This window comes from Streptomyces sp. NPDC000151 (assembly GCF_040301705.1).
Lineage (GTDB): Bacteria > Actinomycetota > Actinomycetes > Streptomycetales > Streptomycetaceae > Streptomyces.
Window position 1 is genome coordinate 1 of record NZ_JBEPFC010000002.1, and the last position, 57,671, is coordinate 57,671.

The 57,671-nt window shown below is 71.7% G+C and carries 48 protein-coding genes (1 of these 48 running past the window's edge); 27 read left to right on the plus strand and 21 right to left on the minus strand.

The window, feature by feature from the left end; translation table 11 throughout:
- The 6 genes from ABT381_RS01050 to ABT381_RS01075 form a co-directional block, all read right to left on the minus strand.
- A partial coding sequence (locus ABT381_RS01050; protein ID WP_351586208.1) for an adenosylhomocysteinase occupies positions 1-827 on the minus strand: 827 nt, incomplete at its 3' end.
- Positions 817-1,683, minus strand: coding sequence for a methylenetetrahydrofolate reductase [NAD(P)H] (gene metF, locus ABT381_RS01055; RefSeq protein WP_351586210.1), 867 nt, complete (start codon positions 1,681-1,683; stop codon positions 817-819). The genes ABT381_RS01050 and metF, both read right to left, overlap by 11 nt.
- On the minus strand, positions 1,680-5,156 hold the full coding sequence (metH, locus tag ABT381_RS01060; protein WP_351586212.1) for a methionine synthase: 3,477 nt from the start codon (positions 5,154-5,156) through the stop codon (positions 1,680-1,682). The genes metF and metH overlap by 4 nt, the downstream gene beginning before the upstream one ends.
- Positions 5,153-6,136, minus strand: coding sequence for a carbohydrate kinase family protein (locus ABT381_RS01065; RefSeq protein ID WP_351586214.1), 984 nt, complete (start codon positions 6,134-6,136; stop codon positions 5,153-5,155). The genes metH and ABT381_RS01065 overlap by 4 nt, the downstream gene beginning before the upstream one ends.
- Positions 6,137-6,312: 176 nt before the next feature.
- Positions 6,313-7,563 carry a methionine adenosyltransferase gene (gene metK, locus ABT381_RS01070; protein ID WP_351586216.1) on the minus strand — a complete coding sequence of 417 codons (1,251 nt, stop codon included), beginning with the start codon at positions 7,561-7,563 and terminating at the stop codon, positions 6,313-6,315.
- Positions 7,564-7,663: 100 nt separating this feature from the next.
- Complete coding sequence (locus tag ABT381_RS01075; protein ID WP_351586218.1) at positions 7,664-8,479, minus strand: SDR family NAD(P)-dependent oxidoreductase; 816 nt, start codon at positions 8,477-8,479, stop codon at positions 7,664-7,666.
- 448 nt (positions 8,480-8,927) lie between these two features.
- Between ABT381_RS01075 and ABT381_RS01080 the strand changes: the two genes are divergently transcribed.
- Positions 8,928-9,668 carry a sensor histidine kinase gene (locus ABT381_RS01080; RefSeq protein WP_351586220.1) on the plus strand — a complete coding sequence of 247 codons (741 nt, stop codon included), beginning with the start codon at positions 8,928-8,930 and terminating at the stop codon, positions 9,666-9,668.
- Positions 9,668-10,333 carry a response regulator gene (locus tag ABT381_RS01085; protein WP_351586222.1) on the plus strand — a complete coding sequence of 222 codons (666 nt, stop codon included), beginning with the start codon at positions 9,668-9,670 and terminating at the stop codon, positions 10,331-10,333. The genes ABT381_RS01080 and ABT381_RS01085 overlap by 1 nt, the downstream gene beginning before the upstream one ends.
- 78 nt (positions 10,334-10,411) lie before the next feature.
- Here ABT381_RS01085 and leuD read toward each other — a convergent pair whose 3' ends face one another.
- Together leuD and ABT381_RS01095 are read right to left on the minus strand one after the other, a co-directional pair.
- Positions 10,412-11,062 carry a 3-isopropylmalate dehydratase small subunit gene (gene leuD / locus ABT381_RS01090; RefSeq protein WP_351586224.1) on the minus strand — a complete coding sequence of 217 codons (651 nt, stop codon included), beginning with the start codon at positions 11,060-11,062 and terminating at the stop codon, positions 10,412-10,414.
- Positions 11,059-12,639, minus strand: a complete 1,581-nt coding sequence (locus ABT381_RS01095; protein ID WP_351586226.1) for a 2-isopropylmalate synthase — start codon at positions 12,637-12,639, stop codon at positions 11,059-11,061. The genes leuD and ABT381_RS01095 overlap by 4 nt, the downstream gene beginning before the upstream one ends.
- A 229-nt stretch (positions 12,640-12,868) precedes the next feature.
- Between ABT381_RS01095 and leuC the strand changes: the two genes are divergently transcribed.
- The 5 genes from leuC to ABT381_RS01120 all read left to right on the plus strand — a co-directional run bounded on the left by leuC (position 12,869) and on the right by ABT381_RS01120 (position 17,542).
- Complete coding sequence (gene leuC / locus ABT381_RS01100; RefSeq protein WP_351586228.1) at positions 12,869-14,272, plus strand: 3-isopropylmalate dehydratase large subunit; 1,404 nt, start codon at positions 12,869-12,871, stop codon at positions 14,270-14,272.
- Positions 14,269-15,354 (plus strand): 3-isopropylmalate dehydrogenase, encoded by a 1,086-nt coding sequence (gene leuB, locus ABT381_RS01105; protein ID WP_351586230.1) that lies wholly within the window; start codon positions 14,269-14,271, stop codon positions 15,352-15,354. The genes leuC and leuB overlap by 4 nt, the downstream gene beginning before the upstream one ends.
- A gap of 16 nt (positions 15,355-15,370) precedes the next feature.
- Positions 15,371-16,354 (plus strand): aminotransferase class IV, encoded by a 984-nt coding sequence (locus tag ABT381_RS01110; RefSeq protein ID WP_351586232.1) that lies wholly within the window; start codon positions 15,371-15,373, stop codon positions 16,352-16,354.
- A 50-nt stretch (positions 16,355-16,404) separates the two neighbouring features.
- Positions 16,405-16,815, plus strand: coding sequence for a RidA family protein (locus ABT381_RS01115; protein ID WP_351586234.1), 411 nt, complete (start codon positions 16,405-16,407; stop codon positions 16,813-16,815).
- Between the two features lie 121 nt (positions 16,816-16,936).
- Positions 16,937-17,542, plus strand: a complete 606-nt coding sequence (locus tag ABT381_RS01120) for a TetR family transcriptional regulator (RefSeq protein ID WP_351586236.1) — start codon at positions 16,937-16,939, stop codon at positions 17,540-17,542.
- Here the strand turns inward: ABT381_RS01120 and ABT381_RS01125 are convergent.
- The gene (locus ABT381_RS01125; RefSeq protein ID WP_351586238.1) at positions 17,505-18,137 is read right to left on the minus strand and encodes a CGNR zinc finger domain-containing protein; all 633 of its coding nucleotides are present in this window, start codon (positions 18,135-18,137) and stop codon (positions 17,505-17,507) included. The genes ABT381_RS01120 and ABT381_RS01125 overlap by 38 nt on opposite strands.
- Before the next feature lie 65 nt (positions 18,138-18,202).
- Here ABT381_RS01125 and ABT381_RS01130 point away from each other — a divergent pair, with 65 nt between their 5' ends.
- From ABT381_RS01130 to ABT381_RS01145, 4 genes are all read left to right on the plus strand, one after another.
- A complete protein-coding gene (locus ABT381_RS01130) occupies positions 18,203-19,051 on the plus strand; it encodes an alpha/beta fold hydrolase (RefSeq protein ID WP_351586240.1) in 849 nt (282 codons plus the stop codon).
- A 103-nt stretch (positions 19,052-19,154) separates the two neighbouring features.
- Positions 19,155-20,588 carry an MFS transporter gene (locus tag ABT381_RS01135; RefSeq protein ID WP_351586242.1) on the plus strand — a complete coding sequence of 478 codons (1,434 nt, stop codon included), beginning with the start codon at positions 19,155-19,157 and terminating at the stop codon, positions 20,586-20,588.
- Positions 20,589-20,644: 56 nt separating this feature from the next.
- On the plus strand, positions 20,645-20,887 hold the full coding sequence (locus tag ABT381_RS01140; protein WP_351586244.1) for a hypothetical protein: 243 nt from the start codon (positions 20,645-20,647) through the stop codon (positions 20,885-20,887).
- Positions 20,888-20,930: 43 nt separating this feature from the next.
- The gene (locus ABT381_RS01145) at positions 20,931-21,398 is read left to right on the plus strand and encodes a TetR family transcriptional regulator (protein WP_351586246.1); all 468 of its coding nucleotides are present in this window, start codon (positions 20,931-20,933) and stop codon (positions 21,396-21,398) included.
- Between the two features lie 114 nt (positions 21,399-21,512).
- Here ABT381_RS01145 and ABT381_RS01150 read toward each other — a convergent pair whose 3' ends face one another.
- Genes ABT381_RS01150 through ABT381_RS01160 form a run of 3 tightly spaced genes read right to left on the minus strand, consistent with a single transcriptional unit; the run spans position 21,513 to position 23,779 of the window.
- Positions 21,513-22,052 carry a hypothetical protein gene (locus ABT381_RS01150; RefSeq protein WP_351586248.1) on the minus strand — a complete coding sequence of 180 codons (540 nt, stop codon included), beginning with the start codon at positions 22,050-22,052 and terminating at the stop codon, positions 21,513-21,515.
- 33 nt (positions 22,053-22,085) lie between these two features.
- Positions 22,086-22,880, minus strand: a complete 795-nt coding sequence (locus ABT381_RS01155) for a cyclase family protein (RefSeq protein ID WP_351586250.1) — start codon at positions 22,878-22,880, stop codon at positions 22,086-22,088.
- Positions 22,881-22,936: 56 nt separating this feature from the next.
- Positions 22,937-23,779 carry a TIGR00282 family metallophosphoesterase gene (locus tag ABT381_RS01160; RefSeq protein ID WP_351586252.1) on the minus strand — a complete coding sequence of 281 codons (843 nt, stop codon included), beginning with the start codon at positions 23,777-23,779 and terminating at the stop codon, positions 22,937-22,939.
- A gap of 311 nt (positions 23,780-24,090) precedes the next feature.
- On the opposite strand from ABT381_RS01160, the gene ABT381_RS01165 reads away from it, so the two are divergent.
- The 3 genes from ABT381_RS01165 to ABT381_RS01175 all read left to right on the plus strand — a co-directional run bounded on the left by ABT381_RS01165 (position 24,091) and on the right by ABT381_RS01175 (position 26,964).
- On the plus strand, positions 24,091-25,485 hold the full coding sequence (locus tag ABT381_RS01165) for a cation:proton antiporter (RefSeq protein WP_351586254.1): 1,395 nt from the start codon (positions 24,091-24,093) through the stop codon (positions 25,483-25,485).
- Entirely contained in the window at positions 25,482-26,261 is a 780-nt protein-coding gene (locus ABT381_RS01170) for an SDR family NAD(P)-dependent oxidoreductase (protein ID WP_351586256.1), read from the plus strand. The genes ABT381_RS01165 and ABT381_RS01170 overlap by 4 nt, the downstream gene beginning before the upstream one ends.
- Before the next feature lie 109 nt (positions 26,262-26,370).
- Entirely contained in the window at positions 26,371-26,964 is a 594-nt protein-coding gene (locus ABT381_RS01175) for an adenine phosphoribosyltransferase (RefSeq protein WP_351586258.1), read from the plus strand.
- Between the two features lie 106 nt (positions 26,965-27,070).
- On the opposite strand, the gene mtnP is transcribed toward ABT381_RS01175, so the two are convergent.
- Complete coding sequence (mtnP, locus tag ABT381_RS01180) at positions 27,071-27,982, minus strand: S-methyl-5'-thioadenosine phosphorylase (protein ID WP_351586260.1); 912 nt, start codon at positions 27,980-27,982, stop codon at positions 27,071-27,073.
- Positions 27,983-28,255: 273 nt separating this feature from the next.
- Between mtnP and ilvD the strand changes: the two genes are divergently transcribed.
- From ilvD to ABT381_RS01200, 4 genes are all read left to right on the plus strand, one after another.
- Complete coding sequence (gene ilvD, locus ABT381_RS01185) at positions 28,256-29,926, plus strand: dihydroxy-acid dehydratase (RefSeq protein ID WP_351586262.1); 1,671 nt, start codon at positions 28,256-28,258, stop codon at positions 29,924-29,926.
- A 105-nt stretch (positions 29,927-30,031) separates the two neighbouring features.
- A complete protein-coding gene (locus ABT381_RS01190) occupies positions 30,032-30,436 on the plus strand; it encodes a DUF1330 domain-containing protein (RefSeq protein ID WP_351586264.1) in 405 nt (134 codons plus the stop codon).
- Positions 30,437-30,469: 33 nt separating this feature from the next.
- Positions 30,470-31,045, plus strand: coding sequence for an Rv1733c family protein (locus ABT381_RS01195; RefSeq protein WP_351586266.1), 576 nt, complete (start codon positions 30,470-30,472; stop codon positions 31,043-31,045).
- Positions 31,046-31,168: 123 nt separating this feature from the next.
- A complete protein-coding gene (locus ABT381_RS01200; RefSeq protein ID WP_351586268.1) occupies positions 31,169-31,720 on the plus strand; it encodes an AAA family ATPase in 552 nt (183 codons plus the stop codon).
- On the opposite strand, the gene ABT381_RS01205 is transcribed toward ABT381_RS01200, so the two are convergent.
- Positions 31,721-35,047: an AfsR/SARP family transcriptional regulator gene (locus ABT381_RS01205; protein WP_351586270.1), complete on the minus strand. Its 3,327-nt coding sequence runs from the start codon at positions 35,045-35,047 to the stop codon at positions 31,721-31,723.
- A 153-nt stretch (positions 35,048-35,200) separates the two neighbouring features.
- Here ABT381_RS01205 and ABT381_RS01210 point away from each other — a divergent pair, with 153 nt between their 5' ends.
- From ABT381_RS01210 to ABT381_RS01225, 4 genes are all read left to right on the plus strand, one after another.
- Positions 35,201-35,809, plus strand: coding sequence for an NADPH-dependent FMN reductase (locus tag ABT381_RS01210; protein ID WP_351586272.1), 609 nt, complete (start codon positions 35,201-35,203; stop codon positions 35,807-35,809).
- A gap of 8 nt (positions 35,810-35,817) precedes the next feature.
- Complete coding sequence (locus ABT381_RS01215; RefSeq protein WP_351586274.1) at positions 35,818-36,588, plus strand: thioesterase II family protein; 771 nt, start codon at positions 35,818-35,820, stop codon at positions 36,586-36,588.
- A gap of 35 nt (positions 36,589-36,623) precedes the next feature.
- On the plus strand, positions 36,624-38,990 hold the full coding sequence (locus tag ABT381_RS01220; protein WP_351586276.1) for an ATP-binding protein: 2,367 nt from the start codon (positions 36,624-36,626) through the stop codon (positions 38,988-38,990).
- A gap of 75 nt (positions 38,991-39,065) precedes the next feature.
- Entirely contained in the window at positions 39,066-39,623 is a 558-nt protein-coding gene (locus ABT381_RS01225) for a hypothetical protein (RefSeq protein WP_351586278.1), read from the plus strand.
- Positions 39,624-39,645: 22 nt separating this feature from the next.
- Here the strand turns inward: ABT381_RS01225 and ABT381_RS01230 are convergent, their stop codons facing one another.
- Positions 39,646-41,955, minus strand: a complete 2,310-nt coding sequence (locus ABT381_RS01230; protein ID WP_351586280.1) for an ATP-binding protein — start codon at positions 41,953-41,955, stop codon at positions 39,646-39,648.
- Positions 41,956-42,056: 101 nt separating this feature from the next.
- Positions 42,057-43,658: an aspartate aminotransferase family protein gene (locus ABT381_RS01235; protein ID WP_351586282.1), complete on the minus strand. Its 1,602-nt coding sequence runs from the start codon at positions 43,656-43,658 to the stop codon at positions 42,057-42,059.
- Between the two features lie 192 nt (positions 43,659-43,850).
- Here ABT381_RS01235 and ABT381_RS01240 point away from each other — a divergent pair, with 192 nt between their 5' ends.
- Positions 43,851-44,396 carry a flavin reductase family protein gene (locus ABT381_RS01240; RefSeq protein ID WP_351586284.1) on the plus strand — a complete coding sequence of 182 codons (546 nt, stop codon included), beginning with the start codon at positions 43,851-43,853 and terminating at the stop codon, positions 44,394-44,396.
- A gap of 80 nt (positions 44,397-44,476) precedes the next feature.
- Here the strand turns inward: ABT381_RS01240 and ABT381_RS01245 are convergent, their stop codons facing one another.
- The 5 genes from ABT381_RS01245 to ABT381_RS01265 all read right to left on the minus strand — a co-directional run bounded on the left by ABT381_RS01245 (position 44,477) and on the right by ABT381_RS01265 (position 48,979).
- The gene (locus tag ABT381_RS01245; RefSeq protein ID WP_351586286.1) at positions 44,477-45,652 is read right to left on the minus strand and encodes an acyl-CoA dehydrogenase family protein; all 1,176 of its coding nucleotides are present in this window, start codon (positions 45,650-45,652) and stop codon (positions 44,477-44,479) included.
- 79 nt (positions 45,653-45,731) lie between these two features.
- Positions 45,732-46,151 (minus strand): YybH family protein, encoded by a 420-nt coding sequence (locus tag ABT381_RS01250; RefSeq protein ID WP_351586288.1) that lies wholly within the window; start codon positions 46,149-46,151, stop codon positions 45,732-45,734.
- A 76-nt stretch (positions 46,152-46,227) separates the two neighbouring features.
- Positions 46,228-47,646 (minus strand): flavin monoamine oxidase family protein, encoded by a 1,419-nt coding sequence (locus tag ABT381_RS01255; RefSeq protein WP_351586290.1) that lies wholly within the window; start codon positions 47,644-47,646, stop codon positions 46,228-46,230.
- Positions 47,647-47,771: 125 nt separating this feature from the next.
- A complete protein-coding gene (locus tag ABT381_RS01260; RefSeq protein ID WP_351586292.1) occupies positions 47,772-48,152 on the minus strand; it encodes a YybH family protein in 381 nt (126 codons plus the stop codon).
- Positions 48,153-48,397: 245 nt separating this feature from the next.
- Positions 48,398-48,979 (minus strand): maleylpyruvate isomerase N-terminal domain-containing protein, encoded by a 582-nt coding sequence (locus ABT381_RS01265; RefSeq protein ID WP_351586294.1) that lies wholly within the window; start codon positions 48,977-48,979, stop codon positions 48,398-48,400.
- Positions 48,980-49,204: 225 nt separating this feature from the next.
- Here ABT381_RS01265 and ABT381_RS01270 point away from each other — a divergent pair, with 225 nt between their 5' ends.
- From ABT381_RS01270 to ABT381_RS01285, 4 genes are all read left to right on the plus strand, one after another.
- On the plus strand, positions 49,205-50,380 hold the full coding sequence (locus ABT381_RS01270) for an acyl-CoA dehydrogenase family protein (RefSeq protein ID WP_351586296.1): 1,176 nt from the start codon (positions 49,205-49,207) through the stop codon (positions 50,378-50,380).
- Between the two features lie 56 nt (positions 50,381-50,436).
- Entirely contained in the window at positions 50,437-51,324 is an 888-nt protein-coding gene (locus ABT381_RS01275; RefSeq protein WP_351586298.1) for an NAD(P)-dependent oxidoreductase, read from the plus strand.
- A gap of 107 nt (positions 51,325-51,431) precedes the next feature.
- A complete protein-coding gene (locus tag ABT381_RS01280) occupies positions 51,432-52,841 on the plus strand; it encodes a flavin monoamine oxidase family protein (RefSeq protein ID WP_351586300.1) in 1,410 nt (469 codons plus the stop codon).
- A gap of 236 nt (positions 52,842-53,077) precedes the next feature.
- Positions 53,078-57,671 carry the 5' end (the start) of a type I polyketide synthase gene (locus ABT381_RS01285; protein ID WP_351586302.1) on the plus strand. 9,239 nt of this gene lie beyond the right edge of the window, so only the first 4,594 of its 13,833 coding nucleotides appear in the window; its start codon is at positions 53,078-53,080; its stop codon lies off the right edge, out of view.

Consider the following 57,671-nt stretch of genomic DNA (forward strand, 5'->3'; position numbering starts at 1 on the left):
ATCTCCGTGATGATCACCCGGGCGCCCTGGCCGCGCAGCGACTCCGCACAGCCCTTGCCCACATCGCCGTACCCGCACACGACGGCGGTCTTGCCGCCGATCAGCACGTCGGTGGCGCGGTTGATGCCGTCGATCAGCGAGTGCCGGCAGCCGTACTTGTTGTCGAACTTCGACTTCGTCACGGCGTCGTTCACATTGATCGCCGGGAAGAGCAGGGTGCCGTCCCGGTGCATCTCGTACAGACGGTGGACACCGGTCGTGGTCTCCTCCGTCACACCGCGGATCTCCGAGGCGAGGGCGGACCAGTCGAGGGTGCTGGACTTGAGCAGGGCGCGCACGACGGCCAGTTCATCATTGGACGCCTCGGGCAGCTTGCCGGTCTTCTGCTTCTCGACGCCGAGGTGCACGAGCATGGTGGCGTCACCGCCGTCGTCCAGGATCATGTTCGGCCCCGGCGCGTCCGGCCACGTGAGCGCCTGCTCGGTGCACCACCAGTACTCCTCCAGCGACTCGCCCTTCCAGGCGAAGACCGGGATGCCGGCGGCGGCGATGGCGGCCGCGGCGTGGTCCTGGGTGGAGAAGATGTTGCAGGAGACCCAGCGCACCTGGGCGCCCAGCGCGATCAGCGTCTCGATCAGCACGGCCGTCTGGACCGTCATGTGCAGCGAGCCGGTGATGCGGGCGCCGGCCAGCGGCTGGGCGGCGGCGTACTCCTTGCGGATCGCCATCAGACCGGGCATCTCGTGCTCGGCGAGGGTGATCTCCTTGCGGCCGAAGGCGGCCAGGGAAAGGTCGGCGACCTTGAAGTCGGTGAACTCAGCGGGCATGAAGGCTCCTTGAGGTGGTGACACTGCGGTGGATCTCGACCGCGGCCGTCGAGCGGTTGAGGGTGATGTAGTGGAGTCCGGGCGCGCCTTCGGCGAGCAGGCGCGTGGCCATCTCCGTGGCGTACTCGACGCCGATGCGGTGGCCGTCGGCAGGCCGGTCGCGGGCGGCCTCCAGGCGGTGCGCCAGGTCTTCGGGGAAGGCGGCGCCGCTCAGCTCGGCGAACCGGCGGATCTGCCGTACGTCCGTGGCCGGCATGATCTCGGGAATGATCGGCGTATCGCAGCCCGCGGCGGCCACCCGATCCCGGAACCGCAGATAGTCCTCGACGTGGAAGAACATCTGGGTGACCGCGTAGTCGGCACCCGCCCGGCACTTGGCCACGAAGTGGCGGACCTCGCTGTCCCAGTCGGCGGAGCGCGGATGCCGCTCGGGAAAGGCCGCCACACCGATGGTGAAGTCGCCCAACGAGCGGATCAGCTCGACGAGTTCGTACGCGTACGTCAGGCCCTGCGGGTGCGGCGTCCACGCTGCGCGCAGATCACCGGGTGGGTCGCCGCGCAGCGCGAGTACGTCGTGAATGCCCGCGTCGGCGTACCGGCCGATGATGGCCCGCAGCTCGGCGACCGAGTGCCCGACGGCGGTCAGGTGGGCCACCGGGCGCAGCGTCGTCTCCTCGGCGATGCGCCGGGTCACCTCGATCGTGCGGTCCCGCGAGGAGCCTCCGGCGCCGTACGTCACGGACACGAAGTCCGGCGACAGGGCCTCCGCCCGCCGGATCGCCTCCCACAGCACCCGCTCGCCCGCCGGCGTCTTGGGCGGGAAGAACTCGAAGGAGAAGGTCGGCCCGGCCTTCACGCCCGCCTCCCGGCGTTGAAGTAGCCCGCCTCGGGGTGGTGCACGACGATGGCGTCGGTGGACTGCTCGGGATGGAGCTGGAATTCCTCCGAGAGGACGACCCCGATGCGCTCCGGCCGCAACAGGTCCGCGATCTTCGCGCGGTCCTCCAGGTCCGGGCAGGCCGGATAGCCGAGGGAGTAACGGCACCCCTGGTACTCGGTACGCAACATCCCGTCGAGGGATCCGGGTTCGTGGTTCGCGATGCCGAGTTCGGTCCGGACCCGGGCGTGCCAGTACTCGGCGAGCGCCTCGGCCAACTGCACGGACAGGCCGTGCAGTTCCAGGTAGTCGCGGTAGGAGTCGGCCGCGAACAGCTTCGCGGTCTCCTCGCCGATCTTCGAGCCGACGGTGACGACCTGCAGGCCGACCACGTCGGTCTCGCCGGACTCCTCCGGGCGGAAGAAGTCCGCCAGGCACAGGCGGCGGCCGCGGCGCTGGCGCGGGAAGGTGAAGCGGATACGTTCCGTTCCCTCTTCGTCGAGGATGATCAGGTCGTCGCCTTTGGAGACGCAGGGGAAGTAGCCGTGGACGACGGCGGCTTCGAGGAGGTTGTCCGTACGGAGCCGGTCCAGCCACATGCGCAGCCGTGGCCGGCCCTCGGCCTCGATGGTGTTCTTCCTCAGGCCCCACTGGCCCTTGAAGAGCGCGCCTTCGTCCAGCCAGGAGGCGTAGTCGGCGAGCTGGATGCCCTTGACGACGCGGGTGCCCCAGAACGGCGGGGTCGGGATGGGGTTGTCGGTGGCCACGTCGGAGCGGACGGAGCCCTCCTGCGGGCGCGGCTCCTCGATCTGGAGAGTGGATGACTTGACCCGGCGCTGCTTGAGTTCGGGCAGGGTGGCGCCGGGCACGCCGCGCTTGACCGCGATCAGGGCGTCCATCAGGCGCAGGCCCTCGAACGCGTCGCGGGCGTAGCGGACCTCGCCCTCGTAGATCTCGTGCAGGTCCTGCTCGACATATGCGCGGGTCAGGGCGGCGCCGCCGAGGATGACGGGGAAGTCGGCGGCCATCTTGCGCTGGTTGAGCTCTTCCAGGTTCTCCTTCATGATCACCGTGGACTTCACCAGCAGCCCGGACATGCCGATCACGTCGGCCTTGTGTTCCTGGGCGGCCTCCAGGATCGCGGCGACGGGCTGCTTGATGCCGAGGTTGACCACGTTGTAGCCGTTGTTGGACAGGATGATGTCCACCAGGTTCTTGCCGATGTCGTGGACGTCGCCGCGGACGGTGGCCAGCACGATGGTGCCCTTGCCCTCATCGTCGGTCTTCTCCATGTGCGGCTCCAGGTAGGCCACCGCGGTCTTCATGACCTCGGCGGACTGGAGCACGAACGGCAGCTGCATCTGCCCGGAGCCGAACAGCTCACCGACCACCTTCATGCCCTCAAGGAGGGTGTTGTTGACGATGTCGAGGGCGGGCGTGTCCTGGAGCGCCTCGTCGAGGTCGGCCTCCAGGCCGTTGCGTTCACCGTCGATGATGCGGCGCTTGAGACGCTCCTCCAGCGGAAGGGCCAGGAGTTCCTCGGCCTTGCCCGCCTTCATCGACTTCATGTTGACGCCCTCGAATAGCGCCATGAGCTTTTGCAGGGGGTCGTAGCCCTCGGCGCGGCGGTCGTAGATCAGGTCGAGGGCGACCTTGACCTGCTCCTCATCGAAGCGCGCGATGGGCAGGACCTTGCTCGCGTGCACGATCGCGGAATCCAGGCCGGCCTTGACGCACTCGTCGAGAAAGACGGAGTTGAGCAGGACACGGGCGGCCGGGTTCAGGCCGAAGGAGATGTTGGACAGGCCCAGCGTGGTCTGTACGTCCGGGTGGCGCCGCTTCAGCTCCCGGATCGCCTCGATCGTCGCGATGCCGTCCTTACGCGACTCCTCCTGACCGGTGCAGATGGTGAAGGTCAGGGTGTCGATGAGGATGTCGGACTCGTGGATGCCCCAGTTGCCGGTCAGGTCCTCGATGAGCCGCTCGGCGATGGCGACCTTGTGCTCGGGCGTGCGGGCCTGGCCCTCCTCATCGATGGTCAGCGCGATCAGCGCCGCGCCGTGCTCCTTGGCCAGCGCGGTGACCTTCGCGAAGCGGGACTCGGGCCCGTCACCGTCCTCGTAGTTCACCGAGTTGATGACCGCGCGGCCGCCCAGCTTCTCCAGCCCGGCCTCGATGACCGGCACCTCGGTGGAGTCCAGCACGATCGGCAGCGTGGAGGCGGTGGCGAAGCGGCCCGCCAGCTCCTCCATGTCGGCCACGCCGTCGCGGCCCACGTAGTCCACGCACAGGTCCAGCATGTGCGCGCCCTCACGGATCTGGTCCCGCGCCATCTCCACGCAGTCGTCCCAGCGGGCCTCCAGCATCGCCTGGCGGAACTTCTTCGAACCGTTGGCGTTGGTGCGCTCGCCGATCGCCAGATACGAGGTGTCCTGACGGAAGGGCACATGGGCGTACAGGGATGCCGCCCCGGCTTCCGGGCGCGGTTCCCGGGCCACCGGCTCGGCTCCGTGGACCCGCGCGACGACCTCGCGCAGGTGCTCGGGCGTGGTGCCACAGCAACCGCCGACCAGCGAGACCCCGTAATCCCGTACGAACCCCTCCTGGGCGTCCGCCAGTTCAGTAGCGGTGAGTGGATAATGCGCGCCGTCCTGGCCCAGCACCGGCAGCCCCGCGTTGGGCATGCAGGACAGCAGCACGCCCGCATGTCGTGCCAGGTAGCGCAGGTGCTCGCTCATCTCGGCCGGCCCGGTCGCGCAGTTCAGGCCGATCATGTCGATGCCCAGCGGCTCCAGGGCGGTCAGCGCGGCGCCGATCTCGGAGCCCAGCAGCATGGTGCCGGTGGTCTCCACGGTCACCGAGCAGATGATCGGCAGGTTGGTGCCGGTGACCTCCAGCGCCCGGCGGGCACCCAGGATGGCGGCCTTGGTCTGCAGCAGGTCCTGGGTGGTCTCCACCAGCAGCGCGTCCGCGCCGCCGGCGATCATGCCCTCGGCGTTCTGCTGATAGGCGTCCCGCAGCGTGCGGTAGGGGGCGTGGCCCAGAGTGGGCAGCTTGGTGCCCGGGCCCATCGAGCCCAGCACCCAGCGCTGCTGCCCGGTGGAGGCGGTGAACTCATCCGCCACCTCACGGGCGATGCGCGCACCGGACTCGGACAGCTCGAAGACCCGCTCGGGAATGTCGTACTCGCCCAGCGCCGCATGGTTCGCGCCGAAGGTGTTGGTCTCCACACAGTCCACGCCCACCGCGAAGTACTCCGCATGCACGGAGCGGACGATGTCCGGGCGGGTGATGTTCAGGATCTCGTTGCAGCCCTCGAGCTGCTGGAAGTCCTCCATGGAGGGGTCCTGGGCCTGGAGCATGGTGCCCATGGCTCCATCGGCGACCACCACGCGCGAGGCCAGCGCCTCGCGGAAGGCGTCGATGCGGGCGGTGTCGTACCGGGAAGTCACGAGGCCTCCCCGAGCCCCGGTGCGAACTGCGCCGCCGTTTCCGGTCCGTACGCCTCGGCGACCCGCTCCAGCAGTTCCGCGGGCAGCAGCTTGTACTCCTGGGTGCCGACCGACTCCAGTACCGTCGTGGCGACCGCGCAGCCCAGCTGGGCCGCGCGCCGGTACGGCCACTGCCAGGCCAGGCCTGCGAGGAAGCCGGCGCGGAACGCGTCGCCCGCGCCCGTGGGGTCGGCGATGTCGTCGGTGGGCACGGCGGGTATGTGCAGTTGCGGTTCGCCGGCGCGCGTGAGGCGTGCGCCGTCCGCGCCGAGCGTGGTGATCCAGGTGCCTACGTGGTCGAGTACGGCGGCGGTGCTCCAGCCGGTCCGTTCCTGCAGCAGCGCGGCCTCGTACTCGTTGGTGAAGAGCAGGCGCGCGCCGGCGACGAGGGACCGGGTCTGTGCGGGGGAGAGGCGGGCCAGTTGCTGTGAGGGATCGGCGGCCACCGCGATGCCCTCGGCGTGGGCGGTCGCGGTGTGCCGGAGCATGGCCTCGGGGGCATCGGCGCCGATGAGGGCGAGGTCGAGTCCGCCGGCGCGACGGGCGACCGCGGCGAGGTCGATGTCACGCGCCTCGGCCATGGCCCCGGCGTAGAAGGTGGCGATCTGGTTCTGGTCGGTGTCGGTCGTGCACATGAAGCGGGCGGTGTGCAGGTGCTCGCTGATGCGTACGGAGCCGGTGTCGACCCCGTCGGCCGCCAGCCGTGCTGCGTACTCGGTGAAGTCCGCGCCGGCGGCCCCGACCAGGACGGGCCGCAGGCCCAGTCGGCCCAGGCCGCAGGCGATGTTGGCGGCCACTCCGCCCTGGCGGACCTCCAGGTGGTCGGCGAGGAAGGACAGCGAGACCCGGTCCAGCCGGTCGGCGATGAGCTGTTCGGTGAAGCGGCCGGGGAAGGCCATCAGATGGTCGGTGGCGATCGATCCGGCGACGGCGATCTGCACGGTTCTCTCCTTGCCTGCGGGGTGGGGCGTGGGCGTTTCGGCATACGGGGAGGGGCAGGGATCGAGAATGCGCCAGGGCCGGCCCGGTCAGCGCGGTACCGGCCCTGTACGACGAACACGGCTCGGGCGAAGCCGACTACGGCTCGGGCGGAGCCTCGGGTGGAGCCGGGGGCCGCTCAGGCGGTGACCCCGGCTGCCGCGCGGAGCTCGGCCACGCGGTCGGTGCGCTCCCAGGTGAAGTCCGGGAGCTCGCGGCCGAAGTGGCCGTACGCGGCGGTCCCCGCGTAGATGGGGCGGAGCAGGTCCAGGTCGCGGATGATCGCGGCGGGGCGGAGGTCGAAGACCTTGCCAATGGCCTGCTCGATCGCCGCGGCCTCCACGGTCGCGGTGCCGAAGGTCTCGACGAAGAGGCCGACCGGCTCGGCCTTGCCGATCGCGTAGGCGACCTGCACCTCGCAGCGTCGCGCCAGCCCGGCCGCGACGACGTTCTTGGCGACCCAGCGCATCGCGTAGGCGGCGGAGCGGTCGACCTTGGAGGGGTCCTTGCCGGAGAAGGCGCCGCCGCCGTGCCGGGCCATGCCGCCGTACGTGTCGATGATGATCTTGCGGCCGGTCAGGCCCGCGTCGCCCATCGGGCCGCCGATCTCGAAACGCCCGGTCGGGTTCACGAGGAGGCGGTAACCCTCGATGTCGAGCTTGATGCCGTCCTCGACCAGTTCGTTCAGTACGTGCTCGACGACGAACCCGCGGATGTCGGGGGCGAGCAGCGAGTCCAGGTCGATGTCGCTCGCGTGCTGCGAGGAGACGACCACGGTGTCCAGGCGGACCGCGCGGTCACCGTCGTACTCGATGGTGACCTGTGTCTTGCCGTCGGGGCGGAGGTAGGGGAGCGTGCCGTTCCTGCGGACCTCGGACAGGCGGCGGGAGAGCCGGTGGGCAAGGCTGATGGGCAGCGGCATCAGTTCCGGGGTCTCGTCGGTCGCGTAGCCGAACATCAGGCCCTGGTCGCCGGCGCCCTGCCGGTCCAGCGCGTCGTCGGACCGGCCGTCGGAGGCGGCCCCCTCGACCCCCTCAGCCCCCTCGACCCGCTTCTCGTACGCGGTGTCCACGCCCTGGGCGATGTCGGGGGACTGCGCGCCGATGGAGAGCGACACGCCGCAGGAGGCGCCGTCGAAGCCCTTGGCGGAGGAGTCGTAGCCGATCTCCAGGATCTTCTCGCGTACGAGCTGGGCGATGGGCGCGTACGCCGTGGTGGTGACCTCGCCGGCCACATGGACCAGTCCGGTGGTGATCAGCGTCTCCACCGCGACACGGGAGGCGGGGTCCTGACGCAGTAGCGCATCGAGGATCGTGTCGCTGATCTGGTCGGCGATTTTGTCGGGATGGCCCTCGGTCACGGACTCCGAGGTGAACAGCGTTGAGGCCATGGGATCTCCGTAAGTTGTTGGGCAGCCCGGGAGGGCCGGGTCTGGCCGAGCGAGTCAAGGCGCCACGGGCATACGTACATTGACGGGCCGTCAGGGCGTATCAGGCTGCCTCGCGCTTGCGCAGCCGCAGCGCACGCCAGGTCGCGTCCGCGGTCCAGCCGCCGTCCACCGGCAGGGCCGTGCCGTTGACATACGCGCTGAGATCGGGGTCGGCGAGGTAGGCGACGGCCTCGGCGATGTCGTTGGGGGAGGCGAAGCGGGCGAGCGGCACGCGGTCGACGATGTCCTCCGGCGTGTAGGCGCCCGAGGCGAGGTCGGCCTCGTCCATCTCGGTCTTGACGAAGCCGGGGCAGACGGCGTTGACACGGATGCCGCGTCCGCCCCACTCCACGGCCAGGGTGCGGGTGAGGCCGAGCACGCCGTGCTTGCTGGCGTTGTAGGCGACCCGGTCGGGGATGCCGCCGAGGCCCGCGATGGAGGCGATGTTGACGATTGTCCCGGGCGCGTCGGAGTCGAGCATGGCCGTGCCGAAGGCCCGGCTGAGCAGGAACGGGCCGGTGAGATTGACGTCGAGTATCCGGCGCCACTGGGCGGCCCCGGTCGTCTCGGCCGGGGCGATCATCCCGATGCCGGCGTTGTTGACCAGGACGTCGACCCGGCCGAAGCGGTCGAGGACCTCGTCCTTGGCGGCGGCCACGGCGGCCTCGTCGGAGACGTCGGCCGTGATGCCGATGGCCTCGGTTCCCGCAGCTCGTACGGCGTCGAGGGCGTCGAGGGTCTCCTTGGGGTGCTCCAGGTCGATCAGGGCGAGCGAGTAGCCCCGGGCGGCGAGGACTTCGGCGATGCGACGGCCGATCCCCTGGCGCGCGCCGGTGACGACGGCGACTCTGGCGTTGGCGTTCATACCGTTCTTCATGGGCTCCAGCGTCGCTGTGGCGGCCGTGCGGCCACATCCGGCGAAGGTGACAGCGGGCACTGTGCTTTGGGGACACGGGCCGTGGCGCGGTGGCGCACGGTCGGCGCGCCAAGGAGGCACAGTCGGCGCACCAAGGGGGCAGGACCGGTGCGCCGAGGGCCGGGGGAGGGGCGCCGAAGGGCGGGGCCCAGCGGGGTGATCGGTCGTCAGCGGCCCTACCCAAGTTACATAAAGAGCGCTATCTTTTGTTTCGTGAGCGCCTGAAGGGAGGCGTGTGATCGGCGGACCGATTTTCTGTGACAAAGGCCCGGCATGTCGGCCGGATCCCCTCCGCCGCGCCGTAATTGATGCCGCCGTGCCCGCCGGAGCGTGCATTCCGAGCGCGCATTCGGTGCGTTCACCTCCGACCATCCCCGACAGCGGACGATGCTTGAGGAAGTGCTGTGCGATGACACGCAATGCGACGACGCCACAGGGCCGTGCCGGTGTACTGGACCGTCCTCCGATAGCCGAGGACGGCGGGCCGCCGGGCCGAGCGGCGGCAGCGAGTATCCCGGCGGCCGGGAGAGCACCGGCGGACGGCCGGGAGAGGACCGCCGGCGGAGACCGGCCGGCCGGGGCCGACGACCTCTTGGCCCCGGCCGACCGGCAACGGCTCAGCCGTGAGCTCCACGACCGCGTCGCCCACGCCATCGTCGTCGGCCTCAACTCCTTGGAACTCAGCGAGTTCTATGCCGCCGACGACCGTGCCGAGCGCGCCCGCGACAAGTGGGCCGACGCCGTGCGCCTTCTCCACCAGGCCCTGCACACGACCAAGGAGCTGGCCACCCGGCTGCGTACCCCCGGCGCCGAGCTGCAGCGGGCCCTGAGCCATCCGCGCCCGGCCCCACCCGGCAGCGTGGACGTCGGCGAGATCTACCTCATCTTGCGCGAGGCCGTGGGGAACGCCCTCGCCCACGCGGGCGCCGAGGACATCACCATCTCGCTGCGCACCCGGGAAGGCGCGATGGTCGCCGAGGTCGCCGACGACGGCTCGGGCCTCCAGCGGGGCGAACGGGACCGCTCCGCGGGGCTGGGCCTCACGTCCATGAAGGAGCGCGCCGCCTTACTGGGCGGCTCACTGCGTACGAGCCCGGGGCCCCATGGCGGCACCCGCATCACCCTCACGGTACCGCTGGCGGCCCGGTGATGACGGGGGCGGACGCGCCGGCCCGGGTCGTCATCGCCGACGACCACACGCTGTTCCGCGAGGGCATCGTCGAGATCTGCGAAACAGAGAGCGATCTGCACGTCGTCGGCCAGGCGGAGCACGGCGAGGAGGCTGTCGCGCTGGTCCGCAGGAGGAGTCCCGACGTCGTCCTGCTGGATGTGGAGATGCCGGGCCCGGGCGCCGAGGAGACCCTCGAACAGGTGCTCAACGTTCCCGAGCCGCCCCGCGTCGCCGTCCTGACCATGCACGATGACGCACGCATGGTCAGCCGACTGCTCGCGATCGGAGCCCAGGCGTACATCTCCAAGAGCTCCACGCGCGAGGAGCTGCTCGCCGCGATCCGGGCCGTACGCAGGGACCCCGACCGCGTGGTGCTCTCCGTCGCCAAGGAGACCGTCAGCCGCCTGGAGCGCCCGGCCCAGGGCCCGCTCTCCGCCCGCGAACTGGAGGTGCTCGGCCTGGTGGCCCGCGGCCTGAGCAACGCCCAGATCGCCGGCGAGCTCTACATCTCCGAAGGCACCGTCAAACGCCATCTGACCAACATCTACCTCAAGCTCGAAGTGCGCTCCCGCATGAACGCCATCAACAAGGCCGTGGCCATGCGGCTGCTCCCGGCCGCCGAGCCCGGCGCGGCCGCACGCTGACCCGGCGCAGGAAGGCCGCCCCGGATCCCGGGGCGGCCTTCCTGCATGGGGGACGGCGCGGCAGTGTGGCGGCAGGGATCACCCGGCTTCCGCGGGTCCTGACGCACCGCCCGCCGTACGGCCGGCCGCACCCGAGGCCACGACCCGCGGCAGCCACACCGGCCGCCGCCGCTCGTGCGCGTCGATGCCGCCGCCGCGGCGCAGCGTGATCTCGATGTCGTCCAGCCCGTTCATCAGCTGCCAGCGGCTGTGCTCAGCGATCTCGAACGGTATCCGCAGGCTCCCGGCCAGCACGATGCGCTCGTGCAGATCCACGGTGACCTCGGCCGCCGGGTCCGCCTCGATCAGCTCCCACAGCCGTTCCACCGCCTCCTCCGGCACCCGCGGCGTCACCAGCTGGTTCTTCGCCGCGTTGGCACGGAAGATATCGCCGAAGGAGGGGGCGATCACCGCACGGAACCCGAAGTCGCGCAGCGCCCACACCGCATGTTCGCGCGAGGAGCCGATGCCGAAGTCCGGGCCCGCCACCAGCACGCTCGCCCCGGCATACACCGGCCGGTTCAGTGCAAAATCCGCGTCCTGCCGCCAGCGGTGGAAGAGCGTGTCCTCATATCCCGTACGCCCCAGGCGTTTGCAGAACTCGGCCGGGATGATCTGGTCGGTGTCCACGTCGCGACGGCGCAGCGGTGCCGCCGTCCCGGTGTGCCGTACCACGGGTACCGGACTCATGCCGTCACCTCCGCAACGAGCCGCCGGGCCACCGAGCGCAGCGCCCTGGCCAGGCTCTCCTCCTTCGTCGCCGCCACGCCGACACCCCAGCGGGTGGTCGTGCCCACCGACGCCTCGGCGTACGCCACGTGCCGCTCCTCGCCGGCCCGCGGCCCCTGTATCCGCGTCTCGCTCACCGTGCCCTCCAGCGCGTGCCGGGACAGCAGCGCGTCCAGTACGGCCTGCGGTGACGACCGGTCCTCCACCGGGCCCGGCAGCGCGGCACCGTCCGCCTTGTGCAGATACACCTCCGTGAACCACTCCAGGAGCTGATCCGCCGTCACCTCCCTGCCGTCCTCGGCCTTGGTCTGCACGATCGAGGCGAACTCGATCTGCAGCCGCCGCGGCAGCTCGAAGGCGTGCTCGGTCCGCATCAGATGCGAGACGCCGCCCTTGCCCGACTGCCCGTTGATCCGGATGAGCGCCTGGTAGTCCCGGCCCACATCGCGCGGATCGATCGGCAGATACGGCACGTCCCACACCGGCGAACCGCTCTCCTCCAGCGCCCGCAGCCCCTTGGTGATCGCGTCCTGGTGGGATCCGGCGAACGAGGTGTAGACGAAGTCGCCCGCCCAGGGGTGGCGCGGCGAGACCGGCATCCGGTTGCAGTGCTCGGCCACCCGCCGCGCCTCGTCCAGATCGCCGAGGTCCAGGCCCGGGTCGATGCCCTGCGAGTACAGGTTCATCGCCAGGGTGATCAGGCAGACGTTGCCGGCCCGCTCGCCGTTGCCGAAGAGGGTGCCCTCCACCCGGTCGGCGCCGGCCAGCAGCGCCATCTCCGTGGCGGCGACCGCTGAGCCGCGGTCGTTGTGGGTGTGCAGGGTCAGCGAGATCGCGTCGCGGTACGCCAGGTTGCGGTGCATCCACTCGATACGGTCGGCGAACTCGTGCGGCGGATAGGCCTCGACCGACGCCGGCAGCACGATCCGCACCTGGTCCGCCGGCTCCGGGCGCCAGAGCTCCAGGACCGCGTTGTGCACCTCCAGCGCGAACTCCGGCTCGGTCTGCGTGAAGGACTCCGTGCCGTACTGGAGGTAGATCTCGGTGCCCGGCAGCGAGTCGCGCAGCTTCAATGCCCGCTCCGCGCCCCGCAGGGCCAGCGCCTTGACCTCGGCGCGGCTCATCCGGAACACCGCGCGCCGCTGTGTCACCGAGGTCGGATTGAAGATCTGCACGATGGCGCGCGGCGCGCCCTCGATGGCCTTGACGGTGTCCTCGATCATCCCGTCGCGGATGGGGGACATGACCTGGATCGTCACGTCGTCGGGAATCGCGTCCCGCTCGATCACATCGCGGGTGAATTCCAGGTCGGCGCGGCTGGACATCGGAAAGCCCAGCTCGATCTCCTTGAAGCCCAGCCGCACCAGCAGGTCGTACATCACCCGCTTGCGCGCGATGTCCATCGGCTCCAGCAGAGCCTGGTTGCCGTCTCGCAGATCGACGCTGCACCAGGTCGGCGCCCGCTCCGGCACGCGGTCGGGCCAGGTCCGATCGGGCAGCGTGAACGGTCGGTACCGACGGTACTTGTGTACGGGCATGCCGCCGGCGCGTCGCTCCGATGCATTCTTTCCGGGAGAGTAAGTCACGGCCCGAGTGTCACCCCGGCACCGCCGCCACCGCGCCCGACGATGGATGTATTTCCGGAGGCAGTCGGGCGGAAGTGCCTGTGACTTTCGTCGTACTGGCCCTGCGCTCATACGCCCCGAATGGAATTCCTCGCCGATTCTTCTTCAAATGCGGGAATCCCGAGCGGTACCGTCCACGGCCATGGGTCTTACCTTGGCCGAGAAGATATGGCAGGAACATACCGTCGACCGGGCGGAGAATCTGCCCGACCTGATCTACATCGATCTGCACCTCATGCACGAGATGACCAGTCCGCAGGCCTTTGACGGGCTGCGGGCGGCAGGCCGCGGCGTACGCAGGCCCGACCTGACCGTCGCCACGGCGGACCACAACGTTCCCACCGACCTGATGGCGGGACGCCGCACCATCGCCGACCCCGTGTCCCGCGCCCAGGTCGGCGCCCTGCGGGAGAACTGCGCGGAATTCGGCGTCGAGCTCTTCGACCTCGACCACGAGGACCAGGGCATCGTCCACGTCATCGGACCCCAACTGGGCCTCACCGAGCCCGGCATGACCATCGTCTGCGGTGACAGCCACACCAGTACCCACGGCGCGCTCGGCGCCCTGGCCTTCGGCATCGGCACCAGCGAGGTCGAACACGTCCTGGCCACCCAGACGCTCGCGATGCCGCCGTTCCGCACCATGGCCGTCAATGTCGAAGGCACCCTGCCCGCCGGCGTCACCGCCAAGGACCTCATCCTCGCCGTCATCGCCCGCATCGGCACCGGCGGCGGCCAGGGATACGTCATCGAATACCGCGGCGAGGCCATTCGCGGCCTGTCGATGGAAGCCCGGATGACCGTGTGCAACATGTCCATCGAAGCAGGCGCCAGGGCCGGGCTCATCGCCCCCGACGACACCACCCTCGACTACCTCAAGGGCCGCCCGCACGCCCCCGCCGGCGCGGCCTGGGATGCCGCCGTCGCCCACTGGCGCACCCTCGCCACCGACGCCGACGCCGTCTTCGACAAGGAGATCACCCTCGACGCCGCGGAGCTCGGCCCGTACGTCACCTGGGGTACCAACCCCGGCCAGGGCGGCCCCCTCAACGGCACCGTCCCCGACCCGGACGCCTTCGCCGACCCCGGCGAACGCGAAGCCGCCCGCACCGCATTGGCGTACATGGACCTCGCCCCCGGCACCCCGCTGCGCGCCATCCCCGTCGACACCGTCTTCGTCGGCTCCTGCACCAACGGCCGCATCGAGGACCTGCGGGCCGCGGCCGAGGTGCTGCGCGGCCGCCGCGTCGCCGACGGCGTGCGCGCCCTGATCGTCCCCGGCTCCACCCGGGTACGCCTGGATGCCGAGGCCGAGGGCTTGGACAAGGTCTTCCGCGAGGCCGGGGCCGAATGGCGCTCGGCGGGCTGCTCGATGTGCATCGGCGTCAACCCCGATCGTCTCCAGGCCGCCCAGCGCAGCGCCTCCACCTCCAACCGCAACTTCGAAGGCCGTCAGGGGGACCGCGCCCGCACCCACCTGGTCTCCCCGCCGGTCGCGGCGGCCACCGCTGTGCTGGGCCGCCTCGCTTCCCCGGAGGACCTGTGACCACCCCCGGTACCGCCCCCACCGCGCGGCCACGCATCGTCGCCCTCCCCGGTGACGGCATCGGCCCCGAGGTCGTCGCCTCCGCCCTGCACATCCTCCGCGCGGTCGGTGACTTCGACGTGCGCGAATACCCCATCGGTGCCGCCGCCATCGACCGTACGGGGCGGCCGCTGCCCCCGCAGACGCTCGCGGCCTGCACCCGGGCCGACGCCGTCCTGCTCGGCGCCGTCGGCACCGGAACCCAGCCCGCCGACCCCGACGCACCCCGCCCCGAACAGGGCGTACTCGAACTGCGCAAGGCCCTTGGCCTGTACGCCAACCTCCGCCCCGTGCGCCCCTTCCCCGCACTGGTCGACGCGGGCCCCCTCAAACCCGAACGCACCAAGAGCGTCGACCTGATCGTCGTCCGCGAGCTCACCGGCGGCCTGTACTTCGGCCGGCGCGCCCGCACCGCCGACGACGCCTACGACACCTGTGCCTACACCGTCGCCGAGATCGAGCGCGTCACCCGTGTCGCCTGCGAACTCGCCGCCGGCACCGGCCGCCGCGCCCGCGTCACCTCCGTCGACAAGGCGAACGTCCTGGACACCTCACGGCTGTGGCGCGAGACCGTGACCCGCGTGGTCGAGCGCGAGTACCCGCAGCTCGCCCTCGACCATCTCCTCGTCGACACCGCCGCGATGCGCCTGGTCACCGACCCCGCGTCCTTCGACATCGTCCTCACCGAGAACATGTTTGGCGACATCCTCAGCGACGAGACCGCAGCCATCGCAGGCTCCCTCGGACTGCTGCCCAGCGCCTCCCTGCCCGGGCCGCCCGACCCGGCCGCCGGCGTCCGCGGCGGGCTCTTCGAACCCATCCACGGCTCGGCTCCCGACATCGCGGGCCGCGGCCACGCCAGCCCCCTCGGCACCATCCTCTCCGTCGCCCTGATGCTCCGTCATGGCCTCGGGCGACCCGACGCCGCCGACGCGGTCGAGACCGCCGTCGAACGCGCCCTGGACGCCGGGCTGCGCACCCCCGACCTCGGCGGCACCGCCACCACCGACGACACCACCCGCGCCGTGCTCGCGGCCCTGTGAAGGAGGCGAGCCCACGATGACCCCGCCCACTTCGGCCTACACCTACTGGGACGGCCCCGGCGCCCGGCACACCGCGCCCGGCCGCGGCATCCCCTTCGGCAGCAGCAGCGTCCAGCACGGCACCGCCGTCTTCGAAGGAATCCGCTGCTACGCCACACCGGAAGGGCCCGCGCTCTTCCGCCTCGACGACCATCTGCTCCGGTTGCTCGACTCCGCTCGCCTGCTCGGCATCCACCACGACTACGACCTGGCCCGGCTGCGCGAAGCGGCGCTGCGGGCCGCGGCCGAGTGCGGCTTCGCCGACGCCTACGTACGGCCCGGACTCTTCGCGGCCGACCCCTTCCTGAGCATCGACCTGTCCACCGTGCCCTTCACCCTGGGCATCGAGGTCTGGCCGATGGCCGCGCCGCCCCCCGAGGCGGTCGCCGGGCGGACCCAGGCGCACGTACCGGCGCCGGGCGTGCGGCTGACCGTCTCGCCGTGGCGCCGCCCCTCGCCGGAGACCTTCCCGCCGCGCGCCAAGGCCGTCGGTACATACGTCACCTCGGCCCTGGCCAAGACCGCGGCCCTGGCCGCGGGGTTCGACGACGCGCTGCAGCTCGACTGCGTCACCGGCCGGGTCGCCGAGGCCACCGTCTCCAACGTCTTCCTCGTCACCGACGGGCGGCTGCGTACTCCGTGGCTCACCGACAGCCTGCTCGCCGGCATCACCCGCGACACGGTGCTCACCCTCGCCCGCGACCTGAGCCTGGACGTCGAGGAAGGACCGGTGGAGGTGGCCGACGTCAGCGCGGCGCAGGAGGTCTTTCTCACCGGCACCGCCAGTGAACTCGTCCCGGCGGCAGCGTTCGAAGGCCGCCCGTACGCACAGGAACGCCCGGTGTTCGACGCGATCGCGGCGGCGTTTCGCGCGACGGTGACGGGGCGCGCCGCGCCCGCGGGCCGCGCTGCTCATCCGGAGTGGCGTACGCCGGTATCGGCAGCCGTGCCGATCTCCTGAACCACCACCCGACCGGACACCACCCACACCCTCACTTCTGGAGGACAGGCATGAGCACGACCACCAACGAGCGGCAGCTCTTCAGCTCCGGTTCCCCGTTCGAGTCCCTCGTCGGCTTCTCCCGAGCCGTGCGCGTCGGCCCGTTCGTCTCCGTCTCCGGTACGACGGCCTCGGGCCCCGACGGTCCGGTCGGCGGCGACGACGCGGGCAAGCAGGCCGCCGAGAGCCTCGACCGCATCGCCGCGGCCCTGAAAGAGGCCGGCGGCGACATCGGCGATGTCGTCCGCACCCGCGTCTACCTCACCGACATCGCCGACTTCGACGCCGTGGCCCGCGCCCATGCCGCGGTGTTCGGGGAGGCGCGCCCGGCGGCCACCTTCGTCGGCATCTCGGCGCTGGCCAACCCCGCCCTGCTGGTGGAGATCGAGGCCGACGCGATCCTCCCGGAGGCCGGCCGCTGAGTACGGAGCTGCCGCCGAGCGGCGTACGGAGCGTCAGGGCCGCGTCCCGCGCACTGCTCCGTGCGCCGCTTCCGGCGTCCCGGCGCAGGGCGGGCGGGTGGCCGAGGAGGAAAGGCACTTGGTGATCCAGCAACGAGCCGCACGGACACGCCGGCGTGTCCTGGAAGCGGGCGCCGCGGAGTTCGCCCGGCGGGGCTACGCCGCCACCACCCTCACCCACATCACGCGGACGGCGGGGGTGACGATGGGGGCGATCACCTTTCACTTCGCATCGAAACAGGCGCTGGCCGACGCGGTCTGCGCGCAGGGGCACCGGATCACCCGGGAGGCCGTGGCACGCAGCGCCGAGGACGCGGCCTGCGCGCTGCAGGCGGTGGTCGACATCACCCGGGTACTGGTGGTGCTGCTCGGCGAGGACGACCTCGTGCGTGCGGCGAGCCGGCTGGGCGGCGAGGCGGGGGACCGGGCCGGCTGGTACGGCGTATGGCTGCCGAGCCTGCATGCGGTGAGCGCCCGGGCGGCCCGCGAGGGAGCACTGCGGGCAGGGGTGGATGCGGCCACGGTGACCGTACTGGCGGTCGGCCTCGTGGCGGCGGCGGAGACCGCCGGGCTGCACGCCGCCTGCGCCCACACCGGCACTCCGGCCGCGGCCCAGCTCACCCGGGCCTGGCGGGCCCTCCTGAGCGCCGTCACGCCTCCGGGGAACGCCCCCGACCCGTCCCGCTGACCTCGCCGGAGTCGCCTGCGGCCGCGAGCCGGCGGGCGCGGTGCTTGGCGACGTTGAGGCGATTGCCGCACAGGTCGGGCATGCAGTACCGGCGCCGCCCGGCCTTGCTCGTGTCGACGAACATCCCGTCGCACACGGGCGAGGCGCAGTGGCGGATGCGGTCGTGGTTCAGCGCCCGCAGCACGCCCAGCAGGCCGGTGCCGATCATGGCGGCCAGCTCCTCGGCGAGCGAGGCGTCCGGGCCCGTGGTGAGGTACCACTGCCAGCGCCCGTCCGCGTCCCGCTCCAGGGACGGACCCATGCCTGCCCGCCTGACCAGCGCGTTCGCGCCCTCCGCCACCCGGTCCTCGCTGTCGGACTCCAGCAGCGCACGCAGCTCCTGGCGCAGCGCGAGCACCTGCTCCAGATCCTTTTCGGTCGGCCGGCGGCCGGGCGGCGCGGTGTCCACGGGGACCTCGTACTCGCTGAGGAAGCGGCCGAGCGCGGCCGGGTCCACGAGCATCTCGCCGGTACTTCTGCGGACGAGGGCGGAGGTGTTGACCAGGTCGGTCGCGACGCCCGCACCCAATGCGTAATCGGAAAAAGGAATCTTCAAGCCTTACTCCATGCTACGGTAATCGGAGAACCTCGACTATACCCCTTAGGTCTGGAGGGATCGGCATGAGCACGCATGCCCAACCCGCCCCGTGGCAGCTCTACCAGCGCGTACCGGTCGCCGCCGGCGAGGTCGCCACCGGCGTCTTCGGCGAGGGCCCGCCCGTCGTCCTCGTCCACGGGACCCCCGCCTCGTCCTACCTCTGGCGGAGCGCCGTCCCCGCGCTCGCCCGCCACCACACCGTCTACGTCTGGGACCTCCTCGGCTTCGGCGCCTCTCGTATCGCCCCCGGAGCCACCCCCTCCATCGCCCAGCAGGCCCGTACCCTCGCCGAGCTCGTCGACCACTGGGGGCTCACCGCACCCGCGCTGGTCGGACACGACATCGGCGGCGGCGTCGTCATGCGGGCACACCTCCTCGACGGGGTACCGGCCTCCCACCTCGCCCTCCTCGACGCCGCTGTCCTCGGTCCCTGGAACACCCCCTTCACCGAGCACCAGCAGCGGTACGCCGAGGCGTACCGCACCATGCCGACGCACATCTTCGACGACATCGTCACCGCCCGCCTGCGCACCGCCGTGCACCGGCCGATGTCCGAGGAGGCCGCCGCGGCCTACCGTGCGCCCTGGGCGGGCCCCGAAGGCCAGCGGCGCTGGATCGACCAGGTCTGCGCCGTCAGCTTCGAGGACACCCGCGCGGCCGTGGACCGGCTGGGTGAGGTCGCCGTGCCCACCCTCGTCCTGTGGGGAGCCGAGGACGAGTGGCTGCCGACCGCCACCGGAGACCGGCTCGCCGCCGCCATCCCCGGCGCCGAACGCGCCACCATCCCCGGCGCCGGCCACTTCGTCGCCGAGGACCAGCCCGAGGAGACGGCCAAGACGCTGGTGGAGTTCTTCGGGCGAGAGCGCGGCTGACCGCCTGCCGAAGCGCCCGCCGCCGCTTCCCCGAGGTGCCCGCCGCCTCCTGAAGTGCCCGCCCCCCCCCGCGAAGTGCCCGCCGCTGCCTGGAGGATTCGCCATGCCAGCCCTCACCCCGCCCACCCCCGCGCCGGGTTCCCCGCCCGCCGCCGAGCCAGGGGCCGCGGCGTTATCGACGCCGTGGAAGGCGGCCGGCGCGCCCCCGGCTGTCGCCCTGCTCGCCGCGCTCCTCGGCTTCCTCGTCATCACCGTCGACGTCTCCGGCGTCAACATCGCGCTCCCCGCGATCCGTTCGAGCCTGCACGGCGGCATGGCGGGCCTGCAGTGGGTCGTCGATGCCTACACCCTGATGTTCGCCGCGCTGATGCTCTCCGCCGGCTCCTTCGCCGACCGCTCCGGTGCCCGCCGTGCCTACGCCGTCGGCGTCACCCTCTTCACCGTCGCCTCCCTCGCCTGCGCCCTCGCGCCCGGCATCGGCACCCTGATCGCCGCCCGTGTCGTCCAGGGCAGCGCCGCCGCCGTCGTCATGCCCGCCTCCCTCGCCCTGATCCGGCAGACCTACGACGACCCCGGCCGCCGGGCCCGCGCCATCGCCCTGTGGTCGGTCGGCGGCTCGCTCGCCATGGCCATCGGCCCCGTACTCGGCGGTGTCCTCACCGAAACCGCGGGATGGCGCGCCGTCTTCCTCCTCAACCTCCCCGTCGGCGCGCTCATCCTGGCCCTGCTCACCCGTGTCCCCGCCTCGGCCCGCCGCCATGTCCCCTTCGACCCGGCAGGCCAGGCCTCCGCCGTCCTCGCCCTCGCCGCACTGACCTACGCGGTCATCGAAGGCGGCCACGCGGGCCGCCCGACCTGGCAGTCCGGCCTCGCGCTCGGCGTCGCGGCGGCCGCGGCCCTGGCCTTCCGTACCGCCGAGGCCCGGCATCCCGCGCCGATGGTGCCGCTGGAGCTGCTCCGGCAGCGCGAGGTCGTCGCAACGCTCACCGTCGGCTTCGCCGTCAACGCCGCCTACTACGGCACGATCTTCCTGCTCGGCCTCTACTACCAGCAGCTGCGCGGCATGTCCGGCACCGCCGCCGGGCTGATGTTCGTCCCCACCGCCGCTGTGATCACCGCGGTCAACATCCTCTCGCCGCGCCTCGCCGACCGGTACGGGCGCCGCCCCGTCATCGTCTGGGGCCAAGCCCTGCTCGCCCTGGCGATGGCGGCGCTGCTGGCGCTCGGGCCCAGTACGCCCGCCTGGCTCGTCCTGGTACTGCTGCTGCCCTTCGGCCTCAGCGCGGTGACCGTGCCGGCGCTGACAGCGCTGCTCATGGACAGCGTGCCGGGCCACCGCGCGGGCACCGCCTCCGGGCTGCTCAACGCCATGCGGCAGACCGGCGGCGCCCTCGCCGTCGCCCTCTTCGGCACGCTGCTCGCCGGACCCGCCGACGGCGGCTTCTCCGTCGGCGGCCTCCACCTCAGCCTCGCCCTCGCCGCGGCCCTGCTGTGCGCGACCACCCTGCTGGCACGACTGCTGCTGCCCCGCGACTGACCGGCCGGCCCGCTTCCTGGGACCGCCGGCTCATCACCGGAAAGGACCGGACGCTCATGAAGGCACTCCTCCGCTCCCTGCTACGCCTCGTCCAGGACGTGGCCTACGGGATCAACGCGGGTCACGCCGTCCGCCACGGCGCCCCGCTGCCCGCCCGCCGCTCCGGAGGCCGTACGCCCCAAGGCCCGGCACCCGTACGTACGCCCGTGGAGCCGACGGCACCGGTACGTCCCGCACCCCAGCCCCGCCGCACCGCGCCCCCGCAGCCCGTGCGTGGCCTCTCCCGCCGCGCGATCTGACCCGCCGGCCGGCGCACCGCCGGCCTTCCGAACGGAGAACCCCGTGGACACCATTGCCTTCCTCGCCTATCTCGACGGCCGGCAGACCCGCTGGCAGCTCATCCTCGACGACTGCATCGACGACGCCGGTGCGGACCCGCGCGCCCGGCTCCTCGCCGTCTTCGACGCGCTGAAGGAGTGGGCCGTCTCCCCCTCCGGCTTCCGCAGCTGTGCCTTCGCCCACGCCCAGGTCGAACTCGCCCGCCCCGATCACCCGGCCCGCAGCGTCGTCGCCCGTCACAAGAAGGCCCTGCGCGAGCGCGTACGGGAACTCGCCGAGGCCACCGGGGCGCCCGCCCCCGATCTGCTGGCCGACCAGCTCCTGCTGCTGTACGAAGGCGTCATCGCCCAGTACACCGTCGGCACCGTCGAGAACCCGGCGGACCGGGCCCATGCCACCGCCCGCCAGCTCATCGCCGCCGCGACGCCGTATCCGCTGGACGCCTTCTGGGCCGGCCCGCGGACCGCCTGACCGCGGACCGCCTGACCGCGGACCGGACGTGGACGCACACGGACGCGGCGTGCCGGGGGAGAGAACTCCGAAGAGCCTCCCCGGCACGCCGCGTCCGTTGCCCGGCGGTACGTCCTACGGCTGGGCCACCAGCGTCACATGATCGACGCCCTTGGCCGACGGAATGCCCGTGCCGAGGCACTTGAGCGCATCGGGGGTGGGCGAGGCGAGCACCCGGGTCGCCGCGTACCCCGCGAACCGGCCCTCGGTCACCTGCCCCACACCGGCCGCGACGGTCTGGCCCGCGGGGCGCCCGACGGCGTACGTGAACGTGGCGGTGGACTTTCCGCCGGTGTTCCAGCGGAACTTCGGCGAGCCCACCGTGATCAGCTGATTGGACACACAGCTGGACTCCACGGTGTAACTGGAGGAGAAGGTGACCGAGGTGACGGCGCCGCCCGTGCAGGACAGCTTGCTGTGCGCCACGACCTTGGTGGGCCGCTTCTGCACGGTCAGCCCCGGCGAGAACGTCTCCGCGATGGTGCCCGAGCAGGTGATGACGCGCGGCTCGGCCGCACCGGCGGCCTGCGCAGGCGACGCGGACAGCGTGCTGCCCGCCACCGCGAGCAGCAGCGCACCGGACAGCCGGACAGTACGGCGCATGGTGGAACGCATGGTGACACCCCTTCAGAAATCCCTCAGTGATCTTCAGTCGTCGGTTGCGGGCGGCAGGAACGCCACCGCGCGTCCGGGCGCTCCCGTACCGCCCTCGACCTTCAGCGGCAGAAAGCAGAACCACGCGCCGCGCGCGGGCAGCCGGTCCAGCCCGGTCAGGCACTCGACGTACACCGCACCCGCGCTCAGCCCGCGGACATGGACCGGCACGCCGTCGTGCGCGGCGCCCATCGACGGCGCGTCGATGCCGACACACCGCACGCCGCGGTCCAGCAGCAGCTCCATCGCCGCCACATCGGGCGCCGGCCAACCGGGCGCACGCCCGGTCACGATCACGTCGTACAGATACGCGTCGCCCTCGGGGCCGCGCCGGTACCGCGTGTCCCAGCCGGTCCGCAGCAGTACCACCTCGCCGGGGACCAGCCGTCCGTACCGGCGTTCCCACGCGGTGAGGTGGTCCGCCGTGATGAAGGGACTCACGCCATCGTCGCCGCCGCCGGCCGCGAGGGCCGTGACGTCCACGACGGCCGCAGGCCCCATCAGCTGCGCGACCGGCACCCGTTCGGCGGTGACCTCACCCGCGGGAGCGGCGTTCGGCAGGCCGGAGTCCGGGGGAGGGACGAAGTGGCTGGGGGCGTCGAAGTGCGTCCCCGTGTGCTCGTCGATCGCCATCCAGCGGGTGGAGTAGGGAGCGCCGCTGCGGTTGTACGCCGCCTGGGCCCCGTCCTTCCGCGTGGCGAACCAGCTCCAGACCTTGTGCTGAAAGGGCTGATGGGCGGGCCAATGGCAGGGCAGGTCCTCCGCCAGCGACAGCGAGAGGTCGTGCACTTCGAATCCCTGAAGGGGTGACAAGGCAGCTGCTGTGCCCGGTAGTTGACCAGCCGTCATGCTGCCGCTCCCTTGTCGCCGAGCCTCGTCCGGGGCGCGTGGGCCGCGTCGTCCTCCGGCCAGGACACCCGCTCCAGCCGTACGGCACGCCCGTGACGGATCTCCAGGACCACCGCGCCCAGCACGAGCGGGCCCGGGCTCACCGACGGCATCGCGCCGGAGAACGGATTCCCCGTCTCGCGCAGCCCGGAGACGAGGTTGGCGGGTGCGAAACCCTGCACTCCGTCGCCCGGTCCTGTCATGCCGACCTCGGTGACGAAAGCCGTACCGCCGGGCAGCAGATGCAGCGGCCCGGTCGCCTCATGGGTATGGCTGCCGAGCACGGCAGCGGCCTCGCCGTCCACCGCGTGCGCGAAGATCTGCTTCTCCAGCACGTGGTCGCCGTGGTAGTCGACGATCACGGCACCCCGCTTGTCCGCGGCGCGCCAACCCTCGTACGCGGGAAGGAACTTGCCGGCGGTGGCCTTGACCGACTTCATGGCGCAGTGATCGGCCAGATTGACCACCGTCACCGTTTCACCGGCGGCCGTGACATGCAGGACCCCCCGGCCCGGTACCCCCGGCGCGAGATTGGCCGGGCGGACGACCTGGGGGAGGTCCAGCAGTCCGACGGACTCCTCGCTGTCCCAGGAGTGATTACCGCCGGTGATGACATCGGCGCCGGCCTCCAGCAACCGGTCGACCTGTTTGGCGCCCATGCCGAGACCGTTGGGCGCACTGTTCTCGGCATTCACCACCACCAGGTCGACCCGGTGCCGTTGGCGCAGCTCGGGCAGGCTCTCCGACAGCCGCTCGGTGGCGGGTTCTCCGACGACGTCTCCGCAGAAAAGGACGATCACGGGCGACTCCTTATCAGGTCGAATTCGGGTCGTATGACACAACGCAGTACATGCGCACCGAGTCTTGCCGCCCGCGCGGGAGACCCGCATCGGCCACGGGTCGTACGACTCCTGCCACCTAAGTGCCGCCGGTACGAGCGCATGCGCCCGTCCATCCGGGAATTCCGCGCCACCCGTACGGGAATTTCGCGGTATCCGCGCACCCCCAAAGGCCCTTTTTACTGCGCCCTTTACGCCGATACGGAACTGCGTATCACGTCATTACGCTGCCGGGCAGCCATGTCCACCAGCCAATGAATTCCGGAGGCCAGATGTCGCTGTCAACAGCCGACGTCGCCCATTTGCTGATCGCCCTCCTGGTCCTCGTCGTCACCGCACATGCCGTGGGCCGGTTCTTCGCCCGGCTCCGGCAGCCACCGGTGATCGGCGAGGTCGTGGGCGGCCTGCTGCTCGGGCCGACCGTCCTGGGCGCCCTCGCACCCCACTTCACCGCGCGGCTGTTCCCCACCACGGGAGCGGTCGCCACCGGACTCGATGCCGTCAACCAGATCGGCCTGCTCCTGCTGATGTTCCTGGCCGGTGCCGAGCTGCGCGTCCGCGCGGGCGCGCGGGAGCGCCGCACCGCCGCGATCATCGCCGCCGCGGGACTGGTCCTGCCCTTCGTCGCCGGCGTTCTCGTCGTACGCCTGGTGGGCCACCGCGACTTCGCGGGGCCGAACGGCACCGCACTGTCCCTCGCCCTCGTCTTCGGCATCGCCACCGCGGTCGCCGCGATCCCGGTGATCTCCCGGATCATCATGGACCTCGGCATCCAGGACACCTCATTCGCCCGCATCGTCCTCATGGTCGCAGTCGCCGAGGACGCCGTCCTCTACATCGTCCTCGCCGTCGTGCTCGGCCTCGCCGCGGTCCAGTCCGACGAGGCCGTCGGCCTGTGGGCCGCGGTCGGCACCGACGCGCCGCTGCCGACCATGGCGTACTACGTCGTCGCCACCCTGCTGTTCTTCACCCTCACCATGGTCTGGGGGCCGCGGTTCTTCCGCTGGCTCGCGAGCCGTCGGTGGAATCCGGTGGAGCGCCAGAACCCCACCGCCTTCCGCCTCTCGGCGCTCTTCGCCGGCGTCGCGGTGTGCGCGGCCCTGGGGATCAACACCGTCTTCGGCGCGCTGATGGCCGGGATCTGCGCGGCCCGCAGCGACTCCGGCAGCGGCGATCTGCAGGCGGAGGGCCGGGCCCTGCACGCCTGGGAGGCGATCCGGCACTTCTCCCTGGCCTTCTTCGTCCCGGTGTACTTCGCGCTCGTCGGCCTCCGCCTGGACCTGGCCCGCCAGCTCGACCCGCTGTTCTTCGCGTGGTTCCTCGTTCTGGCGTGCGTCGTGAAGGGCGGCAGCGTCTGGCTGGCCGGGGTGCTGGCGGGGGAGGGGCGCGGCGTATCGACCCGCCTCGCGGTCGCGCTCAACGCCCGCGGCACGCTCGGCGTCCTGCTCGCGAGCGTCACCTACGGCGCGGGCATCATCAACGCCCAGTTCTTCGCCGCACTGATCCTGATGTCCATCGTGACCTGCCAGATCGCCGGCTTCTGGCTGGACCGCGCCTGCCGCCGCGACGCCTTTGCCACCGGGCCGGCAACGAGGTCGCCCGGCCTGCTCACCCCGCCCGCGCCGGACCGTACGGCACCGGCCTCGATCCCCCAGGAGGTCCCATGACAGCGCCACCGCCAGCCCGCAGCCTCAGCGGCAAGTCCTGCCTGATCACCGGCGGTGCCCAGGGCATCGGCCGGGCCACGGCCGAACGCTTCGCCGCGGAAGGCGCCCGCCTCGTCCTCGGCGACGTCGACGGCGAGGCCCTCGCCAAGCTCGCCGCCGAACTGACCGCCGAGGGCACCGAGGTCCACACGGTCACCGGCGATGTCGCGGATCCGGGCGCCGCGTACCGGATGACCGACGCGGCCATGGAAGCCTACGGACGCCTGGACGTGCTGGTCGCCAACGCCGGTGTGCTGCCCCTGCAGCGGATCACCGAGGCCACCGCGCAGGACTGGGACCATGTCATGGCCGTCGACGGCCGTGGCATGTTCCTGTCCTGCAAGTACGCGATCGAGGCGATGCTGCTCAACGGCAGCGGCTCCATCGTCTGCCTGTCCTCCATCTCCGGGCTCGCGGGCCAGGAGTCGCAGAGCACCTACGGCCCGGCCAAGTTCGTCGCCTCCGGGCTCACCCTGCACCTGGCGGTGGAGTGGGCGGCGCACGGCATCCGGGTCAACGCCGTCGCGCCCGGCACCATCAGGACCGACCGCGTACGGCGGCTCCCCGACGAGCCGGGCGGCGCCGAGTACCTCGCCGACATCACCCGGCGGCACCCGCTCGGCCGGATCGGCGAACCCGGCGAGGTCGCCGCCGCGATCGCCTTCCTCGCCTCGGACGAGGCCTCCTTCATCACCGGAGCGATCCTCCCGGTCGACGGCGGCTATCTGGCCCAGTGACCCGACGCCCGCCCGCCCGGCACCCGCACGCCCGACGCCCGCACGCCCGACGCCCGCGCGCCCGGCCCCCCGGCCACCGGCCGGCCCACCCACCACGAGAGCAGGAGAGATGACACCCCAGCCCGCGACGACTCCCGTAGTCCCGCCCGCGCCGACCCCCGCTGCGCCCGGTGCGGCCGCCCTCCGCGCTGCCGTACGGCAGCGGATCCGCGTCTTCCCCGACTTCCCCGAGCCCGGAATCCAGTTCCAGGACCTGACGCCGGTCTTCGGCGACCCGGCACTCGTCAGGCGGCTGGCCGCGGCCTTTGCCGCCGCCTTCGCCGGCGAGTTCGACCGGGTGCTCGCGATCGAGGCCCGCGGCTTCATCCTCGGTACGGCCGTGGCCGCCGCAGCGGACCGCCCGCTCGTCCTCGCCCGTAAGAAGGGCAAGCTGCCGGGGCCCGTACACCGTGCCGAGTACGCGCTGGAGTACGGCACCGCCACGCTGGAGATCCAGCGCGAGGCCCTGGCGCCGGGCGACCGCGTCCTGGTGGTCGACGACGTCCTCGCCACCGGCGGTACGTTCGCGGCGGCCGGCGAGCTGGTCACCGACGGCGGCGGGGAGATCACCGGGTATGCGGTCGCCGCCTCCATCGGCGGCCTCGACGGCGCCGCTCGCCTGGCCCCGGCCCGGGTCTTCTCGCTCCTGACGACGGAGGGCTGATCTGACGACGGAGGGCTGACGGCCCGGTACACCGGCGGTTCCGTATGCCGAGAGCCTGGCCCCCGCACCAGCGGAGGCCAGGCTCTCGGCTCTCACTCGCGTGCGGTCAGGCCGCGGGCCTGTGCGCCTCCGTGGCGAAGTACTTGCCCACCAGCAGCTTGTGACGGTCCCTGGTCACCTCGGAGACGGCGTCCAGCGGAGTGATGATCGATGCCGCCAGCGCGTCCTGGCAGCCGCACTTCGGCTCCGGGTCCAGCGATTCGAGCAGCGCGACCATGCTCGCCTTGGCGGCCGCGCTGTTGCGCCGCATCACCTCCGCCACCCCGCTCGCGCTCACGTCCTCGGTCTCGGCACGCCAGCAGTCGTAGTCCGTGACCAGCGCGAGCCCGGCGTAGCACAGCTCCGCCTCGCGGGCGAGCTTGGCCTCCGGCACGGCCGTCATCCCGATGATGTCCAGCCCCCAGGAGCGGTAGAGCTCGGACTCGGCCCGGGTGGAGAACTGCGGGCCCTCCATGCAGCAGTACGTACCGGAGGCGTGCACGGCCGCATCCGTCGCCCGCCGTGCTGCCGAGCCCAGCAGCCCGCGCAGCCGACCGCAGAACGGCTCCCCGAACGGCACATGCACGACGATGTTCTCGTCGAAGAATGTCGTCTCCTTGCGGCCCCGCGTCCGGTCCACGATCTGATCGGGCGTCACCAGATCGCCGGGCCGGAAGTCCTCGCGCAGACTGCCCACCGCGCTGACGCTGATCAGCTGCCGCACGCCCAGGCTCTTGAGTGCGTAGATGTTGGCGCGCGCCGGCACATGCGTGGGCACGATCTGATGCCGCCGCCCGTGCCGCGGCAGAAAGGCCACCCGGATTCCGCCCAGCGAACCGACGATCAGCGCATCGCTGGGATCGCCGTACGGAGTCGTCACCCGCACTTCCCGCACACCGGTCAGCGCTTCCAGGTCGTACAGCCCGCTCCCGCCGATGATCCCCACCTGAACCGTGTCATCATGCCTTTCGGCTGCCATTCCGCCCACACTCCATTCCGTTTTGCTCCTCGCAGGGAAACATGAATTCTCCGCTCGGACGCTACCGTTCGGCCCGGCGGCGCATAATTCACGGCCGGTGCACTCCGATACATCTCCCTGCGCACCCGGCTCCCACGAAAGTCGTACGCGCCTGTTCCTCATGGCCCGAGATCCGCCGCATCCGCGAATTTCCCTGCTGGGCCCGGGATTCCTCTCGTAAGCTCCGACGCACCGAGACAGCAAGAAAACCCGAAATCGGTTCCCGGAGGGGCGATGCCAGCGAATCCGTTTCTGTGTGGCAGTGACCGTGCTCCGGCGCGTGCGGCGTTACGTGCGACCGGCCTGTCCACCGAGGACCTGTCCCGGCCGATGATCGGCGTGGCCCACAGCTGGATCGGCACCATGCCGTGCAATCTGAACCACCGCCGCCTGGCGGAGTCCGTGATGCAGGGTATCCGCGCGGCGGGCGGCACCCCGATGGAGATCAACACCATCGCGATATCCGATGTGATCACCATGGGCACGGAGGGGATGCGCACGTCCCTGGTGAGCCGCGAGGTCATCGCCGACTCCATCGAACTCGTGGGCCGCGGGCATGCGTTGGACGGCCTGGTCACCATCGCTGGCTGCGACAAGACCCTTCCCGCCGCCGCGCTGGCCCACGTACGCCTCGGCCTGCCGGGCCTGATCCTGTACTCCGGCACGATGCTGCCGGGCAGCTTCCGCGGCTCCGAGGTCACCCTCCAGGACGTGTTCGAGGCCGTTGGCCGCAATGCCGCAGGCGAACTGGACGACGCGAGCCTCGGGGAACTGGAGCGCGCCGCCTGCCCCGGCGCGGGCGCCTGCGCGGGCCACTACACGGCCAACACGATGGCCATGGCCCTGGAATTCCTCGGCCTCAGCCCCTTCGGTTCGATGGATCCGCCCGCCACCGACCCGCGGCGGACGGAGGTCTGCGAGTCGGCGGGCGCACTGGCCATGCGACTGGTCGAGCAGGGCCTGACCCCGGAGAAGATCCTTTCCCCCGACGCGTTCCACAACGCGATCACCGCGGGGACCGCAACGGGCGGCTCCACCAACCTCGTACTCCACCTCCTCGCGATCGCCCACGAGGCAGGCATCCCGCTCGACCTGACGGACTTCGACGCGATCAGCTCACGTACCCCGGTCATCGCCGACCTGCGCCCCAGCGGGCGTTTCACGGCGGTCGACCTCGACCGCGCCGGCGGCACCCGTCTGGTGGGCCGGGCCCTGGACGGGGCGGGACTGCTGAACGGCGGCGCGCCGACGGTCACGGGACGGACCGTGGCAGAGGAGGTGGGCGAGGCCCGCGAGACCCCGGGCCAGGAGGTCGTCGTGCCGGCCGGGCGCGCGCTGAGCCGGACCGGCGGACTGCTGATCCTGAAGGGCAATCTCGCGCCTGCGGGCTCGGTGGTGAAGGCGTCCGCGTCGGCCACGCCGCGGATGACGGGACCGGCGGTGGTCTTCGACCGCGAAGAGGACGCGATGGCGGCGGTACAGGCCGGTCGCATCCGCCGGGGCGATGTCGTCGTCATCCGGTACGAGGGCCCGCGCGGCGGTCCGGGCATGCGCGAGATGCTGGGCGTGACGGCCGCGCTGGTGGGCCGTGGCCTGGGCCCGCACGTGGGACTCGTCACGGACGGCCGCTTCTCGGGCGCGTCACGGGGCCTGATGGCCGGTCATGTGGCCCCGGAGGCGGCGGTCGGCGGACCGCTGGCCGCGCTGCGCGACGGCGACCGCGTGACGATCGACCTGGAGCGGCGTGAACTCTCGGTGGCTCTGTCACCGTCCGAATTGGCGGACCGCCTGTCGAACTGGACCGCACCACACTCGCGTTACGACTCGGGCGTGTTGGGGAAGTACAGGTCCTTGGTGTCCTGCGCATCGGTAGGGGCGGTGACATCACCGATACACACGACGTGAGGCCGACGAGCCCTCGAAGCCCTCGAAGCCCTCGAAGCTCTCCAGGCTTTCGAAGCCCTCTACGAGACCGATGATGGACAGACCACAGACGGGAGAATGCGCGCCATGGCGGTGGACCCCACGGGAAAGAGCCTGAAGCAATTCCTTCTGGAGGACCCCGATGCTCCGGTAGTGATGCTGAACCTGCTGCGTTTCGCGCCCGGGGGAGGGGGCGAGGGCTATGCGGACTACCTCCGGCACTTCCGCCCGCACGCCGAGCGCGTGGGCGCCACGATCCTGTACTACGGCCTGGGCGCCGCCCCCGTCGTCGCCGAGCCGGGGCAGGACTGGGACGCCGTGCTGCTGGTGTCCTATCCGTCCCGTCACGCCTTCTCCGAGATGGTCCGCGACGAGGACTACCAACGCGGTACGCACCTGCGCACGTCGGCGGTGACGGAGGCGGTACTGCAACCGACGACGGACGCCGCAGCACGGGTGTGGGGCGCGGGCCCGGCAGAGGCGGGCCACTGACCGGCACACCTCGGAGCGTAAGGAGGCGTGGCCATGCCGAAGAAGTGGCTGTGGCGCTGGCGGAGCAATCCGCTCAAGCGGCCGTCCGACGTCTTGGAGGCGGTGGTCCTGCTCGTCGCCATGGTGCTCGTGGCCGTCGGGGGCCCCACCGTGGCTGTCATGACGGGCCGAGCGGCTCAGGACACCGTCCGGGAACAGCGTCAGGAGCGTTACCCCACCACCGCCGTTCTCGTGGCCGACGCCCCCGGCCGAACGACGGGCGCCTACGACATGCGAGGCGCTCACGACACGGTGAGCGCTACCGTCCGCTGGCGCGACGAACGAGGCTCTGTCCACACGGGCCTCACACAGGTCGAGCCAGGCCGTAAGGCGGGGACGAGAGTCCCGGTCTGGCTGGACGGCCGAGGCCGCCTCACCCACCAGCCGCTCCCCCCGATCGCCGGCGCCGTCGGAGCCACGCTGGTCGGCGGCCTGCTGGCGCTCGGCTGGTGCGCCGCGGTGTCGGCCACGGTCTGCGGCGTACGCCGGTACCTCAACCACCGGCGCGCCCGGCAATGGGACCGCGAATGGTCCGAGGACGGCTCCCTCACCCAGCACAAACGCACCTGACTCTCCGTCACTTGCGGCAAAACCCAGCTGCGGACGAGCTGGAGAACGGCGATATCCGGCGGGCGCCTGTTTGTGACGTGTTCGGCACCGGTCTGTGGTCCGCGTACCGCTAGCGTCGGGCCCATGATCGTATGGCTCAACGGCGCCCATGGCGCAGGCAAGACGACGACCAGTGCACTCGTGCAGCAGCTGATCCCGGATTCACGGGTGTTCGACGCCGAGAAGGTCGGCGAGACACTCATGGACATCACGCCAGGGCTGCCCGAGACGGACAACTTCCAGCACTGGCCGCCCTGGCGGCCGCTCGTCGTCGAGACCGCCCGACGCGTACTCGACTACACCGGTGGCACACTGGTGATGCCCATGACCGTGCTGGTCGAGCAGTACTGGCGCGAGATCAGCTCGGGCCTTGCCCAGCACGGCATTCCGGTACGGCACTTCGTCCTCCACGCCGACCAGGACTCCCTCCGCCGGCGGATCGCGGGCGACACCGTTCTTGGCCCCGACTCTCCGTTCCGTCTCCAATACCTTGAGCCCTACGCCGAGGCGGCCCGGTCATGGCTGCACGGCGAGGCCGAGGTCGTCGACACCACGCACCTCACGCCCGCCCAGGCCGCTCTGCGGATCGCGGAGGGTGTCGCCCGTCCGGAGAAGTCGCGTTGCTCTGCGGAGTGATCAGGCGTGGGGGTGGCCGGCCGATTCCAGGGTTGCCTGGGTTTCGTAGGGCGTTTGCTTGCCGTGGGTGAACTCGTGGGTGAAGGAAGGCTCGTCGAGTGCGGTGCGTACGCGCTCGGAGATTCGCTCCACGTCGCCCCGTTCGGCGGGCGGGTGGGGAGCGCCGGTCCGCTTTCTGGTGGCCGCGGCGGTGCCGAGGAGGCGGGCGGCGCGCTCGGGGTGGCCGGCCAGGGAGTGGGCGCCCGCGAGACCTTCGAGGGCCAGGGCGACCGAGCGGGGGTCCTTGGTCGTCAGGGCCGCGGCGAGACCGTCGCGGTGGTGGGCGAGGGCGCGCTCGGCGTCGCCGCGGTGTTCCGCGATGAAGCCCAGCTCGGCCAGGACCAGGGCGAGTCCGGGGGCGTCCCCGCGTCTGCGGTTCCACGCGAGCCAAGGGCGCAGCCACGCTTCGGCGGTGTCGTGGCGGCCCTGGCGCCTGGCACCGAGCGCGAGGCCGAGCGCCGCGAACTGCTCGGCGGGCTGGTCGCCCTGCTCGACCGCCAGGCGCAGGGCACGGGTGTGCAGGTCCTCCGCCTCCTCGTAACGACGCCTGAGAAGCGCGACCCTGCCGAGTCCGGACAGTTTGGCGCTCACCTCGCGCCACAACTCCAACGTCTCGGCGGTGCGCAGGCTTTCGCGCTGCAGCTGGGTCGCACGGTCGTAGTCGCCGTTGATCTCGGCCAGCCGGCTGAGCATCTCGCTCGTCTTCAACCGGCCCCAGTTGTCGCCCAGTTCGGCGAACTGGGTACGTGCCTCCAAGGCGTTGTCACGCAGTACCTCCAGGTCGCCGCGGGCCAGGGCGAACGCGGCGCGGGTGGTGAGCGCGGCGGCGGTTCCCCACACGTCGCGCAGGGCGCGGAACTCGCGCAGGACCCGCTCCACGCGCTGCTCGCCGTCGGCCAGTGCTCCCACGGTCCACTGCGCGTAGGCCAGGAACCAGTCGGCTCTGGCCCGGTCGATGCTCTTCTCGTCGGCCGGGTCGTCGTGCTCCGAGCTGTGTACGCCGATCCGGCCGGTCGCGTCGCCGTCCGGGTCGGTCACGTCACCACCCGAGCCGGTGGCGTCGCCCGGACCGTCGCCCTCCCTCTTCCCCTCCACCCCCAGCAACAACGTCATCCCCCGGTGCCACATCCCCGCCTCGTCCCGCTCGGCAGATGAGGCGCTGCCCGCCGTCGTCAGTGCCGTTGCCAGCATTCTGCGGGCCTCGCCCAGGCGGCCGCGTACGAACCAGTACCAGGCCAGGGCGTTGGTCAGGCGCAGGGCGAGGCTCGCCGCGCCGGTGCGGAGGGCCTCGTCCACGGCGCGCTGCACATTGGCCGCCTCCACGTCCAGGGTCAGGAACCAGCCGCGCTGCTCGCGTCCGTACAGGTACGGCCGGGCCAGCTCGGCGAGGTGGACGCACTGGTGCAGATGCCGGGCGGCCGTCTCGTCGTACTCGTGCGACTCGGTCAGCTTCTCGCGCGCGTAGGCCGCGACGGATTCGAGCAGTCGGTAGCGTACGCCGGAGGGGCCCTCGGTCCTGAGGGCGAAGGAGCGTTCCACCAGCACACTCAGTACGTCCAGGACATCGGCGCGGGTCACGTCACCGCCCGCGCACACCTCTTCGGCGGCCTCCAGGCAGCACCCCTCGGCGAAGACGGACAGCCTGCGCAGCACCGTCTGCTCGCGGGTCTCCAGCAGGCTCCAGCTCCAGTCGAGGGTGGCCTGCAGCGTCCGGTGGCGCGAAGGGGCGTCGCGGTAACCGCTGTTGAGTACCCGGAAGCGGTCGTCGAGGCGGTCGTGCAGCTCTCTGACACCCAGGCTTCTGACCCGGGTGGCGGCCAGTTCCAGGGCGAGCGGGATGCCGTCCAGGCGCCGGCACACATCGGCGACCAGGGGCGCGGTGGTGACGTCGAGGACGAAGTCCGGGTCGGCGGCGGTGGCCCGTTCCACGAAGAGCCGCACGGCGCCGGAGGCCGCCACCGCGTCGGGTCCGCGCTGGCCCGGGGCGGGGAGGGAGAGGGGGGCGACCACATGGATCACTTCGGCGGCGGTACGCAGTGGCTCCTGGCTGGTCGTCAGAATGTGCAGGTCGGGGGCCTTGCTCAGCAGGAGTCCCGCCAGGTGCACCACCGGCTCGACGACATGCTCGCAGTTGTCCAGGACCAGAAGCAGGTGCCGGGTGGCCAGCGCGGCGGCCAGGCGTCCCGCCGGCCCGGCGTTGCCGTCGTCCGCCGAGCTCTCGCGGATGCCGAGCGTGGCCATCACGTGCTCGGCGACCGACTCCGTGCTCGCCCCGCGCTGCGGGCCGCCGATGCCCGCCAGCTCCACCAGCCAGGCGCCGTCGGGAAACGCCGTGGAGAGGCTGTCGGCCGTGGCGACGGCCAGGCGCGTCTTCCCGACGCCGCCGGGGCCGGTGAGCGTGACGAGGCGCTGCCGGGACAGCAGGGTGCGGATCCTCTCCACGTCCGCGTCGCGGCCCACCAGGGGAGAGAGGGGCGCACCCGGGGCCGGCCGTGCGGGGACAGCCGTCATCGCCTGTGCGGGGGGTGCGGGCCGGGCCAGTTCCGGGTCGTGGCGGAGGATGGCGCGCTGCAGCGTCTCAAGGGCCGGGCTGGGGACGAGCCCCAGCTCGTCACCGAGCCGACGGCGCAGGTCCGTGAAGCAGTCCAGCGCCTCGGACGGGCGTCCCGCCTGGTACAGGGCGCGCATCAGCGCGGCGCGCAGCCCCTCCCGCAGCGGGTACGTGTCCACCAGGCCGGTCAGTTCGCCGATCAGAAGGCTGTGTTCCCCCAGTTCCAGCCGGGTCTCGGCGTGTTCCTCCATGGCGATGAGCCGGTCTTCCTCCAGGCTCGTGGCGGCCGGCCGTACGTAGGGCTGGTCGGCGAACTCGGCGAACGCGGGTCCGCGCCACAGCGCCAGCGCGTCGGTGAACAGCGCCGCCCGCGCGCGGGGATTCCCGGTCGCGCGGGCCCGGGCCACGAGGGTGCGGAAGCGGCCGGAGTCCAGCGTGTCGGCCGTGACCTCCAGGGCGTAGCCGGGGGCCCGGTGGGTGACCAGGTCGCGGCCACCGGCCTCGGCGTCCTCCAAGGCGCGCCGCAACTGGGAGACCTTCGCCTGCAGCGAGGCCGTGGGCCTGGCCGTGAACGTCGAACCGCCCCAGAGGTCCTCGATGAGCCGGTCCGCCGGCACCACCTGCCCGTGGTGGGCGAGCAGGTCGGCGAGGAGCGTACGGACCTTGACCTCGGGGACGCGCACCGGCCTGCGCTCGTCCGTCCACACCTCCAGTGGTCCCAGCACCCCGAATCGCATGTGATCAGCGTAACTCGGCCACTTCGCGGCGGAATCGGTGGCGAGTACGACATCGGGCCCGCACTCCGAAGCCCGTCCGAAGCGAATCCGAAGCGGCATGGGCCAGTCTTCCCCGAGCAAGCCGGCAAAGGAGCAGGGTGGGAAGGCGGCGAGGTGGCCGAGAGCGAGCGGCTGCGGTTGGCGATCATCATCGGCAGTATCCGGAAGGGGAGGTTCGGGCCCGTCGCGGCGGAGTGGTTCGCCTCGCGTGCCCGGCTGCGGCAGGACTTCGACGTGGACGTCATCGACCTCGCCACGGCCTGGCTGCCGGATGTGATGTCCGCCGACCCCACGGCCCCGAAACCGCAGGCGGTCAAGGACCTGGCGCCCTGGCTGGCCGCGGCCGACGCATACGTGGTGGTGACACCCGAGTACAACCAGACGTTTCCGGCGTCACTGAAGAACGCGATCGACTGGTACGACGAGGAATGGCACGCCAAGCCCGTGGGATTCCTCTCCTACGGCGGGGCCTCGGCCGGCCTGTGCGCGGTCGCCCATCTGCGCCAGGTGTTCAGCGAGGTGCACGCCGTCACGGTCCGCGAGACCGTCAGCTTCCACAACTACTGGGAGCGGCTCGCCCCGGACGGCCTGCCCCGCGGCGCGGCGGAGTGGAACGAACCCGCCCGGCGGATGCTCGACCGGATCGGCTGGTGGGGCCGTGCGCTGCGCCGAGCCAGGGCTGAAGACAAGTACGAAGCACCGCAGTCGGACAGACAGGAGTGAAGGACGCCATGGACGGCCAGTGGTTCCGACGGTTCGGCACGCCCGAGCCGGACGCGGTCAGGCTGATCTGCTTCCCGCACGCGGGAGGTTCGGCGAGCGCGTACGGCCCGCTGTCCCGGCTGCTGCCGCCGCACCTGGAGGTGCGGGCGGTGCAGTACCCGGGACGCCAGGACCGCAGGCTCGAGCCGCCCGTGGACGGTATCCGGGAACTCGCCGCTGCCATTGCCGAACGGCTGCCGGCCGACGACGACCGGCCCTGGGCGTTCTTCGGGCACAGCATGGGGGCGCTGCTCGCGTACGAGACCACGCGGGTCCTTCAGGAGCGGCAGGCTCCGGCCCCGGTCCGGCTCTTTCTCTCCGGACGCGGCGCGCCGGCCCTCCGGGCGGACCCGCACGACGCCCCGCCGGACGACGAGGCGATCCTGACGGCCGTACGCCGGCTCGGCGGCACCGGTGCCCAGCTGCTCGACGACCCCGAACTGGTCGCGATGGTGCTGCCCGCGCTGCGCGCCGACTACCGGGCCCTCGCCGCGTACTCCTGGACGCCCGGGGCGCCGCTGGACGTGCCGATCACAGTGCTGTGCGGCGCCGACGACCCGGTGGTCGCCGTTCCGGACGCGGCCGGCTGGCGGGCACAGACCCGGGCGGGGGCCGAGGTGCGGGTCTTCTCCGGCGGTCATTTCTATCTGGACCAGCACCTCGGCGAGGTGGCCGAGGTGATTGTGCGCGGGGTGCGTTCCGCAGTCGCCGGTCGGGTGGGCAATGGCGCCCGGGCATGAGGGAACGTGGCCGCTCAGTGAACGGGGGGTAGGACATGGAATTCAGAGTGCTGGGGCCGTTGGAAGTGGACCAGGGCGGACGAGGCCTGGCGTTGGGGGGATTCAAGCAGCGCGCGGTGCTCGGCTTACTGTTGCTGAGGGCCAACCAGGTGATCGCCACCAGTGAGCTGCTCGGTGCCCTGTGGCCCGAGGAGTCCCGGCCGGTGACGGCCCGGAAGATCGTGCAGAACGCGGTGTGGGGGCTGCGGGCACTGCTGCCGGACCCCGACGGCACGGAGCCGTCCGGCGGCGTCGTCCGGCCGGAGCTGCTCACCCGGCCGCCGGGTTACGTTCTCCGGGTCGACCCGGAGCGGCTCGACGCGTCCCGCTTCGACCGCAAGGTCGCGGCGGGCCGGGCGCGGCTCGCGGCCGGTGAACCGGCGAAGGCCGCCGCGCTGCTGGGCGACGCGCTCGGCGAGTGGCGCGGCTCCGCGCTGTCGGATCTGGTGGAACAGGGCGTCGAGTGGCCCGAGTTGACCGCACTGCAGCAGTTGCGCCTGGACGCGATGGAGGACCGCTTCGAGGCCGAACTGGCCTGCGGCCGTCACCACGCGGTCCTCGGCGAGCTGAGCTCCTTCGCGGAGGGCGAGCCGCTGCGTGAGCGGCTGTGCGGTCAGTTGATGCTCGCCCTGTACCGCTGCGGCCGGCAGGCCGAGGCGCTGGGCGTGTTCAGCAAAGTGCGGCTCGCGCTCGTCGAGGAGTACGGACTGGAGCCGTCCGCCGATCTGCGGGCGCTGCAGCAGCGCATCCTGCGGCACGACCAGACGCTCGCGACGCCCACCGGCGGTTGGAGCGATGAGCAGGGCGCCGAAGTCCCGCGCGCCCGACCCGCCGTTGTGACCGGCCCGGATGCGGACGCCGCGCCCCGGGCCGGCCACGGCCTGTCCGCGGCGGGCGGGCCGCCCGAGCACGCCGTCGCGGACACACCGACCGCGGCGCCCCTGGAGCGGACCCGGCCCCTCCCGCAGGAGCCGGCCACCGCGGTACGGGGGCCGCAGGACCCGGCGGTCGGCGGCGGCCCGGGCTCGGTCACCGAGCGCCGCCATGTGTGCGTCCTGGTCGTCCGCACCGAATCCGGCGGCGCTGCCGGGCCGGTCGCGCCCGAGCAGCTCGACACCTCCTTGCACGACACGGTCACCGTGCTCGCCGAGAGCGTCGAGGCCCACGGCGGTACCTTGGTCGGCTCGATGGGCGGGCTGTCCGCGGCCGTGTTCGGGCTGCGCGCCGACCCGGGCGAGGCACCACTGAACGCGGTACGGGCGGCCTTCCAGGCGCGCGAACGCCTGGCACACCGGTCGGGCACCGTGCTGCGGGCCGTGGTGACCGAGGGGACGGCGATCGTCCGGCACGAACCGCACGACCCGACCGCCGCGATCTTCGTGGTGGGCACACTGCTGGACCGGGCACACGGCCTGCTCGCCGCCGTCCCCGCCGGAGAGGTGTACGTCAGCGACGACGTGGCCCGCGACACCGACGACTGGGTCCAGTACAGCCAGGTCGTGCGCGGACCGGAGCCGGTGACCGACATCCGCCAGGCGCACGCCCTGCGTCCGCGCGGCGCGGTCGTGCGCGGTGTCGACGCCCCGCACGGACGCGAGCGCGAACTGGCCGTCCTGGACAGCCTCCTCGAGTACTCGGGGCACCACGAGGTCCCCTGCCTGCTGACCGTGCTGGGCGAGCGGGGCGTCGGCAAGACGCGCTTGGTGGCGCAGTTCGAGCGCCGGGTCGCCCGGGACTCGGACGAGGTGCGCGTGGTACGCCCGCGGGCGCTGAAGGGCGGTCCGGACGCCGCGGGCATGGCCGCGGCTCTCCTCGACGCCTGGGGCACGCCGCAGGGCGCCCCGGCCCTGGGCCCACCGGAGCACCGGCTCAGAGCGCTGGTGAGCGACCTCGCGGCATCCGAAGCCGATGAGGCACGGTTGCTGCGCATGCTGGTTCCCCCGCCGGGACTGCCGGGCCCGGCCCGGCCCGGTGACGTCCTTGCGGCCTGGCGGGAGCTGATCGAACGTACGGCACAGAGGCAGCCGCTGGTCCTGTGCCTCGACGACCTCCATCTGGCCGACGACGACGTACTGGACTGGGTGGCGGAACTCTCCTCGGGCACCGGCAGGACCGCGCTGCTCGTCGTGGCCTGCGGCCACCCCGAGCTGCTGCGGCGGCGGCCGTTGTGGGGGAGTGGCAGGCAGCACGGTGGCACGCTGACGCTCTCGCGGCTCCGTGAGCCCGTCCCGCTGCCACGGCGGATGGCGCCGGTCGCCGGGGCCAAGCGGTACGGGGAACGGGGCGTGAGCCGCGGACCGGCCGTACGGCGGGCACGGCGCGGTACGGGCGCTTACGACCGCGAGCGGAGGGGCGCGTCGTGACGCACGCCCGGGTGATGACCGTCGGATGGAAGCGTGAATGAGCGTGGCGTGTGCGGGACTTGGTGTGCTTCGTCCATGGAAGACAGCATCGCCAGGGAAGACAGGCTCGCCAGGGAAGACGGGCTCGCCATGGAACAGGACGCCTCGCTCGCGGTCTTCGTCGGGCGGCAGTTCGCCGCGGCCCTCCACGAGGGGCTGCGGCGGGCCCAGCTGCCGCAGCGCGCCGGGCCACGCCCGGTTCCCGAACGCCCGGCGGCCCCCCGTATGACGCGTGGGGGCGCGCTGCTCGCCGAGCACGCGCACACGATCCTGGCCCGCTTCGACGAGGGCCTGGCGACCGTGCCGGATCTGGACGGTCCGGCACGGGCCACGCTGCGGGCCGGGCTCGCGGTGTGGGCGCGACAGGTGATCGACTCGGTCACCCGGCCCGGGCGGACCGCCCGGCCGGCCCGCTACAGGACCGTGGGCCCGGCGCACCGGCCCACGGCCCGTCCGCATGTCCTCGCGGTGTCCCTGCTGATCGAATCGGCGGTGATCGCCCTGCCGGGCGACGCCCCGGCCACTCCGGAGGCCCTCCGCACCCTGGCCCGCGCGGTACGGACCCCCGGCCTGGGCCTCCCCGGAGGGGCCTAGGCCGCGTCCGAAAGACGCGCCCTCAGGCGACCTCGGGCTCCTGGACCGGCGGCAGCAGGGATTCGAGGAGACGGTCCAGGGCGTCGCCGGGCGCGGGGGTGACGCTGAGGGACATGGTGCGCGGGCGGCCGGTCGCCCAACCGGGGCGCCGGTCCAGCAGTCCGGGGTCCGCACCGACGATGCTGAGCAGCGGCACGCCCGCGTGCGAGGTGGTGAGCCGCTCCACCGCGTCCAGCAGCGCATCGTCGGCGTGCTGCAGGTCGTCCCAGATCACCACCAGCGGCTGCTCCCGCGCCGCCCCTGCCAGGAACGTCCCCCACGCCGCGAGGACGTCCCGCTGGGCCTGGGGGGTGTGCAGGGGCGGGGGAGCGGAGAGGGTCGGCGCCAGCGCCGCGAACACGGCCCGTCTGGTCCGTGCGTCGTCCTCGATCCGTTCGAGCGTCTCCCGCAGCCGGTCGGGGCCGTGGTGGGCGGGGTGCGCGGGATCGATTCCGCAGTACGCGGCGAGACCCGCCGCCGGAACGGCCGGCGGCCGGCCCGCAGCGGGCGGCCGGACCGTGCCGGCGAGCACGCGCACCTGCCCGCCGAAGTCCCGCTCGACCCGGCGCTGGAACTCCATCAGAAGCCGCGTCTTGCCCCGGCCGGAGGCGTCGACGAGCGTGATGAGGTGGGAGGTGGCGCGCTCCCGTGTGCGCAGCAGCAGGTGCTGCATCAGGTCCAGTTCGCTCTCGTGGGCCGATGGCCCGGTCTCGGGGCGGGGCGTCGCGCCGGTCGGCTCCTCGGTCACGGCGTGCAGCTCCCAGGGGGCGAACGCCGAGGCGCAGGCGTGCCGGAAGGTGGCGCTCCGCTCGGCCAGCCGGCGCGTTGTGTCGCAGACATGGATCTCACCGGCCTGCACATGCCCCAGCATCGTCCGGCAGGTGTCGACGATCGCTCCGCCCACCCACAGCGGTGTCGCGCCCCTGTCGGGCTGACGCCGCACGACGGCCTCGCCGGTGGTGACGGCCGCATGCAGGGTCAGCCCCCGGACCGCGGACTGCGGGGGTGCCAGGGTGCCGGTCGGGATGCTGAGGCTTTCGCGTACGGCCGCGGCGGCGCGCACCGCCCCCGCGGCGTCACCGGAGCGTTCCGTATCGCCGGTGAACACCGCGAGCAGCAGCGATCCGAGTATCGAGGCGACCCGGCCGCCGTGCAGCTCCGTCTTCTCCTTGGCGAGCTGGGTCAGGGCGTCGAGGACCTGGTCACCGTCCTCGGGAGGCAGACCGCTCAGCTCGTCGCCGAGGCCGAAGCGGAACATCACCACGCTCGCGGTGCGGGCCGCCGCGCCCGTGTGCGGGCCTTCGTCCGTACCGGCCGGCGGCTGCCGGGGCTCTTCCGCAGCGGCGGTCCGGGGCCCTTCGGCATGCGCGGACCCGGGCGCTTCCGTACGGGCGGACCCGGGCGCTTCCGTACGGGCGGACCCGGGCTCTTCGGCACGGGGCCGGGCGGCCTCGGCCACCGAAAGGGAGGCGAGGGCCGTCGTATCGCGGGCCGGGGTGTCCAGAGCCGGGTCGTGGGTGAGGATCGCCTGATGCAGTCGGCGCAGCTCCCGGCCCGGTTCCAGCCCGAGGCCCTCCACGAGCGCGGCGCGCACCCGCCCGAAGACCGCCAGCGCCTCGGCCTGCCGCCCGCACCGGTACAACGCCAGCATCAGCTGCCCCGCGGCGCGTTCCCGCAGCGGCTCGGCCTCCACGAGGGCCTTCAGTTTGCCCAGGACCAGCTGGTGCCGGCCGCAGGCGAGGGCCGCCTCGAAGTGGTCCTCCATGACGTCGTGCCGCCGGTTCTGCACCGCGGTCAGTTCCGGCCAGCAGGTGCCCTCCTCCACCAGGTCGGCGAGCACGGGCCCGCGCCACAGGGAGAGTGCCTCGTGGAGGGTCTGCCAGGCGAGCTGCGGATCACCGGCGGCCAGCGCCGCCCGCCCGGCCGCCACCCCCTGCTGGTAGACGAGCAGGTCGACCCGCTGTGCCGGTACCCGGAGCAGGTAGCCGGGGGCCCGGGTCAGCAGCTGCGGGGCGTGCTCGGACAGCGGCGGCCGGGACAGGACGCCGCGCAGCTTCCAGATGGCGTTCTGCAGGATCTTCCGCGCGCTCACGGGCGGGTCGTCGCCCGCCCAGAGCGCCGAAAGCAGCTGACTGGTGGACACCACCTGGTTGGCGTGCAGCAGAAGGAACGACAGCGCCGCGCGCTGCCGCCGTCCCCCCAGGTCCACCAGGTCCTCTCCGTTCTCGATCTCCAACGGTCCCAGCAATCGGAACTGCATGAACTTCCCCCGTTCTTCGTTCTCGTGCGGCATGACCGATGGTCCGCGCGTCGGCAGCACCGGCCCCCGCCACTGCCCCGGCCCCCGTTGGCACGCGGGCCGGCGAGAGGTGTCATGCGGACCCGATGGATCAATCAGTCGCCGGAGGAGGCGAGTACCTCACCCGCCCCTTTACGCAACAGTGTGCACACATCTCGCAATCCTCCGCCCAAACGTTCGATGTCCGCATTCGTGACATCGATCGACGGCTCGAACCGCAGCGTGTTCAGCGCGCTGGCCGTCGGGAACGTCCGCACCCGGTGCCGACGCAGCAGGTGACCGGCCAGGAAGTAGCCGAACAGGCCGCTGCCCGCGAGCTCCCGGAGCTCCGGCGAGGAGGCGTCGGACTGGTCGTGGAACTCCAGGCCGAGCATGAGCCCTTGCCCCCGTACCTCCTTGACCACGTCCGGGAAGTCCGCGTGCACCGCGTCCAGTTCGGCGCGCAGCTTCTCGCCCCGCTCCTCCGCCCGGCGGTACGCTCGCCCGCCGTCCCGCTCCAGGATCTCCAGGACCTTGAGCGCGATATGACAGGAGAAGCTGTCCTTCGCGAAGGTCGAGCTGTGCACGATTTCGAACTCTCGGCGATAGCGGGCCTTCCGTACCAGCATGACCGAGGTTTTTGCGATGCCGCCGCCGAGCGTCTTGGCGAGGGTGTAGTAGTCACCGCGCAGTCCGAGTCGCGAACTGGCGAGTAGCATTCCGGTCCGGCCCATTCCGCTTTGAATCTCGTCGACGACGACCGGGCAGTCGACCTCCGCGCAGAACTCCTGGATCTCCTGGGCGAATTCGGGGGTCAGGACGTGAATTCCGCCCTCGCCCTGAATCGGCTCGACCAGAAAGGCACAGAAAACCGGAAGCTCGCGCTCGGTCACCGTGATCTCGCCGTCGGTGACGGCCAGGCCGAGGAGGACCCGGCGCTCCTCGGTGTGGATTTCCTTGAGCACCTCCGGCCTGCCGTGCGGCACAAATCGGGCCTGTGCGGCCAGCGATTTGAACGGCAGTCGGTAGCCTTCGTTGTGGGTCAGCTGTACGCTTCCGGCGAGCTTTCCGTGGAAGCCCCCCTCAAGGGCCAGGAAAAGCGGAGGAGTCGCGGCGCTCTCCTCGTTGAGCCGCCTGATCTCCGCTTCCAGGAGGTCGAGGACATCGTTGTCGTCGGCCGGGCGCGCGAGTCCGAGCCGGGCGGGCGTCCGGCCCGGGACGGTGGCGGCCCTGGTGGCCACGGCTTCCCGCGCCACGCCGAACCCGGCTTCGATGTCGGCGAGCAGGTCGGAGATCCGCATGCCGCGGTCCAGCTCAGCGTGTTTGACGGCGGCCTCCACCGCCTCCGCTCCGCTGTTCCCGAAGATGGCGAAATAGGGCTCGTCGACGTCGAGCTCTCGGTGGATGATGCGGTTCAGCTCGGCCGCCAGGTCGTTGGCGTAGGGGTGGCGGGAGAACTGGGCGTGTACCGGGGTCTGCTCGGCCAGCAGTTCCCGCGCGCGCTCGATGATCTCCGGATGGTTGTGGCCGAGCAGCACCGATCCGTATCCGCCGGCGAAGTCGGTGACCGGAACTTCCGTACCGTCGGCATGCTGCTGGTAGAGCGTGTTTCCCTCGGCCCGGACGTATTCGACGGCGAGTCCCGCGGCGCCGAGTACCTGGCGCAGATAGGGCTCGGCAAGCTCGGCCGTTCCGGATGTGGCAGCGATCTCATTCATGTTTACAGCGTCCGGGGGCCCGGTCAATCGCCGGTCACTGAGGGGTCATTGCGTGCCGGTCGGGGCAGATGGCGGGATGGTTACCCGGGCATGGGAGAACCGCGAAGCGGCATGGGTACGTTGAAGCCGCCGGCTGCCCTTTTCACGCGGACGGCCCAGACGTGACCGGTGTGACCAATCGGAGAGAGTTGCATGAATTCCGCGTCCGCTGAACTCGATTACGCCGCCGTGCGTTCCGGTACGGAACCGGTGGCGCCCGACCGGCTGCGCGGGGCGATGTCCCGCTTCGCCACCGGAGTCACGGTGCTCACCGTGGGCGGGGAGCACCTCCACGCCATGACGGCGAACGCCTTCTGCTCCGTCTCGCTGGAACCACCGTCCGTGCTGTGCAGCGTGGGCCACAGCGCGGTGATGCACACGGCCCTGACCAAGGCGGGGCGCTTCGCGGTGAACATACTCGGGGCCCACCAGGAAGAGCTGGCCCGCCATTTCGCCGACAAGGACCGTACGCTGGGCGCCGCACAGTTCGAGAGCGTCGGCTGGCGCGCGGGCGACCACACGGGTGCGCCGCTGCTCGGTGGCGCGGTGGCCTGGCTGGAGTGCGAGCTGACCGAGTCGCACGTCTTTGGTGACCACACGATCTTCATCGGTACAGTGCTCGGGGCCGGCCAGGGAACGCGGGAGGACGAGCTGCTGTTCGTCAACGGCCGCTTCGGAAAGCCGACCGCCGCCTCCTGAGGCGGCGCATCGCGAGCGAGCACGAAGCCCGGGCCGTCACCGACGGCCCGGGCTTCGCTGCTCAGCGCGCTCGGAGGAGATCAGAGGAAGTACGTGCCCGGCTCCAGGCCGGCCAGGACCCGTCCCTGGACCTCCAGGTTGGCATTGAGCTGCACCAGCGCATGCAGCGAAAACCCCTGGATGTCGCGGTGGAAGCGCTGCAGGTCCACATCGCGCCGGATGACCGAGCCACCGCTCGCGGAGAACAGCAGCTCCACCGCCTCCTTGGCCAGCTGCGCGGCGTACGCCGTTTGGCCGCGAACCACGGCCTTCTCGGCGTCGGTGGGCTGCTCACCGGCATCGGCCGCGGTCTGGAGGACCTCCAGCCAGCGGCCGGCGAGTGCCTCGGCCGCATCGATCTTGTTGGCCGCCGTGGCCACCTGCTGCTGGGTGAGCGGGTGCAGGCGCTGGTCGGTCCACTCCGTGTACGTGATGCCGCGGCCGGGCAGCCGCTCCAGGAAGAGTTCGTACGCACCGCGGGCGATGCCCACGAACGCCGCCGCGACACCGGAGAGCACGTACCCGAGCAGGCCGTAATTGCGCCCCGTCGCACCCGTGTTGGAGCGTTCCCCCGTCGCGCTGACCATGGCCTCTTCCAGGGCCACCACGCGATGCGCGGGTACGAAGACATCCGTGGCGGTCGTGGTGACACTGCCGGTGCCCGAGCCGGCGGAGACGTCCCAGTCGTCGGCGAGGCTCAGCTCGGCGGTGGGCACCAGGGCGACCAGTTCCTCACTGGTCCCGTCCGGGTGCTCGACCATGGCGGCCAGCAGGTCCCAATCAGCGCCCCGGCAGCCGGAGTTGAACCGCCAGGTTCCATTGAGCCGGTAGCCGCCGTCGACGGGGACGAGCGTACCGGTGGGCGCGAACACGATGGACACCCGTGTGCTGCCGCCCGTGAAGACCCCTTCCTGGGCCCGGTCGGGATACAACGAGGCGGCCCAGGTGCTGGTCAGCCAGACCATGGTCAGCCAGCCGGTGGACGGGCAGCCGCGGGCGACCTCCGCGATCACCTTGAACTGTCCGGCCGCGTCGAGGTCGAGGCCCCCGTGGGCCCGCGGCACGGCCGCGCGGAACACCCCCGCCTTCTCCAGCAGATCCAGGTTCTCCTGGGGGATCCACCGGTTCTCCTCCGCGCCCGCGCCGTTGCGGCGCAGGGTGGGCACGATGTCCCGTACGGCGTCCAGTACGGACGCCAGTTCTTCCTGTGTGGCCACTGTTGCTCCTCGCTCGACCTGCGGATGGCACCTACGGCATGACGGGACCCCCTGGCGGGCCAGGGGGTCCCGTCGCGTACTAGTCGGCGACCAGTCCCGTCGCGGCGACCGGCCGGTCGATGGCCATCAGCCAGCGGCCGTCGGCGGTGCGCCGCAGCACGTCGGTGCAGTTGCCTTCCAGGCGGACCGGCTCACCGTCGGGGCCGGTGGAGTCGATGCGGTAGTCGACGCCGATCAGCGCCACGTCACCGGCGACGTAGGAATGCGTGACGGTCGCCTTCAGGGTGGGCTTGGCCGCCAGGAAGTCCTTGAAGAACTTCAGCCGGGCGGCGCCCGTCAGGGGCTCGCCGGAGAAGTTCGAGATCGAGTCCTCCAGGTAGAGACGGTTGAACAGCTCGCCGTCACCCGAGTTGAACACCTGGATGAAGATCTCGTTCTGGGTATCGGTGTCATCGGTGAGATCGGGGCGTTCCGGGTCGAAGTCGACGGTGAAGGACATGAGTGTGCCGTTCCCTTCCGGTGGTTGAATGGCCGAAGCCGAGGTGAGGTGCGCGAGGCGCGGACGGACGTGCGGCCTATGCCTCGCCGGCTGCCTGCCTGGCGGCGCGCAGACCCGATTCGATGGCGCCGTCGATGAAGCCGCTCCAGCCGTTGGCGATGTCACCGCTGGCGAAGGAGAGCCGGCCCTTGGGCTCGGTCACGTCCGGGTAGAGCGTGGTGAGCTGGCCCGGCCTGCGGAACGCCCAGCCGCCGCGCGCATAAGGATCCCGGCCCCAGTCGTGCGCCTTGACGCCGATGACGTCGAGGTCCACCCCGAGCTTCTGCACCGCGCTCTTGACCTGCGCGGTGCTGGCCGGGTCGAGGGTCGGGTCGGTACTGAAGGCGATGTACAGCATGCCCTCGGAGGTTTCCTTGAAGGGCAGCAGCATGGGGATCGGCGAGCCGCCCTCGGCGCCCTGGCCGTAGAACCGGCCCGCTCCCTTGCGGGCGTGGATCCACAGCTTGACCGCGTTCTTCACGGCGATGCCCTGGTCCGACGCGGCCGTCAGGGCAGGGGGCAAGGAGGGCGAGAACTTGAGGGTGGACCAGGCGTTGGCCGGGATCGCGACGACGACCTTCGCGGCGCTGTACTTCCTGCCCGCCTTGGTGGTGACGTAGACCGTGGCGCCGGTGTCGGCGACGGAGGCGACCGGTGTGCTCAGCCGGACGGTCGGCCTCGTCTCGTCGATCATCGCCTGGAGCAGGGCGTGGGTGCCCTTGGCTATGCGGTAGCGCTGGGTGTCGTTCCAGCCCGCGTTGGACCAGCCGGCCAGTGCCCACCACTGCGCGAACATGGTGAACGCACCCATGTCGCTCGTGCCGCCGGAGTACACCGCGGTCTGCCCGTTGATGAGCAGCTCTTCCTCGGGTGTGAGGGAGAGCTGATTCAGCCGGTCGCGGAGCGTCAGCTTGTCCAGGCTCTGCAGCAGATCCGCGCGGTACAGCGGCTCGTACGGCTTCGCGAAGTACTCCCGGGACCCGTCGTACATCCGGTCGAAAATGGCGCCGATGCGGCCGAATCCGTCGTCCGGCGTGAACTCCTTCGGCCCGCTCGGCGTCGGCAAGAACGCCCGCTCGATCGGCTGGTCCTCCTCCAGCGCCAGCGAATAACGCTTGAGTTCGGCGCCGAGGTGCGGCTGGGTCGCCTCGACCCAGGTGCCGCCGCGCTCCACCAACTGCCCGGCGTACGTGTCCGTCCAGGTGCGCCCGCCGATCCGGTCGCGGGCCTCCAGGACGAGCACGCGCTTGCCGCGGGCCCGCAGCTCGCGGGCCGCCGTGAGGCCGGCGAAGCCCGCGCCGATGACGATGACGTCCCAGTCGGTGCTCTCCTCGGCCGGACTCGCACCCGACGCGACACTGGCGAGGGCGCCGGCCGCGGGCACCGCGACGGCCGCCGCTCCCGCCGCCCTGAGGAGTGTGCGGCGTGACGGCCGCCGGTGACTATTGGGCTTCATGATCGGACTGTTCCCCCGTGTACTCACTGCCGTCCCGCATCGCGGAACGGTCCCGTCTTTCTGATCTTCTTGCTGATGGGACTGTTGTTCCTCTGTGCCGCCGCGGACGTACCGCCGCGGACGGATCAGCTCTGCTGCCCGTACGGGTCGTCGATCGCGTACCGCCATATCCGGTCCTCGCCCCGGGTCAGCACATCGACGCCGATCCCTTCCAGGCGCTCGGGTGCGCCGTCGTCGTCGACGGACTCGATCACCCAGTCGACGATCATCAGGGCGGTGTCTCCGGTGACGAACGACTGCCGCGGCGTAGCCGTCATCTTCGGCCGGCGGGCCAGGAAGGCCCGCTGATATTCCTTGCGGGCGTTGCCGGTGAGCGGCTTGCCCGGCTCCCATACGGCGACGGCGTCCGCGGTGTAGAAACCGTCGACCGTGTCGAAGTCGCCGGCGTTGAACGCCTCGACATACTGCGAGGTGTGCTTTTCCAGATCCGCGTCGAGCTGCGACATGGTGGTATCTGCCTGCCTTCTTCAGGAGGGGCTCGGCGTCTGCTGCGGGAGTGACGCCTGTGCATTCCGTGGCCCGACACTATGGGGCCCGGTTCAACGTCCCGCCCATGTCGCGGTAATGAGTTGATCTCTCCGACCGGTGCGCCACGGGAGGCCGTGAATTCTCCCGTTATGCAAAATGCCGCCGGCGACTCCCGGAGGAGTCGCCGGCGGCACATCGGACCGTCGCGGATCGCGTCATTCCGTCATCGGACGCGGCCGTCCCACTGCCATCCCGCACGGCGCGGCAGGCCGGGGAGTTCAAGGCGGCCCGTACACCACAGCAGGGTCTCGGCGGGCCCGTGTCCGGCGGGGGCGTCGGGGAAGAGGCGCTCGACCACGGGGGCGGCCAGCTCGTCCGACGGTACGTAGTCGACACCGACGGCGCGCCCGATGTCCCGGCCGTGTACGACCAGTTCAAGGATGCCCATGGCGGCGAAACCGGCGGCGTCGGAGTGTCCGTACGGGTGCCAGGCGCGGACCTCGGGCGGGGTGTCGCGGACCGTGCCGGCCAGCAGCGTGCCGGCGATCCGGAGGCCTTCGAGGGCGGCCGGAACGGGAGCGTGCTCGTCGATCGAGGAGAACAGCGTGATGTAGCGGTCGGTGGGCCGGGCGATGAGCAGACCCGCGTATCCCACGACGCCGAGCGCGATGTGCGAAAGGGTTTCCCGGCAGTCCCAGTCCAGCTCGCCGGCCTTTTGGCGCCAGTCCTGGTGCGCGCCCTTTTCCAGTGCCGCGGTGGTGTCTTCGGTCGCGGTCCTTACGAGGTCAGGCCATGAAAGTGTCATGCAGGGGATGGTGTCATACGCCACCGCCCGGGTCGCCGCCGTTCATTTCCGAGTAACTGCGCGGTAATTGCGCAGGTCAATTGGGTGGCGCGGGTGATGACCGGGCAATGGGCAAAGTCTTACTGAGTTCTGCCCGGCATTCAGTAATGTTCCCGGTGCCCTGAGAGTGCTGTGCTTTCGCGCCTCTCGACCGGCAAGAAGGAACCGCACTATCGAGGAGCCGGAATGGCCACGAACGACGACCTGGCAGCCGTACTGGATGCCGTGCGCAGCATCGTCCCGACCCTCCGCGAGAACGGCCGCGCGGGGGAGGAGAGGGGCTGGCTCTTGGACGAGAGCATCGAACTCCTCGAAAAGGCCGGGGTGTTCCGCATGGCCGTGCCCCGGCGGTTCGGCGGCCTCGACCTGCCCCTCGCCGACCAGACGAAGGTCATCACCGAGATCGGCCGCGGCTGCCCGGCCGCCGCATGGGTGACCATGGTGTGGGTGACGAGCACCTGGACCGCCACGCTCTACCCGGACAAGGCCCAGGAGGAGATCTTCGCCGACGGCTCGGTCAAGATCTCCAGCGCCTTCGCGCCGACCGGCATCGCGACCCCCACGGACGGCGGCTACCTCCTCAACGGCAGCTGGAAGTTCAACACCGGCTGCAAGGGCGCCGACTGGGACTTCACGGCCGCGATGGTGGAGAACCCGGACGGCAGCCAGGGCGAGATCATGGCCGTCGTCCCGATGAGCGACCTGAAGGTGGTCGACGACTGGGACGTCTCAGCGGGCGCCGGCACCGGCAGCGCCACCGCGGTCGCCGAGAACGTCTTCGTACCGGCGCACCACGCGGTGTCCTTCGAGGAAGTGATGGTCAGCGCGACCGGGGACCGCTCCAACACCGGTGCCACCGGACGCAATTACGGGCTGCTCAGCTTTGTCATGGCCGAGTGCGCCGCGGTGTTCATCGGCATCGCGCGCGGTGCGTACGAACTGTTCCTCGACCGGCTGCCCGGCCGCGGGATCACGTACACCGACTGGACCGACCAGAAGCTGCACCCGCTGACGCAGATACAGGTCGCCACCGCGGCCAACAAGATCGACGCCGCCGAGGCCCTGTCCGAGCGCTGGCTGACGCTGCTTCAGGAGCGGGCCGACGCCGGGGTGCAGCCGACCGACGCGGAGAAGGCGATCGTGCGCGGCCAGACCGCGTTCGCCGCCCAGCTGTCCAAGGAGGCGGTGGAGATCCTCTTCAACGCCAGCGGGGGATCGGTCATCCGGCGCGATGTCCATCTGCAGCGCTTCCACCGCGACATCCAGGGCTTTTCCCTGCACGCCCTCGCCCAGGTCGACGTGAATCTGGAGCTGCAGGGCCGGGTCCTGCTCGGCATGGAGCCGGGGACCGTCTTTCTCTGAGCCGGCCGGGCTCAGCACCTTTCTTTTCCGTACGACGTGCAATGGAGGACTTTTTCATGGGTGACAACCGCAACGCGGTGACGGTCATCGGCCTCGGCCTGATGGGACAGGCGCTGGCCGCCACGTTCCTCAAGGCAGGCCACAGGACGACCGTATGGAACCGCTCGGCGGACAAGGCCGGCAAGCTCGTCGCGGACGGCGCGGTCCTGGCCGCCACGCCGGCCGAGGCGGTCGCCGCGAGCGAGCTCGTGGTCGTCTGCGTGTCGACGTACGACGTGGTCCACGACGTCATCGGCTCGCTCGGCGACGGCCTGCGCGGCAAGGTCGTGGTCAACCTGACCAGCGGCTCCTCCGACCAGGCCCGGCAGACCGCCGAGTGGGCGCGGAAGCACGGCGCCCAGTACCTCGACGGCGCCATCATGATCACGCCGCCCGGTATCGGCGCCGAGACCTCCGTGCTCTTCTACGCCGGCGACAAGGGCGTCTTCGACGCCCACGAGCCCGTCCTGAAGCAGCTCGGCGGCGGCACCACCTACCTCGGCACCGACCATGGCAAGCCTTCGCTGTTCGACGTCTCGCTGCTCGGTCTGATGTGGGGCACCCTGAACAGCTTCCTGCACGGTGTCGCGGTGGTGGAGACCGCCGGCGTCAAGGCGGAGGAGTTCCTGCCCTGGGCGCACATGTGGCTCGATGCCATCAAGATGTTCACGGCCGACTACGCCGCCCAGATCGACGCGGGTGACGGCAAGTTCCCCGCCAACGACGCCACCCTTGAGACGCACCTGGCCGCGCTCAAGCACCTCGTCCACGAGAGCGAGGCGATCGGCGTCGACGCCGAACTGCCCAAGTACTCCGAGGCGCTGATGGAGCGCATCGTCGCGCAGGGGCACGCCAAGAACAGCTACGCCAGCGTGATCAAGGCTTTCCGCAAGCCTGCCGAGTAAGGCGTTCGGTCACCCCTGACCAGGGGCCGGTTCTGCACCCCCGGCAGACCGGCCCCTTCCGCTTGCCCGGCCATTTCGCCGAGGCGCACCTTTCAAAGGAGATTCGTGTGCACGACCAAGACGGCAAGCGGCCCGGCCGCACCGATCGAAGAACGCTGCTCAAGGCCGCGGGTGCGGCGGCGCTCACCGCCGGTCTGAGCACGGCCGCGAGCGGGCCCGCCGCGGCCGACGACCGGCCCTGGGACGCCATCGTCATCGGCGCCGGTTACGCGGGCGGCACCGTTGCCCGCGAGCTGAGCGCACGCGGCCTGTCCGTCCTGGTCCTGGAGGCCCGCGACCGGATCGGCGGGCGCATCAGGACCGAGACGTTCGCCGGCGAGCGCATCGAGCTGGGTGGTGGCTGGTTCGGCCCCGGACAGGACCTCGTCGCCCGGGAACTGACCCGTTACTCGCTCACCACCAGCGAGGACGTGCACGCCACCCGCATGGTCATGCCGACCGCCGGCGGTTACCGCAGCCACGCCCCGGAGGAGGCCCTCGGGCGGCTCGGCACCTTGTTCGCGGAGTTCTACGCCGGTTCCGACAGGTACTTCGAGCGGCCCTACGAACCGCTGTACCGCACGGACCTCCTGAAGAGCGTCGACCCCCTGTCGCTGGCCGACCGCATCGCCCAGCTCGCGCTGTCCCCGGAGGACCACGACTGGGTGAGCGGTGCCACCTCGGTCTTCGCGGGTGGCAACCGCGTCGGCGCACTGACCGGACTGGCCCAGTGGTACCAGCTCGCCGGCGGCACGTACGACGGGTTCCTCTCGGTGATGAGCCTGAAGCCCGAGGGCGGCATGCTCGCGGTCCTGGAGCGGATGTTCCGCGACGCCGGGGCGACGGTCCGGCTCAACTCGCCGGTCACCGCGGTCCGCGAGAGCGGCGGCCTCACCCGCGTCGAGGTGAGCGGCGGCCGGGTCTACAAAGCGCCGGTGGTCGTGGTCGCGACGCCGGTCAACCTCTGGCGCACGATCACCTTCGCGCCCGGGCTGCCCAAGGCGCACGCGGACGCCGCTCGCGAGGGCATCGGCGTACCGCACGCCACCAAGCTGTGGCTGCACGTGCGCGGTACCTCCGAGCCGGTGTACGCGCAGGCTCCGGAGGGCGCCCCGATCCTGCTGATGCTGCCGCAGGCGGAACTCCCCGACGGCCGCCTCTTCGTCGCCTTCACCGGGCCCGCGCTCGATGTGTCGGACCCGGCGGCGGTACGGGCGGCGGTGCGCGAGCTCGTACCGGAGGCCACGGTCGTCGATCACCGGGCCATGGAGTGGAACAAGGACCGGTACGCGCGCGGCGGCTGGGGCCTGCGGCGGCCCGGCCAGCTCCTGCGCCAGCTGCCGGCGATCCAGGAGCCGCACGGCCGGATCGTCTTCGCGGGCGGCGACATCGCCGGCGGCTGGCACGGTGCCTTCGTGGAGGGAGCCCTGGAGTCGGGCTTCCGGGCCGCGGAGCAGGCCGCCGCCCTCCTCGGCTGACCGGCCCCGAGCACTTCCGGCACGCCATTACCGGGCGTTTCTCATTCGTTCCACAGCCCGGTAATGGCGTGCTCTCTTTCTTTTTCGCGAGCCCGATTACCGGCCTCGGGCCCGATTACCGGCCCGAGGCCGGACGCTGAGATGCGGGAGGAAACCCCTGCCTAGGATCGGCCCGAAGATTCGTCCACATACTCAGAAGTCTTTCGGTATTCGGCCGGAAAGGGCAGTCGAGCGCGATGACGAAACAGCACCACTCCGAGATACCCGGGCCCCGCCGCAGTCAGGACGAGGCGGCCGCGGGCCGGGACGAGGCGATCGCGGTCGTCGGCCTTTCCTGCCGGCTGCCGGGAGCCGCGGACCCCGGGGCGTTCTGGGAGCTGCTGCACACCGGGTCCGACGCCATCACCCCCGTTCCCGAAGGCCGCTGGCGGTCGGCGACCGGAGAAGAAGCGCCCGCGGACACCGGGCCCGGAATGCGACGGGGCGGCTTCCTGGACCGGGTCGACGCCTTCGACGCCGCGTTCTTCGGCATCGCGCCGCGCGAGGCGCGCGTCATGGACCCCCAGCAGCGCCTCGTGCTCGAACTGGCCTGGGAGGCCCTTGAGGACGCCGGGATCGTGCCGGCCACCCTCCGCGGCAGCCGCACCGCGGTGTTCGTCGGCACCCTGCGCGACGACTACGCCGCGCTGCTCTATCAGCACGGCGAACAGGCAATCACCCAGCACACCATGGCGGGTGTCAACCGGGGCGTGATCGCGAACCGGGTCTCGTACCACCTCGGTCTGCGCGGACCGAGTCTGACCGTCGACTCGGCACAGTCGTCCTCGCTGGTCGCCGTGCATCTGGCCGCCGAGTCGCTGCGCTCGGGGGAGTCCGAAGCGGCGATTGTGGCGGGTGTCAACCTGAACATCCTCGCCGAGGGCGCCGTCACCGAGGAGCGGTTCGGCGGGCTGTCCCCGGACGGCACGACGTACACCTTCGACGCCCGCGCCAATGGATTCGTACGGGGCGAGGGCGGCGGTGCCGTCGTACTCAAGCCGCTGTCGCGGGCCCTGGCGGACGGCGATCCGGTCTACGGACTGATCCACGGCAGCGCCGTGAACAACGACGGCGCCACCCCCGGCCTGACCGTGCCGAGCCGTGAGTCCCAGGAACGCGTGGTGCGCGAGGCGTACGAAAAGGCCGGCGTCGACCCGGGCGCGGTGCAGTACGTCGAGCTGCACGGTACCGGCACGCCCGTCGGCGACCCCATCGAGGCCGCCGCGCTCGGCGCGGTGCTCGGCGCGGGCCGCGAGGCCGGGAGCGCGCTGCGGGTCGGCTCCGCGAAGACCAACGTCGGCCACCTGGAAGGCGCCGCGGGCATCGTCGGCCTGCTCAAGACCGTGCTGGCACTGCGCCACCGCCGCCTCCCCGCGAGCCTGAACTTCCGTACCGCGAACCCCGCGATCCCCCTGTCCGAGCTCGGCCTTGAAATACAGCGCGAGACGGGTGACTGGCCGGCCCCCGACCGGTCGCTGCTCGCCGGTGTCTCCTCGTTCGGCATGGGCGGCACCAACGCCCATGTGGTACTCGGCGAGGCCCCCGCCCGGACACCGTCCGCCGCCGCTCCCGCCGAGGGGACGGCCGCCGACCTGCTGCCCTGGGTGGTCTCGGGCCGCAGTGCCGCGGCGCTCGCTGCCCAGGCCGGACGGCTGCATGCCGCCGCGACCGCCGACGGGGCACCGGGTCCGGCGGACATCGGCCGGTCACTGGCCTGCTCACGCACCGTCTTCGAGCACCGCGCCGTCGTCCTGGCCGCCGACCGGTCCGTAATGCTGGCGGGCCTGACCGCCCTGGCCCAGGGGAGCCCCGCGACGCAGGTCGTCTCCGGTGCCGTACGGCCCGGCGGCACGGCCTTCCTGTTCACCGGGCAGGGCGCACAGCGCCTCGGCATGGGCCGGGAACTGCGCGCCGCCTTCCCGGCCTACGCGACCGCCTTCGACGAGGTGTGCGCGGCACTCGACCCGCTGATCGGGTGCTCCCTCGCCGAGGTGGTGGACTCCGGAGCGGGCCTGGACGACACCGCCTTCACCCAGCCCGCGCTCTTCGCGCTCGAGGTGGCCCTCCACCGCCTTCTCGGCTCCTGGGGCGTCGTCCCCGACCGGGTCGCCGGGCACTCCATCGGAGAGATCGCCGCGGCCCATGTCGCGGGTGTGCTGTCCCTCGACGACGCCGCGCGGCTCGTCGCGGCGCGCGGCCGGCTGATGCAGCAACTCCCGTCCGGCGGCGTCATGTTCGCCGTGGAGGCCGCCGAGGTCGAGGTGGCGCCGCTGCTCGCCGGGCAGCGGGGCCGGGTGTCGATCGCCGCTGTCAACGGGCCCCGCTCGGTGGTGCTCTCCGGCGAGCGGGACGTGGTCGCCGCGATCGCGGACCGACTGGCGGAAAAGGGCCGCAAGACCCGGAGGCTGACGGTCAGTCATGCCTTCCACTCGCCGCTCATGGACCCGATGCTGGAAGAGTTCCGCCGCGTCGTCGCCCGACTGACCTTCCATGAGCCCAGGATCGCCGCGGTGTCCACAGTGACCGGCGCCGCCGTCGGGCCGGGCCAGTGGGCCTCGGCCGACTACTGGGTCGAGCAGGTCCGCCGCCCGGTGCGGTTCCTGGAGGCCGTCCGCACCCTGGAGGCGGCAGGCACCGCCACCCTCCTCGAACTGGGACCCGACGGGGTCTGCGCGGCCATGGCCGCCCACTGCGTGCGGGACACCGACGCCACGGCGCCCGTCGCCGCTCTGCGCGCGGGCCGCTCCGAAGTCCGTACGCTGCTCGCCGCCCTCGCCGCCGCGTTCGTACGCGGTACGGAGGTGGACTGGGCGGCCGTGCACGCCGGCACCGGCGGCCGCCGGGTCGCGCTGCCCACGTACGCCTTCCAGCGCGAGCGGTACTGGATCGAAGGACCGGCCCGCGCCGCGGCGCTCCCGGCGGCCGAAGAAGCCGCCTCCGAACCCGCGCCTCTCGTCCCGCACACGCGGCCGACGGGCGCCGACGTCACCGCCCTCGTTCTCGACCGCATCGCGGCCGTACTCGAATATCCCGAGGGGCGGCGCGTCGACGCGCACGCCACGTTCAAGGACCTCGGCTTCGACTCGCTGATGTCGGTCGAGCTGCGCAACGCGCTGGCCGCCGCCACCGGCCTGAAGCTGCCCAGCGGCCTGCTCTTCGACCAGCCGACCCCCGCCGCGCTCCTCGCGCATCTGCACAGCCTGCTCGCCGGCGGGCCCGCCGACGCGGGCTCCCCGGCCCGCCCCGAGGACACCGACGAGGAGCCCATCGCCATCGTCGGCATGGCCTGCCGCTACCCGGGCGGCGTCACCTCCCCCGAGGAGCTGTGGCGCCTGGTCGCCGACGGCACCGACGCGATCTCCGGCTTCCCCGGCGACCGGGGCTGGGACCCGGACCTCTACGACAGCGACGCCACGAACGGCGGCCACAGCACTGTCCGCGAAGGCGGATTCCTGCACGACGCCGCCCTCTTCGACAACGAGTTCTTCGGGATCTCGCCGCGCGAGGCCCTGGCCATGGACCCGCAGCAGCGCCTCCTCCTGGAGACCGCCTGGGAGGCCATCGAGCGCGCGGGCCTGGATGCAGCCGCCGTCAAGGGCAGCCGCACCGGTGTGTTCGTGGGCGCCACCGCTCTCGACTACGGACCCCGGATGCACGAGGCCCCGGACACCGTCGAGGGCCATGTGCTCACCGGCACCACCCCGAGCGTCCTCTCCGGCCGCATCGCCTACCAGCTGGGCCTGCTCGGCCCGGCCGTCACCGTCGACACCGCCTGCTCGTCCTCGCTGGTCGCCCTGCACATGGCGGTACGGTCGCTGCGCTCCGGCGAGACCGGCCTCGCCCTCGCGGGCGGGGCGACCGTGATGTCCTCGCCCGGCATGTTCGTGGAGTTCTCGCGGCAGCGGGGTCTCGCCGCCGACGGCCGGTCCAAGTCCTTCTCGGCGGCGGCGGACGGGACGTCCTGGGCGGAAGGCGTGGGGCTGCTCGTGGTCGAGCGGCTCTCGGACGCCCGCCGCAACGGCCACCGCGTCCTCGCTGTCGTACGGGGCACCGCCATCAACCAGGACGGTGCGGGCAACGGCCTCACCGCCCCCGTCGGCCCCTCGCAGCGGCGAGTGATCCGCGAGGCGCTGGCCGACGCACACCTGGAGCCGGGCGAGGTGGACGCGGTCGAGGCCCACGGCACCGGCACGCGCCTCGGCGACCCCATCGAGGCCGAGGCGCTTCTCGCGACCTACGGCCAGGACCGCGAACACCCGCTGCTGCTCGGCTCGTTGAAGTCCAACATCGGACACGCGCAGGCGGCCGCCGGTGTGGGCGGAGTGATCAAGATGGTGCAGGCGATGCGGCACGGAGTGCTGCCCAGGACCCTGCACGCGGACGAGCCCTCCCCGCACGTCGACTGGACCGCGGGCGCCGTGGAACTACTCACCGAGCAGACCCCGTGGCCCGCCACCGGCCGCCCGCGCCGCGCGGGTGTCTCCTCGTTCGGTATCAGCGGCACCAACGCGCACGTGATCATCGAGGAGGCCGCGCCCGAGGAGGAGCAGGCCCCGACGCCCGACCTGGCCGCGCCCGCCCCGTGGCTCCTCTCGGCGCACGACGAGCCGGCTCTGCGCGACCAGGCCACCCGGTTGCGTACGTGGGTCGCCGACGGCGGCGCACACCCGGCCGACATCGGGCTGTCCCTGGCCACCACCCGCACCGCCCTGCGCCACCGCGCGGTGATCACCGCGGTCGACACCGACGGCTTTCTCGCCGGGCTGGACGCCCTCGCCCGCGGCGATGCGG

Coding starts and splice junctions, on each gene's coding strand:
- ABT381_RS01150 (WP_351586248.1), bottom strand. CDS start 22,052: ATGCGTTCCACCATGCGCCGTACTGTCCGGCTGTCCGGTGCGCTGCTG.
- ABT381_RS01175 (WP_351586258.1), top strand. CDS start 26,371: ATGACACCCCAGCCCGCGACGACTCCCGTAGTCCCGCCCGCGCCGACC.
- ABT381_RS01275 (WP_351586298.1), top strand. CDS start 50,437: ATGGGTGACAACCGCAACGCGGTGACGGTCATCGGCCTCGGCCTGATG.
- ABT381_RS01260 (WP_351586292.1), bottom strand. CDS start 48,152: ATGTCGCAGCTCGACGCGGATCTGGAAAAGCACACCTCGCAGTATGTC.
- ABT381_RS01240 (WP_351586284.1), top strand. CDS start 43,851: ATGAATTCCGCGTCCGCTGAACTCGATTACGCCGCCGTGCGTTCCGGT.
- ABT381_RS01220 (WP_351586276.1), top strand. CDS start 36,624: ATGGAATTCAGAGTGCTGGGGCCGTTGGAAGTGGACCAGGGCGGACGA.
- ABT381_RS01110 (WP_351586232.1), top strand. CDS start 15,371: ATGACCCCGCCCACTTCGGCCTACACCTACTGGGACGGCCCCGGCGCC.
- mtnP (WP_351586260.1), bottom strand. CDS start 27,982: ATGGCAGCCGAAAGGCATGATGACACGGTTCAGGTGGGGATCATCGGC.
- ABT381_RS01270 (WP_351586296.1), top strand. CDS start 49,205: ATGGCCACGAACGACGACCTGGCAGCCGTACTGGATGCCGTGCGCAGC.
- ABT381_RS01230 (WP_351586280.1), bottom strand. CDS start 41,955: ATGCCGCACGAGAACGAAGAACGGGGGAAGTTCATGCAGTTCCGATTG.
- ABT381_RS01265 (WP_351586294.1), bottom strand. CDS start 48,979: ATGACACTTTCATGGCCTGACCTCGTAAGGACCGCGACCGAAGACACC.
- ABT381_RS01200 (WP_351586268.1), top strand. CDS start 31,169: ATGATCGTATGGCTCAACGGCGCCCATGGCGCAGGCAAGACGACGACC.
- ABT381_RS01085 (WP_351586222.1), top strand. CDS start 9,668: ATGACGGGGGCGGACGCGCCGGCCCGGGTCGTCATCGCCGACGACCAC.
- leuC (WP_351586228.1), top strand. CDS start 12,869: ATGGGTCTTACCTTGGCCGAGAAGATATGGCAGGAACATACCGTCGAC.
- ABT381_RS01255 (WP_351586290.1), bottom strand. CDS start 47,646: ATGAAGCCCAATAGTCACCGGCGGCCGTCACGCCGCACACTCCTCAGG.
- ABT381_RS01215 (WP_351586274.1), top strand. CDS start 35,818: ATGGACGGCCAGTGGTTCCGACGGTTCGGCACGCCCGAGCCGGACGCG.
- ABT381_RS01095 (WP_351586226.1), bottom strand. CDS start 12,639: ATGCCCGTACACAAGTACCGTCGGTACCGACCGTTCACGCTGCCCGAT.
- ABT381_RS01225 (WP_351586278.1), top strand. CDS start 39,066: ATGGAAGACAGCATCGCCAGGGAAGACAGGCTCGCCAGGGAAGACGGG.
- ABT381_RS01130 (WP_351586240.1), top strand. CDS start 18,203: ATGAGCACGCATGCCCAACCCGCCCCGTGGCAGCTCTACCAGCGCGTA.
- ABT381_RS01075 (WP_351586218.1), bottom strand. CDS start 8,479: ATGAAGAACGGTATGAACGCCAACGCCAGAGTCGCCGTCGTCACCGGC.
- ABT381_RS01205 (WP_351586270.1), bottom strand. CDS start 35,047: ATGCGATTCGGGGTGCTGGGACCACTGGAGGTGTGGACGGACGAGCGC.
- ABT381_RS01115 (WP_351586234.1), top strand. CDS start 16,405: ATGAGCACGACCACCAACGAGCGGCAGCTCTTCAGCTCCGGTTCCCCG.
- ABT381_RS01190 (WP_351586264.1), top strand. CDS start 30,032: ATGGCGGTGGACCCCACGGGAAAGAGCCTGAAGCAATTCCTTCTGGAG.
- leuD (WP_351586224.1), bottom strand. CDS start 11,062: ATGAGTCCGGTACCCGTGGTACGGCACACCGGGACGGCGGCACCGCTG.
- metK (WP_351586216.1), bottom strand. CDS start 7,563: ATGGCCTCAACGCTGTTCACCTCGGAGTCCGTGACCGAGGGCCATCCC.
- ABT381_RS01135 (WP_351586242.1), top strand. CDS start 19,155: ATGCCAGCCCTCACCCCGCCCACCCCCGCGCCGGGTTCCCCGCCCGCC.
- ABT381_RS01195 (WP_351586266.1), top strand. CDS start 30,470: ATGCCGAAGAAGTGGCTGTGGCGCTGGCGGAGCAATCCGCTCAAGCGG.
- ABT381_RS01235 (WP_351586282.1), bottom strand. CDS start 43,658: ATGAATGAGATCGCTGCCACATCCGGAACGGCCGAGCTTGCCGAGCCC.
- ABT381_RS01250 (WP_351586288.1), bottom strand. CDS start 46,151: ATGTCCTTCACCGTCGACTTCGACCCGGAACGCCCCGATCTCACCGAT.
- ABT381_RS01165 (WP_351586254.1), top strand. CDS start 24,091: ATGTCGCTGTCAACAGCCGACGTCGCCCATTTGCTGATCGCCCTCCTG.
- ilvD (WP_351586262.1), top strand. CDS start 28,256: ATGCCAGCGAATCCGTTTCTGTGTGGCAGTGACCGTGCTCCGGCGCGT.
- ABT381_RS01080 (WP_351586220.1), top strand. CDS start 8,928: ATGACACGCAATGCGACGACGCCACAGGGCCGTGCCGGTGTACTGGAC.
- ABT381_RS01170 (WP_351586256.1), top strand. CDS start 25,482: ATGACAGCGCCACCGCCAGCCCGCAGCCTCAGCGGCAAGTCCTGCCTG.
- ABT381_RS01140 (WP_351586244.1), top strand. CDS start 20,645: ATGAAGGCACTCCTCCGCTCCCTGCTACGCCTCGTCCAGGACGTGGCC.